This is a genomic window from Burkholderia anthinoferrum (assembly GCF_002925705.1).
Taxonomy (GTDB): Bacteria; Pseudomonadota; Gammaproteobacteria; order Burkholderiales; family Burkholderiaceae; genus Burkholderia; species Burkholderia semiarida.
In genome coordinates this window covers 1-56697 of the sequence record NZ_LFZP01000065.1, presented here as the reverse complement: position 1 = coordinate 56697, position 56697 = coordinate 1, and the positions used below count along the sequence as shown (strand labels likewise).

General features: G+C 66.2%; 50 protein-coding genes and 2 pseudogenes (1 of these 52 only partly in view). 28 read left to right on the top strand and 24 right to left on the bottom strand.

The annotated features are described in order from the left end of the window. From C5F75_RS31625 to C5F75_RS31605, 5 genes are all read left to right on the top strand, one after another. A protein-coding gene (locus C5F75_RS31625) for an ABC transporter ATP-binding protein (RefSeq protein ID WP_060011180.1) crosses the window boundary here: on the top strand, positions 1–648 show its 3' portion. 510 nt of this gene lie to the left of the window's left edge; only the last 648 of its 1158 coding nucleotides appear in the window; its start codon lies off the left edge, out of view; its stop codon occupies positions 646–648. Between the two features lie 8 nt (positions 649–656). Further along, on the top strand, positions 657–2648 hold the full coding sequence (locus C5F75_RS31620; protein WP_060011178.1) for a beta-galactosidase: 1992 nt from the start codon (positions 657–659) through the stop codon (positions 2646–2648). Between the two features lie 66 nt (positions 2649–2714). Continuing rightward, entirely contained in the window at positions 2715–3974 is a 1260-nt protein-coding gene (locus tag C5F75_RS31615; RefSeq protein ID WP_060011175.1) for an ABC transporter substrate-binding protein, read from the top strand. Between the two features lie 54 nt (positions 3975–4028). Next, positions 4029–4973, top strand: coding sequence for a carbohydrate ABC transporter permease (locus tag C5F75_RS31610; protein WP_060011173.1), 945 nt, complete (start codon positions 4029–4031; stop codon positions 4971–4973). Between the two features lie 21 nt (positions 4974–4994). After that, positions 4995–5846 carry a carbohydrate ABC transporter permease gene (locus tag C5F75_RS31605; RefSeq protein ID WP_060011171.1) on the top strand — a complete coding sequence of 284 codons (852 nt, stop codon included), beginning with the start codon at positions 4995–4997 and terminating at the stop codon, positions 5844–5846. 246 nt (positions 5847–6092) lie between these two features. On the opposite strand, the gene C5F75_RS31600 is transcribed toward C5F75_RS31605, so the two are convergent. Both C5F75_RS31600 and C5F75_RS31595 read right to left on the bottom strand, forming a co-directional pair. Then, entirely contained in the window at positions 6093–6476 is a 384-nt protein-coding gene (locus C5F75_RS31600; RefSeq protein WP_060011169.1) for a hypothetical protein, read from the bottom strand. Positions 6477–6648: 172 nt separating this feature from the next. Continuing rightward, positions 6649–8112, bottom strand: a complete 1464-nt coding sequence (locus C5F75_RS31595; RefSeq protein ID WP_060011167.1) for a DEAD/DEAH box helicase — start codon at positions 8110–8112, stop codon at positions 6649–6651. A gap of 51 nt (positions 8113–8163) precedes the next feature. Here C5F75_RS31595 and C5F75_RS37435 point away from each other — a divergent pair. The 7 genes and pseudogenes from C5F75_RS37435 to C5F75_RS31560 form a co-directional block, all read left to right on the top strand. Continuing rightward, positions 8164–8469 (top strand): annotated as a pseudogene (locus C5F75_RS37435) (hypothetical protein); the annotation flags it as partial. 22 nt (positions 8470–8491) lie between these two features. Further along, positions 8492–8896: a GlcG/HbpS family heme-binding protein gene (locus tag C5F75_RS31585; RefSeq protein ID WP_059581533.1), complete on the top strand. Its 405-nt coding sequence runs from the start codon at positions 8492–8494 to the stop codon at positions 8894–8896. Between the two features lie 39 nt (positions 8897–8935). Continuing rightward, positions 8936–11110 carry a malate synthase G gene (locus C5F75_RS31580; protein WP_104013296.1) on the top strand — a complete coding sequence of 725 codons (2175 nt, stop codon included), beginning with the start codon at positions 8936–8938 and terminating at the stop codon, positions 11108–11110. Between the two features lie 573 nt (positions 11111–11683). After that, positions 11684–13252, top strand: coding sequence for a sensor domain-containing diguanylate cyclase (locus C5F75_RS31575; RefSeq protein WP_059581528.1), 1569 nt, complete (start codon positions 11684–11686; stop codon positions 13250–13252). Between the two features lie 179 nt (positions 13253–13431). Then, complete coding sequence (locus C5F75_RS31570; protein ID WP_060011165.1) at positions 13432–14817, top strand: cache domain-containing protein; 1386 nt, start codon at positions 13432–13434, stop codon at positions 14815–14817. A gap of 31 nt (positions 14818–14848) precedes the next feature. Next, on the top strand, positions 14849–15493 hold the full coding sequence (locus C5F75_RS31565; RefSeq protein WP_060011164.1) for a response regulator: 645 nt from the start codon (positions 14849–14851) through the stop codon (positions 15491–15493). A 347-nt stretch (positions 15494–15840) separates the two neighbouring features. Then, a complete protein-coding gene (locus C5F75_RS31560) occupies positions 15841–16059 on the top strand; it encodes a hypothetical protein (protein WP_081075343.1) in 219 nt (72 codons plus the stop codon). A gap of 253 nt (positions 16060–16312) precedes the next feature. Here C5F75_RS31560 and C5F75_RS31555 read toward each other — a convergent pair whose 3' ends face one another. Continuing rightward, complete coding sequence (locus C5F75_RS31555; RefSeq protein ID WP_059581520.1) at positions 16313–16909, bottom strand: MlaC/ttg2D family ABC transporter substrate-binding protein; 597 nt, start codon at positions 16907–16909, stop codon at positions 16313–16315. Between the two features lie 327 nt (positions 16910–17236). On the opposite strand from C5F75_RS31555, the gene hpnN reads away from it, so the two are divergent. Together hpnN and C5F75_RS31545 are read left to right on the top strand one after the other, a co-directional pair. Next, a complete protein-coding gene (gene hpnN, locus C5F75_RS31550; protein ID WP_104013295.1) occupies positions 17237–19870 on the top strand; it encodes a hopanoid transporter HpnN in 2634 nt (877 codons plus the stop codon). After that, a complete protein-coding gene (locus C5F75_RS31545; protein ID WP_104013294.1) occupies positions 19863–20867 on the top strand; it encodes an MlaA family lipoprotein in 1005 nt (334 codons plus the stop codon). Before hpnN ends, C5F75_RS31545 begins: the two co-directional genes overlap by 8 nt. A 482-nt stretch (positions 20868–21349) precedes the next feature. Here the strand turns inward: C5F75_RS31545 and C5F75_RS31540 are convergent, their stop codons facing one another. The 7 genes from C5F75_RS31540 to C5F75_RS31510 form a co-directional block, all read right to left on the bottom strand. Further along, entirely contained in the window at positions 21350–21943 is a 594-nt protein-coding gene (locus C5F75_RS31540) for a peptidoglycan recognition protein family protein (protein WP_104013293.1), read from the bottom strand. Between the two features lie 14 nt (positions 21944–21957). Beyond that, positions 21958–22440 carry an Hcp family type VI secretion system effector gene (locus C5F75_RS31535; protein ID WP_104013292.1) on the bottom strand — a complete coding sequence of 161 codons (483 nt, stop codon included), beginning with the start codon at positions 22438–22440 and terminating at the stop codon, positions 21958–21960. Positions 22441–22936: 496 nt separating this feature from the next. Beyond that, positions 22937–23593 (bottom strand): phosphorylase, encoded by a 657-nt coding sequence (locus C5F75_RS31530; protein ID WP_059581508.1) that lies wholly within the window; start codon positions 23591–23593, stop codon positions 22937–22939. A 54-nt stretch (positions 23594–23647) separates the two neighbouring features. Then, positions 23648–25621, bottom strand: coding sequence for a squalene--hopene cyclase (shc, locus tag C5F75_RS31525; protein WP_060317681.1), 1974 nt, complete (start codon positions 25619–25621; stop codon positions 23648–23650). Between the two features lie 12 nt (positions 25622–25633). Then, on the bottom strand, positions 25634–26887 hold the full coding sequence (hpnE, locus tag C5F75_RS31520) for a hydroxysqualene dehydroxylase HpnE (RefSeq protein ID WP_104013291.1): 1254 nt from the start codon (positions 26885–26887) through the stop codon (positions 25634–25636). Between the two features lie 13 nt (positions 26888–26900). After that, complete coding sequence (gene hpnD, locus C5F75_RS31515) at positions 26901–27749, bottom strand: presqualene diphosphate synthase HpnD (RefSeq protein WP_059581498.1); 849 nt, start codon at positions 27747–27749, stop codon at positions 26901–26903. 258 nt (positions 27750–28007) lie between these two features. Beyond that, positions 28008–28340 (bottom strand): hypothetical protein, encoded by a 333-nt coding sequence (locus tag C5F75_RS31510; RefSeq protein WP_059581495.1) that lies wholly within the window; start codon positions 28338–28340, stop codon positions 28008–28010. A gap of 205 nt (positions 28341–28545) precedes the next feature. On the opposite strand from C5F75_RS31510, the gene C5F75_RS31505 reads away from it, so the two are divergent. Continuing rightward, positions 28546–29430 carry an alpha/beta fold hydrolase gene (locus C5F75_RS31505; RefSeq protein ID WP_104013290.1) on the top strand — a complete coding sequence of 295 codons (885 nt, stop codon included), beginning with the start codon at positions 28546–28548 and terminating at the stop codon, positions 29428–29430. Between the two features lie 15 nt (positions 29431–29445). Here C5F75_RS31505 and C5F75_RS31500 read toward each other — a convergent pair whose 3' ends face one another. Genes C5F75_RS31500 through C5F75_RS31490 form a run of 3 tightly spaced genes read right to left on the bottom strand, consistent with a single transcriptional unit; the run spans position 29446 to position 31371 of the window. Beyond that, on the bottom strand, positions 29446–30387 hold the full coding sequence (locus C5F75_RS31500) for a GGDEF domain-containing protein (protein ID WP_059581488.1): 942 nt from the start codon (positions 30385–30387) through the stop codon (positions 29446–29448). Beyond that, positions 30384–31010, bottom strand: a complete 627-nt coding sequence (locus tag C5F75_RS31495) for a chemotaxis protein CheC (RefSeq protein ID WP_059581485.1) — start codon at positions 31008–31010, stop codon at positions 30384–30386. Before C5F75_RS31495 ends, C5F75_RS31500 begins: the two co-directional genes overlap by 4 nt. Next, positions 31003–31371 carry a response regulator gene (locus tag C5F75_RS31490; protein ID WP_011548759.1) on the bottom strand — a complete coding sequence of 123 codons (369 nt, stop codon included), beginning with the start codon at positions 31369–31371 and terminating at the stop codon, positions 31003–31005. The genes C5F75_RS31495 and C5F75_RS31490 overlap by 8 nt, the downstream gene beginning before the upstream one ends. A gap of 473 nt (positions 31372–31844) precedes the next feature. Between C5F75_RS31490 and C5F75_RS31485 the strand changes: the two genes are divergently transcribed. Continuing rightward, positions 31845–34094 carry a hybrid sensor histidine kinase/response regulator gene (locus tag C5F75_RS31485; protein ID WP_059644560.1) on the top strand — a complete coding sequence of 750 codons (2250 nt, stop codon included), beginning with the start codon at positions 31845–31847 and terminating at the stop codon, positions 34092–34094. 68 nt (positions 34095–34162) lie between these two features. On the opposite strand, the gene C5F75_RS31480 is transcribed toward C5F75_RS31485, so the two are convergent. Further along, on the bottom strand, positions 34163–34717 hold the full coding sequence (locus tag C5F75_RS31480; protein ID WP_059581481.1) for an NADPH-dependent FMN reductase: 555 nt from the start codon (positions 34715–34717) through the stop codon (positions 34163–34165). Positions 34718–35086: 369 nt separating this feature from the next. Here C5F75_RS31480 and C5F75_RS31475 point away from each other — a divergent pair, with 369 nt between their 5' ends. Both C5F75_RS31475 and C5F75_RS31470 read left to right on the top strand, forming a co-directional pair. Further along, a complete protein-coding gene (locus C5F75_RS31475) occupies positions 35087–35686 on the top strand; it encodes an RNA polymerase factor sigma-70 (RefSeq protein ID WP_059581479.1) in 600 nt (199 codons plus the stop codon). Beyond that, positions 35664–35879 (top strand): zf-HC2 domain-containing protein, encoded by a 216-nt coding sequence (locus tag C5F75_RS31470; protein ID WP_081059312.1) that lies wholly within the window; start codon positions 35664–35666, stop codon positions 35877–35879. Before C5F75_RS31475 ends, C5F75_RS31470 begins: the two co-directional genes overlap by 23 nt. Positions 35880–36027: 148 nt before the next feature. Here the strand turns inward: C5F75_RS31470 and arsC are convergent, their stop codons facing one another. Continuing rightward, positions 36028–36384, bottom strand: coding sequence for an arsenate reductase (glutaredoxin) (gene arsC, locus C5F75_RS31465; RefSeq protein WP_104013325.1), 357 nt, complete (start codon positions 36382–36384; stop codon positions 36028–36030). Between the two features lie 136 nt (positions 36385–36520). Here arsC and C5F75_RS36550 point away from each other — a divergent pair, with 136 nt between their 5' ends. The 3 genes from C5F75_RS36550 (at position 36521) to C5F75_RS31455 (ending at position 39247) form a co-directional block, all read left to right on the top strand. Next, positions 36521–36844 (top strand): hypothetical protein, encoded by a 324-nt coding sequence (locus C5F75_RS36550; RefSeq protein ID WP_146075231.1) that lies wholly within the window; start codon positions 36521–36523, stop codon positions 36842–36844. Positions 36845–37499: 655 nt separating this feature from the next. Continuing rightward, a complete protein-coding gene (parA, locus tag C5F75_RS31460) occupies positions 37500–38162 on the top strand; it encodes a ParA family partition ATPase (RefSeq protein ID WP_059581476.1) in 663 nt (220 codons plus the stop codon). Between the two features lie 23 nt (positions 38163–38185). Next, positions 38186–39247 carry a ParB/RepB/Spo0J family partition protein gene (locus C5F75_RS31455; protein ID WP_059581474.1) on the top strand — a complete coding sequence of 354 codons (1062 nt, stop codon included), beginning with the start codon at positions 38186–38188 and terminating at the stop codon, positions 39245–39247. Positions 39248–39339: 92 nt separating this feature from the next. Here the strand turns inward: C5F75_RS31455 and C5F75_RS31450 are convergent, their stop codons facing one another. After that, positions 39340–40707, bottom strand: a complete 1368-nt coding sequence (locus C5F75_RS31450; protein WP_059581471.1) for a replication initiation protein — start codon at positions 40705–40707, stop codon at positions 39340–39342. A gap of 1822 nt (positions 40708–42529) precedes the next feature. Between C5F75_RS31450 and C5F75_RS31445 the strand changes: the two genes are divergently transcribed. After that, positions 42530–43711: a DNA-binding protein gene (locus C5F75_RS31445; RefSeq protein ID WP_104013289.1), complete on the top strand. Its 1182-nt coding sequence runs from the start codon at positions 42530–42532 to the stop codon at positions 43709–43711. Between the two features lie 136 nt (positions 43712–43847). Here the strand turns inward: C5F75_RS31445 and C5F75_RS31440 are convergent, their stop codons facing one another. The 3 genes from C5F75_RS31440 to C5F75_RS31430 all read right to left on the bottom strand — a co-directional run bounded on the left by C5F75_RS31440 (position 43848) and on the right by C5F75_RS31430 (position 46099). Next, entirely contained in the window at positions 43848–44867 is a 1020-nt protein-coding gene (locus C5F75_RS31440) for a tyrosine-type recombinase/integrase (RefSeq protein ID WP_104013288.1), read from the bottom strand. Between the two features lie 102 nt (positions 44868–44969). Continuing rightward, positions 44970–45347, bottom strand: a complete 378-nt coding sequence (locus C5F75_RS31435; protein WP_059581462.1) for a DUF2471 family protein — start codon at positions 45345–45347, stop codon at positions 44970–44972. A 140-nt stretch (positions 45348–45487) separates the two neighbouring features. Further along, entirely contained in the window at positions 45488–46099 is a 612-nt protein-coding gene (locus C5F75_RS31430) for a helix-turn-helix domain-containing protein (RefSeq protein ID WP_059644571.1), read from the bottom strand. A 158-nt stretch (positions 46100–46257) separates the two neighbouring features. Here C5F75_RS31430 and C5F75_RS31425 point away from each other — a divergent pair, with 158 nt between their 5' ends. From C5F75_RS31425 to C5F75_RS31405, 4 genes are all read left to right on the top strand, one after another. Further along, the gene (locus tag C5F75_RS31425; RefSeq protein WP_104013287.1) at positions 46258–47457 is read left to right on the top strand and encodes a glycine C-acetyltransferase; all 1200 of its coding nucleotides are present in this window, start codon (positions 46258–46260) and stop codon (positions 47455–47457) included. Positions 47458–47470: 13 nt separating this feature from the next. After that, a complete protein-coding gene (tdh, locus tag C5F75_RS31420) occupies positions 47471–48499 on the top strand; it encodes an L-threonine 3-dehydrogenase (protein WP_060317659.1) in 1029 nt (342 codons plus the stop codon). A gap of 547 nt (positions 48500–49046) precedes the next feature. Next, positions 49047–49652, top strand: a complete 606-nt coding sequence (locus tag C5F75_RS31410) for a TetR/AcrR family transcriptional regulator (protein ID WP_059581453.1) — start codon at positions 49047–49049, stop codon at positions 49650–49652. A gap of 64 nt (positions 49653–49716) precedes the next feature. After that, a complete protein-coding gene (locus tag C5F75_RS31405; RefSeq protein WP_059581450.1) occupies positions 49717–50196 on the top strand; it encodes a nuclear transport factor 2 family protein in 480 nt (159 codons plus the stop codon). A gap of 465 nt (positions 50197–50661) precedes the next feature. On the opposite strand, the gene C5F75_RS31395 is transcribed toward C5F75_RS31405, so the two are convergent. Further along, on the bottom strand, positions 50662–51747 hold the full coding sequence (locus tag C5F75_RS31395) for a tartrate dehydrogenase (RefSeq protein WP_059581446.1): 1086 nt from the start codon (positions 51745–51747) through the stop codon (positions 50662–50664). Positions 51748–51862: 115 nt separating this feature from the next. Here C5F75_RS31395 and C5F75_RS31390 point away from each other — a divergent pair, with 115 nt between their 5' ends. Next, positions 51863–52786 (top strand): LysR substrate-binding domain-containing protein, encoded by a 924-nt coding sequence (locus C5F75_RS31390; RefSeq protein WP_059581443.1) that lies wholly within the window; start codon positions 51863–51865, stop codon positions 52784–52786. A gap of 66 nt (positions 52787–52852) precedes the next feature. Here the strand turns inward: C5F75_RS31390 and argC are convergent, their stop codons facing one another. After that, positions 52853–53794 (bottom strand): N-acetyl-gamma-glutamyl-phosphate reductase, encoded by a 942-nt coding sequence (gene argC / locus C5F75_RS31385; protein ID WP_089465884.1) that lies wholly within the window; start codon positions 53792–53794, stop codon positions 52853–52855. Between the two features lie 121 nt (positions 53795–53915). On the opposite strand from argC, the gene C5F75_RS31380 reads away from it, so the two are divergent. After that, positions 53916–54800, top strand: coding sequence for a LysR family transcriptional regulator (locus tag C5F75_RS31380; RefSeq protein ID WP_059581438.1), 885 nt, complete (start codon positions 53916–53918; stop codon positions 54798–54800). A gap of 48 nt (positions 54801–54848) precedes the next feature. On the opposite strand, the gene C5F75_RS31375 is transcribed toward C5F75_RS31380, so the two are convergent. The 3 genes and pseudogenes from C5F75_RS31375 to C5F75_RS31365 form a co-directional block, all read right to left on the bottom strand. Next, positions 54849–55313, bottom strand: a complete 465-nt coding sequence (locus C5F75_RS31375; RefSeq protein WP_060317653.1) for a hypothetical protein — start codon at positions 55311–55313, stop codon at positions 54849–54851. Positions 55314–55373: 60 nt separating this feature from the next. Further along, complete coding sequence (locus tag C5F75_RS31370) at positions 55374–56591, bottom strand: patatin-like phospholipase family protein (RefSeq protein ID WP_059581433.1); 1218 nt, start codon at positions 56589–56591, stop codon at positions 55374–55376. Then, positions 56588–56697: pseudogene (locus tag C5F75_RS31365) on the bottom strand (3-hydroxybutyrate dehydrogenase); the annotation flags it as partial. The pseudogene C5F75_RS31365 and the gene C5F75_RS31370, both read right to left, overlap by 4 nt.

Genomic DNA, 56697 nt, shown 5'->3' with positions numbered 1-56697 from the left:
GGCCAGACCCGCATCGAGATCGCGCGGCTGCATCGGCAATTCGAGCGCGCGAGCGTCGTCTACGTGACGCACGACCAGACCGAGGCGATGACGCTCGCCGACAAGATCGTGCTGCTGCACGCCGGTGCGGATACCGCGCGGCACGGCAGCATCGCGCAAGTGGGCGCGCCGCTCGACCTCTACCACCATCCGGCCAGCCGCTTCGTCGCCGGCTTCATCGGCTCGCCGCGCATGAATTTCCTGCCGGCCGTCGTGGCCGCGTGCGACGCGCATCGCACGACCGTCACGCTCGTGCCGTCCGGCGAAACCTTCGTGCTGCCGCGAGACGGCTCGGCGCTGGGCGCCGGCGCCGCCGTCACGCTCGGCATCCGCCCCGAGCACCTGACGCTCGGCGCCGCGCCCGACGCGACGACGCTCGCGCGCGACGTCGCGCTCGTCGAACGCCTGGGCGAACAGACCTACGTGCACCTCGACCAGCCCGGCCAGCCCAACGCCACGCCGCTGATCGCGAAGGTGCCCGGGGACGCGCAGGTCCGCACCGGCGAACGCGTGCACGTGCACGCGCCGGCCGCGGCCTGCCACCTGTTCACCGAAGACGGCCGCGCGGTGCCCGCGCGCGCCGACGTTCACGTTCACCACTACGCATAAGGATCGGCATGCGCCTCGGAGTCTGCTACTACCCGGAACACTGGCCGGAATCGATGTGGGCCGACGATGCCCGCCGGATGAAAGCGCTCGGCATCGAGCAGGTGCGGATCGCCGAATTCGCGTGGAGCCGCATCGAGCCGTCTCCCGGCGAATACGACTGGGGCTGGCTCGACCGTGCGGTCGACGTGCTCGGCGCGGCCGGCCTCGAGATCGTGATGTGCACGCCGACCGCCACGCCGCCGAAATGGCTGGTCGACCGCCATCCCGACATTCTCGCGATCGGCGCCGACGGCCGGCCGCGCGCGTTCGGCTCACGCCGCCACTACGATTTCTCGTCGCCGACCTATCTCGAAGCGTCGCGCCAGATCTGCACGGCGGTTGCCGAACGCTACGGCCGCCACCCGGCCGTGCGCTACTGGCAGACCGACAACGAGCTGGGCTGCCACCAGACGGTCGTCAGCTATTCGCCGGCCGCGCTCGTGCGCTTCCGTGCATGGCTGAAGGCGCGCTACGGCACGATCGATGCGCTGAACCGCGCGTGGGGCACCGTGTTCTGGAGCATGGAGTATCGCCATTTCGACGAAGTGGACGCGCCCGTGGGCACCGTGACCGAAGCCCATCCGTCGCATCGCCTCGACTACCGGCGCTTCGCGTCCGACGAGCTCGCGCGCTATCACCGGATGCAGGTCGACGTGATCCGCGCGCATTCGCCGGGCCGGCCGGTCGCGCACAACTTCATGCAGCTGTTCACCGAGTTCGATCACTACGAGGTCGCGCGCGACCTCGACATCGCGACGTGGGACAGCTACCCGCTCGGCGCGCTCGAGGAACAATGGTTCGCGCCCGACGTGAAGGCGCGCTGGCTGCGCACCGGCCATCCGGATTTCGCATCGTTCAATCACGACCTGTACCGCGGCATGTCGAAGCGGCCGTTCTGGGTGATGGAACAGCAACCGGGCCCCGTGAACTGGGCGCACTGGAACCCCGCGCCGCTGCCGGGCATGGTGCGGCTGTGGAGCTGGGAAGCGTTCGCGCACGGCGCGGGCTGCGTGTCGTACTTCCGCTGGCGGCAGGCGCCGTTCGCGCAGGAGCAGATGCATGCGGGCCTGCACACGCCCGACGACAGGCTCGACGAAGGCGGGCGCGAAGCGCAGCGCGTCGCGCGGGAAATCGCCGCCGTGCTCGACGCCGGCCCGGATGCCGACGCGAACGGTGCGGTGCGTGCGCCCGTCGCGCTCGTGTTCGACTATGAAGCGAAGTGGCTGTTCGAAGTGCAGCCGCAGGGCGCCGATTTCCACTACCCGCGTTTCGCGTTCGAGTACTACTCGGCGCTGCGCTCGCTCGGCCTCGACGTCGACATCGTGTCCGCGCATGCACCGCTCGACGGCTATCGGCTCGTCGTCGTGCCGCCGCTGCCGATCGTCCCGGACGATTTCGCGTCGCGGCTCGCCGCATCGGGTGCGCACGCGGTGTTCGGCCCGCGCACCGGCTCGAAAACCGCCGACCTGCAGATTCCGCCGGCGCTGCCGCCCGGCCCGCTCGCGTCGATCCTGCCGGTGCGTGTGTGGCGCGTCGAATCGCTGCGGCCGAACCTGACCGAACGGATCGACGGCACGCTACGCGACGGGTCGCCGCTCACGGGCGCGGCGCGCCACTGGCGCGACTTCGTCGAGCTGCACGACGACACGCGCAGCGTCGTGCACGCGCGCTTCGCCGACGGCCATCCGGCCTGCCTATCGCACGGTACGCTGCATTACTGGGCCGCGCTGTTCGACGATGCGACCACCGTGCGCCTGTTCGCCGATATCGCGGCCGAAGCCGGCCTGGCCCCGACGCCGCTCGGCGACGCCGTGCGCGTGAGCCGCCGCGGCGGCCTGACCTACGTCTTCAACTACGGCGACACACCGCACGCGATCGACGCGGTACCGCCGTCGGCGTTCGTGCTCGGCGCCGCGCAGGTCGAGCCGCAAGGCATCGCCGTGTATCGAAGCCGTTCGTAGCAACCGCCCCGGCGCGAAGACGCGCCGGTCACGCACAAACAACGACACACAGGACTGGAGACACTCATGACCCATCGCCCCCTTCGCGTCGCTGCCCGCCTGGCGACCGTCGCCGCCATCGCATCCGCATCGTTCGGCGCCGCGGCGCCCGCCGATGCCGGCACGCTGACGATCAACATCGCGTTCAAGGGCGCGAGCCAGCGCGCCGTGTGGCAGTCGACGATCGAAGCGTTCCACAAGGCCCATCCCGACATCGACGTGAAGCCGACCTTCGTCGACGAGGAAGCGTACAAGGTGCAGCTCCCCGCGTGGCTCACGACCGTCGCGCCGGACGTCGTGAACTGGCACGCGGGCGAGCGGATGGCGTACTACGCGAAGCGCGGGCTGTTCGAGGACCTGAGCGGCGACTGGACGAAAAACGGCTGGGACGCGATGTACGCGTCGACGCGCAGCGCCTCGTCGTACAACGGCAAGCAATACGCGGCGCCGACCGTCTACTACTCGTGGGGGCTGTTCTACCGCAAGGACCTGTTCCGCAAGGTCGGCATCGCCGACGAGCCGAAGACGTGGGACCAGTTTCTCGATGCGTGCAGGAAGCTGAAGGCGGCCGGCATCACGCCGATCGCGATCGGCGGTCGCGACGCGTGGACGCTCGCCGGCTGGTTCGACTATCTCGACCTGCGCCTGAACGGCAACGCGTTCCACCAGCAGCTGATGGCCGGCGACGTGCCGTACACCGACCCGCGCGTGAAGAAGGTCTACACGACGTGGAAATCGCTGATCGATGCCGGCTACTTCATCGACAACGCGCTGTCCTACGATCTCGACGGCGCGCAGCCGTTCCTGTTCCAGGGCAAGGCCGCGATGATGCTGATGGGCACCTTCATCGCGGCGGGTTTCCCGCCCAACGTGAAACCGGAAATGGGCTACTACCGCTTCCCGATCATCGACCCGAAGGTGCCGACCGCCGAGGACGGCCCGGTCGAATCGCTGCACATCCCGACCAAGGCGAAGAACAAGGCCGACGCGCACACGTTCCTCGCATTCGTCGAAACGCCCGAGATCGGCGCGAAGCTCGCCGAAGGGCTCGGCTCGCTGTCGGCCAACAGCAAGTCGCCCGAGCCGGCCGATCCGATCTCGCGCATCGGCTTCCGGATCCTCGCCGACACGAAGGGCGGCGTCGCGCAGTTCTACGACCGCGACATGACCAAGGAAATGGCCGACGAGGGGATGAAGGGCATGCAGCAGTTCGTCGCGAATCCCGCGCAGCTCGATACGGTGCTCGCGCAACTCGAACAGACCCGCAAGCGGATCTACAAGAAGTGACCGCGTGACCCAACCGGCGGCCGCGGGCCGCCGTGTCCGTTCAGGAGGCTTGCCGTGTCCAGTCCGACCACGTCCACCCCGCGCGACGGCACCGCGCCGCCGTCGCGCGGCTCGTCCGCCAGCGCATTGCGCGCGCGCCGCCCGTCGCCCGCCGTGCGGCGGCAACGGCGCGCCGCGTGGCTCTTTCTCGCGCCGGCCTGCGCGATGGTTGCCGTCTATGTGATCTGGCCGATCCTGTCGACGCTGTCGCTGAGCCTGTACAACTGGGACGGGATGACCGAGCGCACCTTCGTCGGCCTCGCGAACTACGCGGAGCTGCTGCATGCGCCGACGTTCTACACGGCGCTGCGCAACAACGTGATCTGGCTCCTGCTGTTCATGCTCGCGCCGCCGCTCGGCCTCGCGCTCGCGCTGTACCTGAACCAGGCGGTCGGCGGCATCCGGCTCGTGAAGTCGCTGTTCTTCGCGCCGTTCGTGCTGTCGGGCGTGGTGGTCGGCCTGATCTTCTCGTGGTTCTACGATCCGACCTTCGGCCTGCTCGCGCTGCTCGCCGGGCATGGGATCCCGGTGCTCGGCGACGCGCGCTACGCGACGTTCGGCATCGTATTCGCCGCGCTGTGGCCGCAAACGGCGTACTGCATGATCCTGTACCTGACCGGCCTCACGTCGGTCAACCCGGAACAGATCGAGGCCGCGCGGATGGAAGGCGCGCGCGGCTTCGCGCTGCTGTGGCACGTCGTGCTGCCGCAACTGCGGCCGACCACGTTCATGGCGATCGTCGTCACCGTGATCGGCGCGCTGCGCAGCTTCGACCTGATCTCGGTGATGACGGGCGGCGGCCCGTTCGAAAGCTCGACCGTGCTCGCGTATTACATGTACGACCAGGCGATCAAGTACTACCGGCTCGGCTATTCCGCGTCGATCGCCGTCGTGCTGTTCGCGATCATGCTCGTCTACATCGTGTTCCAGTTGCGCCGCATGCTGCGCAACGAACAGTGACCTTTCGGGAGTTCACTCATCATGTTTCCGACACCCGTTGCCCACTGGAAGCCGATATCGCGCCGGCTGTACAAGCTGTCGCTGCCCGTCGCGCTCGTGATCTGGCTGCTGCCGATGATCGCGGTATTCATCACGTCGGTGCGCTCGACCGAGGAACTCGTCGAAGGCCACTACTGGGGCTGGCCGCGGCACTTCTCGATGATCGAGAACTATCGCGACGCGCTGACCACGTCGCCGATGCTGCATTACTTCTGGAACAGCGTGCAGATCACCGTGCCGTCCGTCATCGGCTCGATCGCGCTCGCGGCGATGGCCGGCTTCGCGCTCGCGACCTACCGGTTTCGCGGCAATACCGCGCTGTTCGGCACGTTCGTCGCCGGCAACTTCGTGCCGGTGCAGGTGCTGATGATTCCGGTGCGCGACCTGTCGCTGCGGCTCGGCGTATTCAATACCGTCGAAGCGCTGATCCTGTTCCACGTCGCGTTTCAGACGGGGTTCTGCACGCTGTTCCTGCGCAACTTCATCAAGCAGCTGCCGTTCGAGCTGATCGAGGCGGCGCGCATCGAGGGCGCGGGCGAATGGACGGTGTTCTGGCGCATCGTGCTGCCGCTGATCCGGCCGGCGCTGGCCGCGCTCGCGATTCTGGTGTTCACGTTCGTGTGGAACGATTATTTCTGGGCGCTGTGTCTCACCCAGGGCGACGAGGCGGCGCCGATCACGGCGGGCGTCGCGGCGCTGAAGGGGCAATGGACGACGTCGTGGAATCTCGTATCGGCCGGGTCGATTCTCGCCGCGCTGCCGTCGGTCGCGATGTTCTTCGCGATGCAGAAGCATTTCGTCGCGGGGCTCACGTTCGGCGCGACGAAAGGCTGAGCGCGCGCCGATCGCGTTTTCGGATCTCCCCCTCCGCATCGTGAGGTTGCCCGCTTCGGCGGGCTTTTTTCATGCGTCGCGGGTTCGGTGGATCTCGTTTGGCAACCCTGGCCCGCCGTTCAGCTTCAACACCGTCCACGAATCGGATGAGCGAGAAGACCGATATGAACGGCGAGCGTCCGATACGTGGTGCGGAGCCGACCTTCACAACGGCGCGCCCAACGTACCGGCGAATGACAGGCCCGGTCAGAGATCTCCGCGCACTTCACCCGTTCCCAGCGCGTTCCGCTGCCGGTTGACTTCCGCCCACAGTTCATCGCTGTCGTCGTCGCGCAGCACGACCATCCAGTCCAGTTGATCGTCGGTCACGCCGAAGTACTCCAGAATTTCCCGCCGAACCCCATCGATGAACTGCGCGTATTCCGGCGTGGCCTGCGCTCGCGCGTGCAGGGCGTCGTATTCCGCATCGTCCACGCCGCCGCCGTGCTCGTCGATATAGCGCGAGATCCACTGGTCTCGTTCGTGGTCGTAATCGGCTTCGGCGCGCATCGCTTGCACGGCCGTGTAGAAATCCAGTTGGGCAAACGCGGCGATCGCCGCCGTTGTCGCCTCGTCGAATGTCGTCGTCATTCCATCTCTCACTTCAGTCATCGCACATCATCGGTCACGCCGCGAAGCTTCTATCGCGGGCGGTTTCAGGTCGCTCACGAGAAACCCGGCAGCGCTGTTCCGAACCACCCGTATGCGTTCACGGCATCGGACAGCTCGATCGTATCGGGCACGTCGAAAGCGAAGGATCGGGCTATCTGGACGGTTTGCCAGGTTTGCCGCGACCACCCGCAGTTTTGCCCGCAGTTTTGCCCGCAGCCTTTCCCGCCGCCGGCTTGCCCGCCGGCTTGCCGCGCGGCTTGTGCACGCTGAACGGGCTGCCGACGGTGTAGTCCGTTCCCGTGCCGACGGCTGGCTTCGCATGCTGCGCCGCGGGCTTGCGCTTGCCTTCGCTCCCTTGCGTAGGCGGCTTCTTGCCCGGCGCCTGCCTGGCGACCGGCACGGCTTGCGGCACTTTGGGCTTCTTCGGCTTTTTGGGTTTCTTGATGATCTGACCCGTCGCGCTGGTTTCCGGCACGCGGTGTTCGGCTTCGAAACCCGGCTCTTCTTCCCGACGCAGCGTCTGCCGGATCAGCGCTTCGATCGCGGCCAGTTGCGGCGCTTCATCGGCGCACACGAGGGACACGGCCACGCCGCTCGCGCCCGCTCGGCCGGTACGGCCGATACGGTGCACGTAGTCTTGCGCGACGATCGGCAGATCGACGTTGATCACCAGCGGCAGATCGTCGATATCCAGCCCGCGCGCCGCCACATCGGTGGCGACCAGCATCTGCACTTCACCCGTCTTGAAGCGCTCCAGCGCACGCAAACGCGCGGGTTGCGGCTTGTCGCCGTGGATCGTATCGACCGCATAGCCGGCTTTCTCCAGCATGAGCGCCAGATAATCGACGCCATTGCGGGTCTTGACGAACACCAGCGCGTGTTCCCACTTGTTTTGGGCCACCAGGTGCATGAAGAGCTCTGGCTTGTTCCGCTTGTCGACCGTCACCACCCACTGCTTGATCTTGCTGGCCGCGGCGTTGGGCGGGCTGACGCTGATATCGACCGGGCTGCGCAGAATGCCGGCCGCCATCTTGCGGATTTCGTCCGAAAACGTGGCCGAGAACAGCAGCGTCTGGCGCCTGGCGGGCAACGCGGCAAAGACCGCGTCGAGTTCGCGCGCGAAGCCGAGATCGAGCATGCGGTCGGCTTCATCGAGCACGAGCGTCTGCACCTGATCGAACTGCACGGCGTTCTGGCGATTGAGGTCCAGCAAACGGCCGGGCGTCGCCACGAGCACGTCGACGCCCTTGCGCAGCTTCATCATCTGCGGATTGATGCTCACGCCGCCGTAGGCGGCCAGAAATCGCAGATCGAGGCCTTTGCCGTACTCGACGAAGCTTTGCAGCACCTGCTCGGCCAGTTCACGTGTCGGCACCAGCACCAGCACGCGCGCACGGTTGCTGGATACCGCCGGGCCGTGTTGCGCCAGCCGTTGCAAGAGCGGCAGCGCGAAACCGGCCGTCTTGCCGGTGCCGGTCTGTGCGGCGGCCATGACGTCCTTGCCGCCGAGCACGGCGGGAATCGCCTTGGCCTGCACCGGCGTGGGTGTCTGGTAATTGAGGCCCTGCAGATTACGCAGCAACGGCTCGATCAGGCCAAGCGAGGCAAAAGACATGGACGTGTTCCGGGCTAAAACCGCAATTCTAGCGGTTACCGCGCCGGCCAAGCCCCGCCCGCTCAGGTCCGGCCGTCGAGCCGCAACGTCGACGCGTGGTGGCCCGCGATCGAAGCCGGTGCGGCAGCGATCGCCGCCGACCGCAAGCGGCTGCGGCAAGTTCATGAAGGAATACGGCGGCCTGTCGCGCTCCGACCCCGTCCGTGCGGAGAAGGCGCGCGGGCGTCGGCGCGCTCGCGCGCACGGCCGGACCTGATTGTCACCGCCAACGTCGGCTGCCAGACTCATCGGAATGGCGCGAGCCGCACACCCGTGCGCCACTGGATCGAGCGCGTCGACAACCGGCTGGTCGACTGACCGCCTATTCCCGAGGAACGCCATGCAAACGAAACCCGAACTCGAACTGGCCGATGCCGAGCGCATGCTCGCCGCGGCCCGCGCGGAAGCGGAACGCCACGGCTGGGCCGTGTCGATCGCCGTCGTCGACGACGGCGGCCACCTGCTCGCGTTCGCGCGGCTGAACGGCGCATCGCCGGCCAGCAGCTGCATCGCGCAGGACAAGGCGCGCGCGGCGGCGCTCGGCCGTCGCGAGACGAAGGCGTATGAGGATATGATCAACGGTGGCCGCACCGCGTTTCTGAGCGCGCCGCTGACGGGCTTGCTCGAAGGCGGCGTGCCGGTCACGGTCGGCGGCCGGATCGCGGGCGCGATCGGCGTGTCTGGCGTAAAGTCCGAACAGGACGCGCAGATCGCCCGCGCCGGCACACAGAGCGTCGCGGAATAACCAGCCAAACCGCGCGCATTTTCCCCGGGAGGATTCACGATGATCGACCAAGCAGGACTGCAAGTCGCGCCAGCGCTGAGCCAGTTCATTGAAAACGAAGCGCTGCCGGGCACCGGCATCGACAAGGCCGCGTTCTGGAGCGGTTTCTCGGCCCTGGTGCACGACCTCGCGCCGCGCAACCGCGAGCTGCTCGCCGAACGCGACCGCCTGCAGCAGGAACTCGACGCGTGGCATCGCGCGCACCCCGGCCCGGTACGCGACCATGCCGCGTATCGCGCATTCCTCGAACAAATCGGCTACCTCGTGCCGGTCCCGTCGAACGTCACGGCAGCCACCGCGAACGTCGACAGCGAGATCGCCACGCAGGCCGGCCCGCAGCTCGTCGTGCCGCTGTCGAACGCGCGCTATGCACTGAACGCCGCGAACGCGCGCTGGGGCAGCCTGTACGACGCGCTGTACGGCACCGACGCGCTGCCGGAAGACGGCGGCGCCGAACGCACCGCGGCCTACAACCCGACGCGCGGCCAGCGCGTGATCGACTACGCGCGCGACGTGCTCGACAACGCCGCGCCGCTCGCGAGCGGCTCGCACCGCGACGCGCTGCGCTACCGCGTGCAGGACGGCCAGCTCGCGGTGGAAACCGCGAAGGGCGACGTCGGGCTCGCGCAGCCGGCGCAGTTCGTCGGCTACCAGGGCGCGGCCGGTGCGCCGTCCGCGATCCTGCTCAAGCACAACGGCCTGCACCTCGAGATCCAGATCGATGCATCCACGCCGGTCGGCCGCGCCGATCTCGCGAACGTGAAGGACGTCGTGCTCGAGGCCGCGGTCAGCACGATCATCGACTGCGAGGATTCGGTCGCGGCGGTCGACGCGGACGACAAGGTCCAGCTCTACCGCAACTGGCTCGGCCTGATGCAGGGCACGCTGGTCGAGGAAGTCGCGAAGGGCGGCAAGACCTTCACGCGCCGGCTGAACGCCGATCGCGAGTACACGACGCCCGCCGGCGGCACGCTGTCGCTGCACGGCCGCTCGCTGCTGTTCGTGCGCAACGTCGGCCACCTGATGACCAACGGCGCGGTGCTCGACCGCGACGGCAACGAGATTCCGGAAGGCATCCTCGACGGCGTCGTCACGACGCTGTGCGCGCTGCACGACCTGAAGGCGAAGCGCAACTCGCGCACGGGCTCGATCTACATCGTGAAGCCGAAGATGCACGGCCCGGCCGAAGTCGCGTTCGCCGATACGCTGTTCGCGCGCATCGAGGATCTGTACGGCCTGCCGCGCAACACGCTGAAGATGGGCATCATGGACGAGGAGCGCCGCACCAGCGTGAACCTCGCCGCGTGTATCGCCGCCGCCGCCGCGCGCGTCGCGTTCATCAACACCGGCTTCCTCGATCGCACCGGCGACGAGATGCACACCGCGATGGAAGCGGGCCCGATGATCCGCAAGGGCGACATGAAATCGTCGGCGTGGATCCAGTCGTACGAGCGCAACAACGTGCTCGCGGGCTTGTCGGCCGGCCTGCGCGGCCGCGCGCAGATCGGCAAGGGCATGTGGGCGATGCCGGACCTGATGCACGCGATGCTCGAGCAGAAGATCGCGCATCCGCGCGCCGGCGCGAACACCGCATGGGTGCCGTCGCCGACCGCGGCGACGCTGCACGCGCTGCACTACCACCTCGTCGACGTGCAGGCCGTCCAGCAGGCACTCGAGAAAACGCCGTACGCGAGCGAGCGCGACGCGCTGCTCGAAGGGCTGCTGACCGTGCCGGTCGTCGAGCGCGCCGCGTGGAGCGAGGCCGAGATCCTGAGCGAGGTCGAGAACAACGCGCAGGGCATCCTCGGCTACGTCGTGCGCTGGGTCGAACAGGGCGTGGGTTGCTCGAAGGTGCCGGACATCCACGACGTCGGCCTGATGGAAGATCGCGCGACGCTGCGCATCTCGAGCCAGCACATCGCGAACTGGCTGCGCCACGGCGTGATCACCGAGGCGTTCGTACTCGACGTGTTCAAGCGGATGGCCCGCGTCGTCGACCAGCAGAATGCCGGCGATCCGAACTATCGCCCGATGGCGCCCGAATACGACCAGTCGACCGCGTTCAAGGCCGCGTGCGCGCTCGCGCTGCAAGGCACGTCGCAGCCGAGCGGCTATACCGAGCCGCTGCTGCACCGGTTCCGGCTCGCGTTCAAGGCGCAGCAGCACGGCGCATGAACCTGCGCATGCGGGCTCGTCCCGCATGCCGGGCGCCGCATGCCAGTGGTACTCCGGCCTTGCGAAACGGGCGGCCCTCGCGGCTGCCCGTTTTCACATGGGTATTCACCCGACCGTTGAAACCGATAATCGGCGCATATCGCGCGCTTTCGCGTGCGACGCCCGCCCGCCGTTAATCCGCCGATCCGCCGGTATCCGCGGCCGGAAGCCGCGCGGACTTTCCCGCCGCACCGCAATGCCTTGCTCAGCAACGATCCGCCCGATATTTGCAAGCGCGGGATTACCCCATAATTTGACCCCGATCAACCGGTCGCAACATTTTCCGCGCACGCAAACACGCGCGTTATACTCCGTGGCATTCGCATCGCGCGATTTGTCAGATCGTCGAATTGCAGCCGATGTTACCTGTGAATATCGGGTTTATCTGGCCGCGATTGTCGATAATCGGTGCCCGTTTTCTCCGCTGGACGGAAGGCATGCACGGGCAGGGCTGCGCACCGGGTCGCCACCGGTAGCCATACGAACAATCGCATCGGCACGCCGCCCGGCGACGATGCCCCCGATCCACGGACCATGGCCGAAACCAACTACGCAATGCCCAGCGAATCCGGCGTGACGAGCCGTATCGCCGCTCATCTGCGCCGGTTGTTGCTGCCGCACCTGATCTTCTACACGGGGCTGCTGATCGCGCTGATCCTGCTGCTCCTGTGCGCGATCGTGCTGTACGAAGGCCGTATCGACGCGCGCGACCGCTCGCGCAGCATGCAGCAGAACCTCGCGCTGATGGCGGCGTGGGACATCGAACGCAACATCGAGATCTATTCGCTGTCGCTGCAGGCGGTCGTCGACGGCGCGAACGACCCCGAGGTCGCCAGGCTGCCGATGCCGCTGCGCCGCCAGGTGCTGTTCGACCGCTCGACGACGGCCAAGTACCTCGGCGGCATCTACGTGCTCGACGCGAAAGGCGACATCGCGGTCGACGGCATGAGCGACGTGCCGCGCAAGGCCAACTTCGGCAACGAGCCGTACTTCGCCGTGCACCGCGACCGCCCCGACGTCGGCCTGTACGTCAGCCCCCCGTATCATTCGCGGCTGCGCGGCGGCTCGCCGAGCATCGCGCTCAGCCGGCGGATCACGCGGCCCGACGGGTCGTTCGGCGGCGTCGCGGTGATGTCGATCCGGCTCGAATATTTCCAGAACCTGTTCTCGCGCCTGTCGCTCGGCGATCGCGGCTCGGTCGCGCTGATCAACACGGACGGCAGGATGGTCGCGCGCGAGCCGTACGACCCCAGGATCGTCGGCCGCGACATCAGCCGCGCGAGTACGTTCCGGCAATTCATGACCGCCAGCGAAGGCAGCTTCGCCGACACCGCGTCGATCGACGGCGTGCGGCGCCTGTACGTGTTCCGGCACCTCGATCACCTGCCGCTCATCGTCATGGTCGCGCGCTCGGAAGCGGACACCTACGCCGCGTGGTACGACCGTGCGATCCCGATCGGCTCCGCGATGGTGGCGCTTGCGATCGGCTTCGTCGGCCTGTCGCTGCTGCTCGACGTGCAACTGCGCAAACGCCATCGCGCCGAAACCGAGCTGCAGGCGCTCGCGCGCACCGATGGCCTGACGGGCCTCGACAACCGCCGGATGCTCGACGTCACGCTCGCGCGCGAATGGCGGCGCGCCGCGCGCTCGCAACATCCGCTGTCGCTGCTGTTCATCGACGTCGATTACTTCAAGCACTACAACGACACGCAGGGTCACCAGGCCGGCGACGACGCGCTCGCCGCGGTCGGCCACTGCATCGCCGGCTGCCTGCGCCGCCCGGCCGACTATGCGGCGCGCTACGGCGGCGAGGAATTCGTCGTGGTGCTGCCGGATATCGATAGCGACGGCGCGGCGACGATCGCCGAAACGATCCGCACCGGCATCCTCGATCTCGGCATCCGGCACGACGCCGGCACGGTCGGCCGGCTGACCGTGAGCATCGGCGTGACGACCAGTTATCCCGAACGCGACGACAACATCCAGGCCGCGCTGAAGCTCGCCGACGATGCGCTGTATCGGGCGAAGGAAGGCGGGCGCAACCGCGTCGTCGTGCAGACGGCGGCCACGCCGCCCGTCGATCTCGAATCGCGGCGGGCCTGAGCGTACGGGCAGCGGCGAGGCAGCCGCCGCCCGCCTGCAAAATCGCCGACAATATCGGCTCGATACGCCGCCGCGCGGCCGATGCGCCCGGCCGGCCCGCGCCTGTCGGCAGCGCCCCGGCCGCGCCTAGCCGGCCGCGCCTGGCCGGCCGCGCCGCTTCACGGCCGCTTCGCACCACCATGAGACTCAAGGCAAAGATCTTCCTTCTGGCCATCGTGCCGTTTCTGCTCACGATCGCCGGCATCGGCTTCGGTGTGCGCCACCAGGCGACGTCGCTCGCGCGCACGCAGCACGCGACGATCCAGGCCGCGTACCTGTCGAGCAAGGAAGTCGAGCTGAAACACTACGTCGAGCTCGCGACGAGCGCGATCATGCCGCTCTACGACGCGAGCGGCCGCAATGCGCGCGACGACGCGCTGCTGCGCACGCAGGCGCTCGCGATGCTGCAGAAGATGGATTTCGGCCCCGACGGCTATTTCTTCGTCTACGACCTGCACGGCAATTCGCTGATGCATCCGCGCGAGCCGGAGCGCGTCGGCCACAACTTCTGGTCGATGCGCGACCCGCAAGGCGCGCTCACCATCCAGAAGCTGATCGGCGCGGCGTCGCAGGGCGGCGGCTACGTGCGCTACGCATGGCAGCGGCCGTCGACGGGCCGCGTCGCGCCGAAGCTCGGCTACGTCGTCGCGCTCGAGCGCTGGGGCTGGATGGTCGGCACCGGCATCTATCTCGACGACGTCGACACCGCGCTGCAGCGCATCGACGCGCGCGCGTCCGCGAACATCGAGCGCACGATGAGCTGGCTGACCGCGATCGCGCTCACCGGCGCGGCGGCGATCGCCGTGTGCGCGCTGGTGCTGAACGTCAGCGAGTCGCGCAGCGCCGACGCGAAGCTGAAGCTGCTCGCGCAGCGCGTCGTCGAATCGCAGGAGCAGGAACGCGCGCGGCTGTCGCGCGAGCTGCACGACGGGATCAGCCAGATGATGGTGTCCGCGAAGCTGATGCTCGAATCCGCGCTCGCGCGCTTCGAGCGCGGCGCGTCGCGCGTGCCGGAAGCCGAGCAGGCGCTCGCGTCGGGCGTCGGGCGGCTCGGCGACACGCTGCGCGAAGTCCGGCGCATCTCGCATGCGCTGCGGCCGTCGATGCTCGACGATCTCGGCCTCGCGGCCGCGCTCGAACAACTCGTGCGCGAGCTCGGCGCCGAAAGCGGCATCGACATCGGCTATACGCAGGTCGCGCACAGCGGCACGCGGCCGCTGCCCGAAGCCGTCAATACCGCGCTGTTCCGGATCGCGCAGGAAGCGCTGAGCAACATCGTGCATCATGCGCGGGCGTCGCGCGCGGCCGTCACGCTGGACGTCGGCGCGCAATCCGTCACGCTGACCATCGCCGACAACGGCTGCGGCTTCGACGCCGAACGCTCGCAGGCCGACGCGAGCCGCGGCATCGGCCTGCGCAACATGCGCGAACGCCTCGACGCGCTCGGCGGCACGCTGACGATCACGTCGCAGGTCGGCCACACCGTCGTGGCCGCGCGCGTGCCGCTGCGGCGTGCCGCCGCCTGAGCACGCGCACCCTAACCGGAGACTTTTGCCCATGAGCGCCCCCGATACCGCCCGGCCCGCCGCGCGACTGCTGCTCGTCGACGATCACCCGCTCGTGCGCGACGGCTTGCGGATGCGGCTCGAAGCCGCCGACCTGTCGGTGGTCGGCGAGGCCGGCAACGCGGACGAGGCGCTCGCGCTCGCCGCGTCGCTCGAACCCGATCTCGCGCTGATGGACGTCGGCATGAACGGAATGAACGGCATCACGCTCGCGGGCGTATTCCACGAGCGTTTTCCGGGCATTCGCGTGCTGATGCTGTCGATGCACGACAACGTCGAGTACGTGACGCAGGCGGTGCGCGCCGGCGCGAGCGGCTATCTGCTGAAGGATTCGCCCGCGAGCGAGATCGTCCGCGCGATCGGTGCGGTGCTGGCCGGGCAGACCTTCTTCAGCGAAGGGCTGGCCGCGCGGATGATCCAGGCCAGCGCGACGGCGTCGCCGCTGGACCGGTTGACGCCGCGCGAACGCGACATCCTCGACATGTTGGCCGAAGGGCTATCGAGCAAGCAGATCGCGCAGCAGACGGGGCTGTCGGTACGCACGGTCGAGACGCATCGGCTCAACCTGAAGCGCAAGCTGGAGATCGAAGGGCAGGCCGAGCTGATCAAGTTCGCGGTCGAGCATCGGCGGCGGTAGGGTGACACCGGGGCGGCTTGCACCCCCGCGCCAAGACCGTCGCGCGAACGGCCACAAACCCGCAGCGCGCAATACGCCAGCGCGTCTGCCTTGCGCCACGCGCAATTCGCTCGTCCGATTTCATACTTGTCCAATCGCCCCCTCGCTGGATAGATGACACTATTCCGGTGGCCACGACATTCGAATCGAATGCCGGTGGCACGCGAACGGCCATCTACGTGCCCTACCGCCTTCAATTGCATTTGAAAATGCATCCCGAAATATTCGACGCGGAAAATCCGGCGCGTGCAACGTATGCGCGCAAAGGGCTCGCGTGTACTCGCCGCCGATATAGCTGAGGTCGCAACGTGAAACTGGGTTCGTACGCGTGGTGGAAGGACCGGTTACTGCTTTTGCTGGTTGCGTTTTTGTGCGCCGGGCTGGCGAGCGCGTTTGCCCGAATGTCGGGAAAGAATGCACCGACGATCATCCTGGCAATTACGGTCTTCGCACTGCTTATCGATAACCGCAGGCTTCGCAAGGCGCTGCGGCAAATCACCGACGAAAATCGACGACGCGAGCCGTGAGCGGGGCATGCCGCACGGCGGCCATTCATGCCATGGCGAGGCAGCCTGCTGGATGACGGAACCTGCCGTCCGGCGCTTTGCCGAACGGATTGTCACCGCAAACTCGCAGCGTCCGGCCCGGCATCGATCGGCTTGCGCCGAGGCGGGCGGATATTGCCCGGCCACGGCGCAATGTGAAACGCCCCGGCAGCATCCGCGGCCGGGGCGTCATGGTTTGCGAGCCACATTTCAGTCGCGCATCGCGCGGCAGCCGTCAATTCGTCCGCGAGTTGTGCTTCTGCAGATACGCGATCAGGCCGTCGATCCCGCCCGCCGCGAGCTGGCTCTTGAACTGGCCCTGGTAGACCTGGATCAGCCACGCACCCGACATGTCGATGTCGTAGATCTTCCAGTCGTTGCCGACCTTGCCGAGACGATAGCCGACCGACTGGCTGTCGCCGGGCGTCGTCACCGTCGACTGCACGAGCGCGTCGGCGCCCGATGCGCCGCCCGGCTTGAACGAGAACTTCGCGTCCTGGTTGCCGAGCTGCGCGAGCGACGCGGCGTAGGTGCGCGTCATCAGCAGCCTGAACTGCTTGTACAGCTCCTGCTGCTGTTGCGGCGTGGCCTGCTTCCATGCGTCGCCGACCGCGATGCGGGTCGTGCGCTCGAAGTTCGTCACGGGCAGGAAGCGCTGCTCGACGACTTGCGTGATTTTCGCCATGTCACCGCCGCGCGCGGCCGGATCGGCCTTCATCGCATTGACGGTGCCCTCGACCGCCGTGCGGACGACATCGACCGGCGCGCTCTGCGCGAAAGCGGAAACCGACACGGCGGCCGCCGCGACGAAAGCAAACAGATGACGTTTCATACGAATTTCGCACTCGATGGAAAAAAACGGCCGGCTCTTTGCATCGGCCGGTGGAGCAAAGTATACCGGGCCCGACGCCCCGGTGCCGCCCGGTGACCGACTGTTACCTTTCAGCGCCGTTTGTCACAGGCGCTCGGCCGCATGTCGGCGCGTCGCCGCGCCCCATTATGTAAATATCCCCATACAAATGAACCGACCGCGCACTCCGATTGCGACGCCGGAAGCAAATATCCTTCCCGCCCCGAATCTCCCCACCGTCACGACCGTCGCCGCGCCGCGCCGGTATACTTGGCTACTTTGCCCTAGCCAGCCGCTCCCCACCGCCACATGGTGACATCTCTCATCGTCCGACTCGTTGCGTGGTCGGTGCGCCGCCCCGTCTGGGTCGTCGTCCTGTCGCTCGTCATCGCCGCCTTCAGCGGCGTCTACGTCGCGCAGCATTTCAAGATCAACACCGACATCAGCAAGCTCGTCGATGCGGAACCGCAATGGGCCGCGCTCAGCCAGGCCGTCGACAAGGCGTTCCCGCAACGCAACGGCACGATCCTCGCGGTCGTCGAGGCGCCCGCGCCGGAATTCGCGACTGCCGCCGCGCATGCGCTGGCCGAAGCGCTGCAGAAGGATGCCGCCGCCGGCCGCATCGGCCCGGTCGCGGAACCGGGCGGCGGGCCGTTCTTCGAGCACAACGGGCTGCTGTTCCTGTCGCCGCAGGAAGTCTCCGATACGACCGCCCAGCTCGCGAGCGCGCGCCCGCTCGTCAACGAACTCGCGAAGAACCCGAGCCTCACGGGGCTCGCCACCACGCTGTCCACCACGCTCGGCCAGCCGCTCCTGACCGGCCAGGTGAAGCTGCCCGCGATGGCGAAGCTGCTCGCGCGCAGCGCCGCGACGGTCGACGACGTGCTGGCCGGCAAGCCGGCCGCGTTCTCGTGGCGCGCGCTGGTCGACAACGATGCCGCGCGGCAGCCCGCGCGCGCGTTCGTCACCGTGCAGCCGGTGGTCAACTACGGCGCGCTGAAGGCCGGCGCGGCAACGAGCCAGGCGATCCGCGACGCGGCCCGGTCGCTCGATCTCGACAAGCGCTACGGCGCGGCCGTGCGCCTGACCGGCGAACAGCCGCTCGCCGACGACGAATTCGCGTCGGTCGAAGACGGCGCCGCGCTCAACGGCGTGCTCACGCTGCTCGCCGTACTCGTGATCCTGTGGCTCGCGCTGCGCTCGAAGCGGATGATCGGCTCGGTGCTCGTCACGCTGTTCGTCGGCCTCGTCGTGACGGCCGCGCTCGGCCTCGCGATGGTCGGCTCGCTGAACATGATCTCGGTCGCGTTCATGGTGCTGTTCGTCGGCCTCGGCGTCGATTTCTCGATCCAGTACGGCGTGAAGTACCGCGAGGAACGCTTCCGCGATCAACGCATCGATCACGCGCTGATCGGCGCCGCGCACTCGATGGGCATGCCGCTCGCGCTGGCCACCACAGCGGTCGCGGCGAGCTTCTTCTCGTTCATTCCCACGGCCTATCGCGGCGTGTCCGAGCTCGGCCTGATCGCGGGCGTCGGGATGTTCGTCGCGCTGCTGACCACGCTCACGCTGCTGCCCGCGCTGCTGCGCCTGTTCGCGCCGCCGGGCGAATCGAAGACACCGGGCTTCCCGTGGCTCGCGCCGGTCGACGATTATCTCGATCGCCATCGCAAGCCGATCCTGATCGGCACGCTGGCGGTCGTGATCGGCGCGCTGCCGCTGCTCGCGTTCCTGCATTTCGACTTCAACCCGCTGCACCTGAAGGATCCGAACAGCGAATCGATGGCGACGCTGCTCGCGCTGAAGGATTCGCCGGAAGCCGCCGTCAACGACGTCACGCTGCTCGCGCCGTCGCTTGCCGAAGCCGACGCGGCCGCGAAGCGCCTCGACGCGCTGCCCGAAGTGGGCCGCACGACCACGCTGTCGACCTTCATCCCCGCCGACCAGCCGGCCAAGCGCGCGGCGATCGCGGCGGCCGCGAGCGAGCTGCTGCCCGCACTGACGCAGCCGGCCGCGCCGCCCGCGACCGACGCGCAGCGCGTAGCCGCGCTCAAGCGCGTGTCGGACCTGTTGAGCTATGCGGCCGAAGATCACCCGGGCCCGGGCGCGGCCGCCGCGCAGCACCTGTCCGCGTCGCTCGCGAAGCTCGCCGCCGCCGACAGCGCGACGCGCGACCGTGCCGAACGGGCGTTCTCCGATACGCTGCGCATCGCGCTGAACCAGCTCGCCGCGCTGCTGCAGCCGCAGGACATCACGCGCGAATCGCTGCCGCCGCAGGTCGTGCGCGACTGGGTCGCGCCGGACGGCCATGCGCTCGTGCAGATCTCGCCGAAGGTGCCGAAGGGCGTCGACCCGAACGACGACACGATGCTGCGCCGTTTCGCGAAGGCCGTGAAGGCCGCGGAGCCGGGCGCGACCGGCGGGCCGATCTCGATCCTGCATTCGGCCGACACGATTATCAACGCGTTCCTGCATGCGGCGCTGTGGTCGATCATCTCGATCACGATCCTGCTGTGGGTCACGCTGCGCCGCTTCGGCGACGTGCTGCGCACGCTGGTGCCGCTGCTCGTGTCGGGCATCGTGACGCTCGAGATGTGCGTCGTGCTCGGCATGTCGCTGAACTTCGCGAACATCATCGCGCTGCCGCTGATGCTCGGCGTCGGCGTCGCGTTCAAGGTGTATTTCGTGATGGCGTGGCGCGCGGGGCAGACGGGGCTGCTGCATTCGAGCCTCACGCACGCCGTGCTGTTCAGCGCCGCGACGACGGCGACCGCCTTCGGCAGCCTGTGGCTGTCGCACCATCCGGGCACGTCGAGCATGGGCAAGCTGCTCGCGCTGGCCCTGACCTGCACGCTGATCGGTGCCGTGGTGTTCCAGCCCGTCCTGATGGGCAAACCGCGCGTCAAGCGCGCCAAGAACCAATCGCAAGGAATCAATGAATAAGGTGCGAATCATTGCGGCGACCGTCGCCGCCAGCGCGATGCTGACCGGCTGCGCGACGGGACCGAACCGCAATCCCAACGACCCGCTCGAGCCGATGAACCGGGCGATGTACAAGTTCAACGACACGGTCGACACGAACATCGCCCAGCCGATCGCGAAGGGTTACCAGAAAGTCACGCCGACGCCGGTGCGCACCGCGATCAGCAACTTCTTCTCGAACCTCGGCGATCTCGGCAACATGGCGAACAACCTGCTGCAGTTGCGCATCACCGATGCGACGCAGGATCTGATGCGCGTGGCGATGAACTCGCTGTTCGGCGTCGCCGGCCTGATCGACATCGCGACGCCGGCCGGGCTGCCGAAGCATCACCAGGATTTCGGGCTGACGATGGCGCGCTGGGGCATGCCGTCCGGCCCGTACCTCGTGCTGCCGGTGTTCGGGCCGAGCACGATCCGCGACGGCGTCGGCCGTGCGGTGGACGTGCGCTTCAACCTGCTGAACTACATCGAGCCGGCCGCGCGCAATCCGATGTACATCGCGCAGTTCATCAGCGCGCGCTCGGACCTGCTCGGCGCGACCGACCTGCTGAAGCAGGCCGCGCTCGATCCGTATTCGTTCGTGCGCGACGCGTACCTGCAGCAGCGCAAGTCGCTCACGTATCGCGGCCAGTCGACATCGGCCGCGGCGCCGAACTACAACGAGCCGGGCGAAGCGGGCGCCGTGCCGGCCGCGACGCCGGGCGTGCCGGGGCTGCCGAACTACGAGGATCCGGGCGATGCGGGCGGCACATCGGGCGCCACGCCGAACAACGCGCCGGCGGCACCTGGATTGCCGCAGTACGACGATCCCGGCGCGGACAGTGCGATGCCGGCGAGTACGCCTGCTGCGGCACCGGCGGCAGCATCGTCGGGCGCCACCACGGCGCCGGCCGCCAACGGCGCGCCGATCGCGCCGGCGATGCCGACGCTGCCCGCGAGCGGTCCGGCCGCGCAGTAACGCCGCAACGGCGGCCGCGCACAAACGAAGAGCGCTGCGTGATGCAGCGCTCTTTTTTTTCACACCGGGCCTGGCAACCTAGCATTCCCCAACGTCGCCCAGCCCATAAGTACAAGCAAACGGGTCGTACCATTTATTGTTTTTATAAAAAAGCGTTACTGCATCGCCTCTCGTGAAGATAAATGTAGCAACGCCACTTGAAGATAGATCCCACTTCCCCGAACTGCCGTCATCGAATTTCAAAGTCCCCGCCGCATAACACGAAGAATACCGTTCGTGAGAAAACATATATCCCTCGACCGGATATGCTCTCGTGAAGAAATTCCTGATCTGCTTAACCGTGGGCCGAAATCTCTTACAGACCTCCAACGCATCAGCCTCTCTGCTCTTCCCGGATTCGAGAATCTCGATATCCCTCACCCCTCTCGCCTGCGAAGAGGAACAGAACAAGAAAATACACACAAGAAAAAAATACCTACACATCAATCCCATTTTGCAGTTCCCGCTTCAGTTTCCCTCTTGTACGACACCTCAGGATGTCTGTATATCTCGGAAAAAGATATTCCTAATGTTTCGCAAAGCTCCTTTACGAGCCACCTCAATGAATCATTTTGCCTGTCATTTACCACTTCGTATATTTTCGTTTCTCTATCCATTCGACCGACGATTTCTATCCCAATAGAGTCCGCATTTCCCGGATACCTATCCGGAAAACCCTTCCTATACTCCATCCCCGATAATTTTGCATATTTCCCCGCCATATCAGATACCCTTTTAAATTCGGATGGACTACACTTCCTTTCCATAAGGCACCGAGATTTGAGCAACCCGACATGGTTGGTTCTCTTGTACACTGAAGCGGTTTGATATATAGCCCCACTCTTGTCTATCAGGAAGTGCGCTCCGTTTGCCCCACTTGCTGCATAGCTATTAAATGTACTATCAGCCGTGGTCCCGTCAGTTTGGTGAACAACGATTCCATTCACCTTTGCCATCGCGCTTCGCTCAATTGTCGAAAAAATCCTGACCTCGATGCGCTCCGCATCGACATGGCCTTGTTTTGAAATAAACAGCATTGCGCCCCCTGTCGTTAAATAGTCATGTTGGCCTTGATGTCGTAGCCCATGCTCACCGTTCCGCCATTTCCTCCCCGCGAGTTCTGAACCAGATATTCCTGTCTCACTTGGGAGAAGGATAGTCGAACCGCCTCGCGCGGAATTCTCATATTGGTGGTACTAACCTGACTAACCTTGGTAACAAGTACGTCCTCCATCGTGACCCTGAGGTATTCGAGCGGCGTACCGCCAGCTTTGCGCATAACCAGCACCGCACGCTCAATATGCCTTCCTGTCAGGCAGCACTGGATAAGATTCGGTGTGGCACGGTCGATGTAGTGCTCGAAAGTCAGGTCGTCGACGATACTTCTGCCTGCTCCGCCACCACTTCCCATATGCATATTGGATTGCTGACTCACCGACCAATCCCACGTCAGCACTTCAATTTCATTCGAGTGATCTGCATCGAGCGATTCGCCCGCTATGCCCGCCAGCTTCAAGAAAATGTCTTGCGCCATTCGCCTCTCTCGCTCGGTAAATAAGAAAACCAAATCAATTCGAACGATGAAAGATGGGGCCCGACGCGTCAATCAGACAAAATCGAAAAGCAGGATCCAATTGCGTCGACGCACAGCCCACCGGAATGAGTCCGTGGGCACGCGCTTATACCGGGATGAACCTGGAGCAAAAGAAGCTCACCGGGGTATTGACTGCCGATGAGCGACGGGATATCGGATGGTTGAGCGCCGACGGGTTACACAATGGCAAATAGTGCCCACCATACCGACGCACAAGCGCGAACACACTCTGCGTACGATGCCCGCGCGATTCCCGTTCGAGATTCGGGAATCTCATACGGACGGCTGTTCCGGAGACACCCACTCCGCTGCGGCTGCCATGCCGGTGCAGGCGCGCGCCGACTTCATGCGCTCGCGGCTGCGGCGCGGCAACGACAGCGCGTCGGTTCCGCGCGATCGAATGGGGAAGAAAGAAGTAAAGCGCGGCGAACGCCGCTCAGACGATCCGCATCGCGCCTGCCCGCTCGAACGCGTGGCGCGCCTGGATCAGCGTCGTGCGCGCCGCGCGCGCGTCGCTGGCGACCTGCAGCAAGGGGCCGAGCTGCGACGGCTGCTTCAGCAGTTCGCGCAGGATCGGCAGGATCGCCGTGCTGCCGTCGTCGCGCAGGCCGGCCGTCGCCGCACGCGGCAGCGTGCGCCACGCCGGATCGACGATCGCGCGGCACACCGCGAACGGCACGCCGCGCGCGGCCGCGAACGCGGCGGCGATGTGCGACTCCATGTCGACGGCCAGTGCACCCTTCGCATGATGCAGCGACGCCTTGTCCTGTTCGCTGACGACCGGCGCACCGACGGCCGCGATCGTGCCGCGCGTGACGCGCGCCCACACCGGCGTGTCGTGCAGCGCGGCGACGAGCCGCGTGCTCCAGCCCGCATCGGTCTCCACGCGGCCGAACGGCCCGTCGATCGCGTTCGCGATCACGAGCGCGCCGGGCGTCAGGTCGGGCGCGAGCCCGCCCGCCGTGCCGAAGCTCACGATGCCCGCGCAACCGCGCGCGGTCGCTTCGGTCAGCGCGCGCTCGAGCCGGTCGGCCCGCGCGGCGAACACCGCCTCGACGCCTTCACCGCGCGCGATGCGCGCCTCGAACGCCATCCCGGTAACCGCGATGACGGGCAACGTGCCATTGTGCTGCGTCGTCGGCACGCGTTACATCCCGACCGTCACGCGCGTCGCATTGGCGCGCTTCAGGTTGCGGTAGCGCGCGAGCGCCCACAGCGGGAAGAACTTGCGATAGCCGTGGTAGCGCAGGTAGAACACGCGCGGGAAGCCCGTCGCCGTGAAGCGCGTCTCGTCCCACAGGCCCTCTTCGTTCTGCTGAGCGACCAGGTAGTCGACGCCGCGCGCAACGGCCGGGTTGTTCACTTCGCCGGCCGCCATCAGGCCGAGCAGCGCCCAGGCCGTCTGCGACGCCGTGCTCGGCGCCTGCTCGTAGCCGCGGTAGTTCAGCTTGTAGCTGTCGCCGTCCTCGCCCCAGCCGCCGTCCTTGTTCTGGATCGACAGCAGCCACTGCGCCCCGCGCTTCATGCGCGGATCGTCCGGCGTCAGGCCGGCCGCGTTCAGCGAGCACAGTGCGGTCCACGTGCCGTACACGTAGTTCATCCCCCAGCGGCCGTACCAGCTACCGTCCGGCTCCTGCTCCTTGAGCATGTAGTCGAGCGCACGGCGCGCCGGCTCGCTGTTCAGCGGCGTCTCGCCGAGCTGCGACAGCATCGACAGGCAGCGGCCCGACACGTCGGCCGTCGGCGGATCGAGCAGCGCGCCGTGATCGGAGAACGGGATGTTGTTCAGGTAGTACTGCGTGTTTTCCGGTTCGAACGCGCCCCAGCCGCCGTCGCTGCTTTGCATGCCGACGACCCATTCGCGCGCACGCGCCATCGATTCGCGATACGTGTCCGACTGCGTGAGCTTCTGCGCGCGATCCATCGCCATCACGACCACGGCCGTATCGTCGACGTCCGGGTAGTGCGCGTTCGCGTACTGGAACGCCCAGCCGCCGGGCCGCACGTTCGGGCGGCGCGAGATCCAGTCGCCGCGCACGTCGAGGATCTGCAGCGGACGCAGCCATTCGAGGCCGCGCAGCACGGCTGCCTGCGCACGCGCGTCGCCGGTCTCGAGCAACGCATGCGCGACGAGCGACGTATCCCATACCGGCGACAGGCACGGCTGGCAATACGCTTCGTCGTCGTGCACGACGAGCAGCTTCTCGACCGACTTGCGCGCGAGCGCGCGGTTCGGATGATCTTCCGCGTAACCGAGCACGTCGTACATCATCACCGCGTTGGCCATCGCCGGATAGATCGCGCCGAGGCCGTCCTCGCCGTTCAGGCGCTCGTCGACGAACGACACGGCCTGACGGATCGCGCGTTCGCGCGTATAGCTCGGGAACAGGCCGTCGACCGCGCGCAACGCATGGTCGACCACGCGGAAGAACGCGAACCAGCCCGGGCTCTGGTGGCCCTGGCGCGGCAGCAGCCCGGCGTTGACGGGCGGGTCGATGAACAGCTCGTCGATGCGCACGCCGCGCGGGTTCTTCGCGAGCGGACGCTTCGCGTTCAGCACGAGCAGCGGCACGATCACGGTGCGCGCCCAGTACGACACCTTCGACAGGTGGAACGGGAACCACTGCGGCAGCAGCATGATCTCGACCGGCATCATCGGCACCGCGCGCCACGGGATCGCACCGTACAGCGCGAGCTGGATGCGCGTGAACACGTTCGACATCTCGGCGCCGCCCATCGCATGGATCGCGCGGCGCGCGCGCTGCATGTGCTCGGCATTCTCGTCGTCGCCGATCACCTTCAGCGCGAAATACGCCTTCACGCTCGCGCTGATGTTCGGCGCGCCGTCGGTGAACAGCGGCCAGCCGCCGTCGGCCTGCTGGATGCGGCGCAGATACTTGCCGATCTTCTGTTCGAGCTCGAGGTTCGGCGTCTCGCCCAGATAGTGGACGAGCAGCACGTATTCGGCGGGAATCGTCGAATCCGCTTCGAGTTCGTAGACCCAGTGTCCGTCCGGTTGCTGCGCGGCGAGCAGCGCGTCGGTCGCACGCGCGACAGCCGCGTCGACGCCGGCCGGCACGGCGCCGGCGGACAGGGTAGCCATTTCGGTGAGATCGTTCATCGGTCCCTCTGTTTATTGCGTCTGGAGCACGTCCGCGGCCAGCTGGCCGGAACGGATCGCGCCCTCGATCGTGGCGGGCAAGCCGGTGGCAATCCAGTCGCCCGCGAGTACAAGATTGGTCCAGCGCGTACGCACGGCCGGACGTTTCATTTCCTGCGACGGCACCGCCGCAAAGCCCGCGCGCGGCTCGACGACGAGCTGCCACGCGGGAATGGCTTGCGGGTTCGCGCCGGTCACGCGCGCGACGTCTTCCCAGATGCGCCGCGCGAGCGTGTCGCGCGGCATGTCGAGCCAGCGCCCCGCATCGCGGATCGTCGCCACGAGCTGGCCGTCGCCGGTACGCACCGCGTCGACGACGCCGTTGACGACGGTCGTCTGCAACGGATTGCCGGCCGACGATTCGACCGCGAAATACGCGGTCACGACCGCGCTGAACGTGTCGGGCGCGGTGAGTTCGGGCACGAGCGGCTGCGCGACCTCGGGCGACACGGCCAGCACGACCGCGTCGCCCGGCGCGAGATCGATGCGCTCGCCGCCGACCGACACCGCGTCGACCGCATTGCCGTGCGCGCCGAATTCGAACGCATCGAGCCGCGAATTCAGGCGGATCTGCGCGCCGCCGTACTGCAGCATCCGCAGCGCCGGTTCGACGAACGCGCTGCCGAGCCCGCGGCGCGCGACGAGCGGACGGCAGCCGGGGCCGCCCGCGGCGAACGTGCCGCACAGCGCGGCGCGCGCGAGCTCGGCGCTCGCGTGGCGCGGCTCGATATTCAGCACCCCGAGGAAAAACGGTCGCAGCCAGCGATCCCACAGCACGCCGTCGCATCGCATCGTCTGCGCAAGCGAGCGGCCCGTGCGGGCGAACGCGAGCGGAGCCAGCGCGAGGTAGTCGAGCGGCGTCGTGCCCGGCGCGCGCGACGCGGCATCGAACAGCCACGACGGCCAACGGCCGTTGCCGAAGCGTAGCGTCCAGCGCTGCTGCGACGCGATGTCCATGACCGGGAATTCCGCCAGTGCGGGCCCCGCGAGCTGATCGGCCGCGCCGATCGCGCGCAGGTAGCGCTGCGTCGCGGGCTGCCCCGCGAAAACCGTGTGCAGCCCGCTGTCGAGCGTCGTGTTCAGCGTCCCGTCGAACCACGAGCGGCAGCGGCCGCCCGCGTGCGCATGCGCGTCGTGCAGCACGATGCGCCGCCCGCGACGTTGCAGCTCGACCGCGGCCGACAGGCCCGCGAGTCCTGCGCCGATCACGTGGACGGTTCTGGGCATCGCGTCGGTCGACTCAGAACAGCGCGTAGCGCGCGGCGATCATCAGCATGCGCGCCTTCGGCTTGCGCAGCGGTGCGCGCGGCGCGGCAAAGCCGCGTGCGATCGCGGCGTCGAGAATGCAGCGATACGCGCCCGACATGATGCGCGGCGCCTTCACCTGCGCACGCGGACAGGTGTCCATCACCGCGTCGGCCTGGCGGAAGTGCTCGAGCGCGCGCTCGACGAGCGTTGCACACACGCGCGGCAACGCCGGATCGCGCACGATCGTCGCCGGATCGGTGATCGCGATGCCTTCGCGCGCGAGCAGTTCGCGCGGCAGGTAGCAGCGGTTGATCGCCGCGTCGTCGTCGATGTCGCGCAGGATGTTCGTCAGTTGCAGCGCACGGCCGAGGTGGTGCGACAGCGTGATCCCTTCGGCTTCCGGCATCCCGAAAATCCTCACCGACAGCCGACCGGCCGCGCTCGCCACTCGATCGCAGAAGAGGTCGAGCGTCGGTTCGTCGGGCGCGCAGATGTCTTCCACCGCGTCCATCGCCATCCCGTCGATCATCGCGTGGAAATCGGCGCGCTGCAGGTTGAACGCGCGGATCTCGCGATCGAGCGCGGCCAGGTGGCGCGGCGGGCGGCCGGCGAAGCATGCGTCGATGTCCGCGCGCCAGCGATCGAGGCCCGCGTTGCGCTCGGCGCGCGGCAGGTCGCTGTCGGCGATATCGTCGACCGCGCGGCAAAACGCGTAGACCTGGAACATCGCATCGCGCTGCGCGGCCGGCAGGATGCGCATCGCCAGATAGAAAGAACTGCCCGATGTGACGGCAGCGGCGTCGGTTTCTTGTTCGTCCACGACGGAATGGGAAACGGCCAAGACGAGCTCCACGGAGACACCCACGCGGGGCGATTGAAGAAGCCATGCCCGGCTGGGATGGTCAGGGCGTCGAATGCGAGCGAGATATGCGAACGATCGACGCAGACAGGCACAAATTACCGGCCGGAAGCCGGAATTGGCCGAAAGTATAGCAATCTTTGAAGGTCGATGGCGGACACGCGCCAGGTCTGGCGGGGTGTCGAGCGCCGCCGCGAGGGCGGTGCGGCCGGCCTTCGCGAAGGGATGCCGCGCGGCGCGTCAGCCGTAGACGATGTCGCGCTGCAGGTCGAGCGCGATGAGCCCCATTTCACGCGTGAGCTGCAGCATCGAGCGGCGCTCGAGGCGCGAGCCCATGAAGCTCGTCACGCGCCCGTCGGGCTCGGCGGTGAACTGGAACACCGCGCCGCCCGTGCCGAACCACGCGCCGGGCACGTCGGGCGATTCCTGCCAGTCGATCTGCTCGAACACGCGTGCGATGCCCGCGCGCACGAGTTCACCTGGGCCGATCGGCGGCGCGATGTCGCCCAGGTCGTCGAGCGAATAGGGGCCGGGTTTGTCCGGCTTCCGATAGAAGAGATAGTCGACGTTCATGGGGTGCAATCGCAGGCAAACCGACAAATTAGCGCGCTTCGGCGCAAATTCAAATCAGATCAGGACGAAATGTGGCCTGTACGAGACAAATGGCCTGTATCGCGACGGCCGGTGCGAACCGGCGCTGGCTCGGGCCCGGCGTTCATGCCGGGCGGCGCGCGGCTTCGTCTAAGATGAACACCTTTCTCGAAAAAACACGGACACCATGGAGACGAACGACACCGCCACCCCGCAGTCCGATCATCCCGTTTTCGTGCTCGTGCACGGCGCATGGCATGGCGCGTGGTGCTATGCCCATGTGGCGGCCGCGCTCGCCGCGCGCGGCTACCTGTCGATCGCGCGCGACCTGCCCGCGCACGGCATCCATGCACGCTTTCCCGCGTCGTATCTCGCGCGGCCGCTCGACAAGGACGCGTTCGGCGCCGAGCCGTCGCCGGTCGCGAACACGACGCTCGACGACTACGCGACGCAGGTGATGCAGGCCGTCGACGACGCGTACGCGCTCGGCCGCGGCAAGGTCGTGCTGGTCGGGCACAGCATGGGCGGCCTCGCGATCACGGCGGCCGCCGAACGCGCGCCGGAGAAGATCGCGAAGATCGTCTATCTCGCGGCCTTCATGCCCGCGTCGGGCGTACCGGGCCTCGACTACGTGCGCGCCCCGGAAAACAACGGGGAGCTGCTCGGCCCGCTGATGCTCGCGAGCCCGCGCGTGGCCGGCGCGCTGCGCATCGATCCGCACAGCGGCGATGCCGCGTATCGCGAATTGATGAAGCGCGCGCTGTACGAAGACGTGCCGCAGGCGGACTTCGATGCGGTCGCGAACCTGATGAGTTGCGACGTGCCGGCCGCGCCGTTCGCGACCGCGATCCCGACGACTGCCACACGCTGGGGCGCGATCGACCGTCACTACGTCAAGTGCCTGGCCGATCGCGTGATCCTGCCCGCGCTGCAGCAGCGCTTCATCGACGAAGCCGACGCGTTCGCGCCCGGCAACCCGACCCACGTGCACCAGCTCGACAGCAGCCACTCGCCGTTCGTGTCGCAGCCGGCCGTGCTGGCCGGCGTGCTCGCCGACATCGCGAAAAGCTGAGCGGGGCGGGCGCGGTCAGTCGGCGTACGCGACCGACCGATCGCGCCCGAGCCGCTTCGCGCGATAGAGCGCGGCGTCGGCCTCGTTCACGAGCACGTCGCAGGTCGACGCGCCGGCTTTCGCGCACGCGCCGCCGACGCTCGCCGTGACCGGCACGCTGACGCCCTCGGCGTCGACCGGCACGCTGCCGATCGCCTCGCGCACCTTGTCGGCCACCCGCATCGCCTCGTCGAGATTCGTGCACGGCAGCAGCAGCGCGAATTCCTCGCCGCCGAAGCGGCCGAACGTATCCTGCGCGCGCACGATCGACGCGACGCGGCGCGCCGTCTCGCGCAGCACGGCGTCGCCCACCGCATGCCCGAAGCGGTCGTTGATCGTCTTGAAGTGATCGAGGTCGAACAGCAGCACCGACAGGTCGCCGCCGTAGCGCTGCCAGCGCGCGAATTCGTCACCGAGCCGCACCTCGAAAAAGCGCCGGTTCGCGATGCCGGTCAGCCCGTCGAGATTCGCGTGTTCGCGCAGCTTCGCGACCGCTTCCTCGCGCTCCCGTTGCATCACGCTCACATGCGTGACGTCCGAGATCGTCACGCATACGGCCTCGACGTCGCGGCCGCGCGTGAGCGGCATGAACGTGCAGTCCTGCTGCATGTAGTCGACGCCGCCCGTGATCGGCCGGTCGTGCTCGAAGCGGAACAGGTAGGGCCGCTGCTCCCACGAGCTGAACGCGAAGCTGCCGAGCTGGAACACGCTCTCGAGCTTGCGCGACAGCCATGCGCGCGGCAGATCCGGAAAGCGGTCGAACAGGTTGCGGCCGATCACGTCGGCGGCGGGAATGCCGCTGTGGTCCTGCATGAAGCGATTCCACATCAGGACGGTCATCGAACGGTCGAGCACGAACAGGCCGAAGCCGACCCGCTCGATCACGAGGTCGCTCAGCGAAGGGGCGGCGGCCGTCATAGCGCGGACAGCAACGCGTCGAGCGCGTCGCCCATCAGCCGGATCGAATCCTCGGCCATCAGCATCACGAAATGCGCGCGGAACGTGTGGTCCTCGAGCCCGAAGTTCACCTCCAGCAGCAGCGCGACGCTCCACCCCAGTTCGTTCGGCTGGAAGACGTCGTCGAACGACACGTTCGCGCCGAGCAGCCCCGGCGGAAAGAACACGGGCTTGCGGCCGAGTTCGTCCAGGATCGACGCGACGCAGGCGCCCATCAGCACGTTCGCGACGTCGAACACGAGCTCGTCCGGCGTCGCCATCCCGCCGTACACGCCGTCGCCGAACGTGCGGTCGACGACCGACATGAGCCGCGCGACACCCGCCGTGCGGCACAGCACGATCGCCTCGCCCTTGATGTCGGAACGGAAGCCCTGGCGCACGGCGGTCACGTTGTCGTGAATGCCTGTCATCTCGCGCAGCGCGTCGCTCGCGTCGGCCGCTTTCACGACGCGCACGCGCGGCACCGACAGCTCGATGAAATGTCCGAGCAGCAACGCCAGCCGCGCGGCGGCGCGACCCATTGCAAGGTTGGCGATCTCCTGCAACGCGTCGCGTTGCTCCGCCGTGAACACCGATTCAGGCATACAACCCATACTCCTTGAGAATGGGCAGCAATGCCTCCGACGTCACGGGCTTGGCAACGAATGCGATCGCGCCCAATTCACGCACGCGTGCTTGCGCCTGCGGCTGGATATCGGCGGATACCACGATCACGAACGTGTTCAGATCTTCGTGGCGCAGTGTTTCCAGGACCTGATATCCGCTCATGTCGGGCATCGTCAGGTCCAGAAACATCACGGAAGCTTTGCCGTCACGATAGAGCGCCAAGGCCTCGCGACCATTCGCTGCATACGCGACGTCAACGTCCCAATCCCCCGGCAGCGCCTTTGTCAGCAGTTTGCGAGCGAGCAGCGAATCGTCGGCAATTACAATCGGCAAAGGCATGGGGCGATGCGGTATACGGAATGGTCTCTCTCGCGTTAACGACCGCGCGGCGCACTTCTTTAGGTGCCATGCGTTTCGGGCGCGGGCAACCGCCTTGCGGCCGCGCACGGGGCGCCGCGACGCAGGTGCGCGCGACGCACCGCGCGGCAATCGCCGGCGGGCGCATGTATCTGTCATAGGGAAAGCAAGGCGCGATTCTCGGAGTAAACCGGAGGCGATGCAACTCGCCATATTCACCATTTCGAACAGAATCGATCCGATCGTGCGCCATTCCGAAAACAGGCGCGACCATTTTCGAGATAAGCACGCAAAATTTTTCCTTGTGTACGTTTGCGCTGCCGGATTCGTCGCGTTTTCAATCTGACGGTTTACCTCTGTCACAGACGACAGGATTGCGCCCGTACGGCGCCGCGCGGCGGGCCGCCGCAACTCGTTTATGATGGCAGACACCTCCGCTTCACCCGCTTTCCTCGATGACGTCCGAACGGCCTGCCGACTCCCGCGCTCCCGCCCCCGCTCCCGCCGATGACTGGCAGGACGACGGCAGCTACGCGTCCGGCGCGCCCGAGCACGATTTCGCGGTACGCCGCGTGACGCTGATCGTGCTGCTCGTCGCGGCGATCGTGCTGCCGTGCATCTACGTGGCGGTGATGGCGTACAACGACCTGAAGGCGCGCGAGGCCGCGGCGAGCGACGTGACGATGCGCACCGTGCGCGTCGCCGAGGAGCATGCGCTCAAGGTGTTCGACCTGAGCGAAACGCTCGATGCGCGCATCGTCGACCTCGTGCAGGACATGGACGACGCAGCCGTGCGCAGCAGGGAATCCGACATCCACGAAGCGCTGAACACGATCGGCGGCGGCTATCCGCAGGTGGCCGCCGTGTCGATCTTCGGCGCGAGCGGAATGCTGCTCGCCAACAGCCTCTACTATCCGGCGCCGTACGCGTCGATCGCGAACCGCGACGACTTCGCCGGCATCCGCGACGGCAAGGTCATCGAACACATCTCGCGGCTGATGATGGGGCCGCTCAAGCTCGAGAACATTCCCGTATTCAACACGGGCGTCGCGCGACGCCATAGCGACGGTTCGTTCGCCGGCATGGTGTCGATCGCACTGAAGTCGTCGTATTTCAACGCGTTCTACCGCGACCTGCTCGGCGGCGCGAGCACGCCGATGACGATGGCGCTCGCGCGCTCGGACGGCGCGGTGATCGCGTCGTATCCGCCGCCGCCGTCGCTCGCGCACACCGATCGCTCGGTCACGTTCGGCAATGCGCACAACGATCCGCGCGCGGGCGTCGTGCGCGTGCGCCACGACGGTGCGAGCAGCGAGATCGTCGCGTATCGCCAGGTCGGCAGCTACCCGGTCTTCGTGACCTGCGCATACCGCACGTCGGCGATCTGGCATGAATGGTACGAACACCTGAGCGTGCTGTTCATCTCGATGTTCGCGCCGTCGGTCGCGCTGTGGTCCGTGATCTGGCTGTCGCTCAAGCGGCTGAAGGCGGAAGAGGAGGCGTGGGACCGCTGGCAGGCCGAAGCGTCGATGCGGCGCTCGATCGAATCGGCGTACCGGCAGTCGCGCAAGATGCAGGCGCTCGGCAATCTCGTCGGCAGCGTCGCGCACGACTTCAACAACCTGCTGATGATCATCTCCAGCAACGTGCAGATCGCGCGGCGGCGCGGCGTCCAGCATCTCGACAAGGAGCTCGGCGCGATCGAACGCGCGCTGAAGAACGGGCAGTCGCTCACGCGCCAACTGCTCGGCGTCGCGCGCAAGCAGCCGCTGCACAACGAGACGATCGACATCGGGCAATGGCTCGGCACGTGCCGCGAACTGCTGAAGACGTCGCTCGGGTCGAAGTCGTCGCTGGTCGTCGCGATCGAGCCGGGCGTCTGGCCGATTCGCGTCGATGTCGCGGAGCTCGAGCTCGCGGTGATCAACCTCGCGGTCAACGCGCGCGATGCGATGACGACCGGCGGACGCTTCACGGTCGGTGCGCGCAACGTCACGCTGCGCCGCGAGGACGGCTTCCCGCTGACGGGCGAGTTCGTGCAGATCTCGCTGGACGACACGGGTTCGGGCATGGCGCCCGACGTGCTCGCCCGCGCATTCGAACCGCTGTTCACGACGAAGGCGCAGGGGATGGGGACGGGGCTCGGCCTGCCGCAGGTATTCGCGTTCTGCGAACGCTCGGGCGGCCTCGCGACGATCGACAGCGCGGTCGGCGCGGGTACGTCGGTGCGTCTGTACCTGCCGCGCGCGCGCGCCGAGGACGTCGTCGCACGGCCGGCGGCCGGCGCGCACGATGCGGGGAACGGCACGCTCGCCGGCCTGCACGTGCTGCTCGTCGAGGACAACGGCGAAGTCGCGGCCGGCACCGAAGCGCTGCTGTCGCTGCTCGGTCATCGCGTGACCTATGCGCCCACCGCCGACGACGCGTTGCGCCTGATCGAGGGCGCCGCGGCGAACGACGCGTTCGACCTCGTGATTTCGGACATCCACATGCCGGGCCGCATGAACGGCATCGATCTGGCCGAAGCGGTCGAGAAGCGACCGGGGAAGCTGCCGGTGATTCTCGTCACGGGCTATGCGGAGGAGCTCGACCGCACGCGCACCGTCAACGTCCGCGTGCTGTCGAAGCCGTTCGATATCGCGCTGCTCGACGAGATCCTGCTGGGCATCCGCGAAGCGCGCGACGCACGACACGCCGGCGCGTGACCGGCCACGTGCGGGCCGGCGCCGGCGCGACTGCGTGAACCGGCGCGGCGGCGATCAGGCCAACGACGTCACGCCGATTTCAGCAGGCGCACCCAGCCCGCGTAGCGATCGACGAAGCCCTGCAGGAACTTGCGCGTGTCCTCGCTGACGATCTGCCCCTGGTCGTCGATGCGCGCCGGGTCGTGCTTGATGAACATCTCGGGCTGACCGAGCGTCTTCACGTCGAGGTACGCGAGCACGTTGCGCAGGTGCTGCTGCGCGAGTGCGGTGCCCGTCGCGCCCGGCGACGTGCCGAGCACCGCGCCCGGCTTGCCCGACCACGAATTGGAACCCCACGGGCGCGAGCCCCAGTCGAGCGCATTCTTCAGCACGCCCGGAATCGACCGGTTGTACTCGGGCGTGACGAACAGCAACGCGTCGGCGGCTTCGATCGACTGCTTGAAGCGCTTCGCGACTTCCGGGAAATTCGCGTCGTAGTCCTGGCTGTACAGCGGCAGCTCGCCGATCTCGACGAACTCGAACGAAAAATCGGCGGGGGCGAGCGAGATCACGGCGTGCGCGAGCGCACGGTTCGTCGAAGCGCTGCGCAGGCTGCCGACGACGACCGCAATTCGATAGGACATGGCATTCTCCTTCCGGTAAGTGAGGAATCGGAGCGATTGCTTCCGAATGGGCGACAAAGGTCTGTTTATAGGCAAGCCAGCCCGCGAGCCGTCCGACGGGGCCATCCGGCCGACTTTCCACAAGGTTTTCCACAGAAATTGTGGATAACTCGACCGTTATGTTCCGACGTTACAGTTTGCCCGCCGCGCGGCGCCTTCGACGTGCGAGACGAGGGTTCGGCAAGCATAGCGCAGCGCGGCGGCCGGCTTCATGAAATCGCGACGGAACATGGCGTTGCAGGGCGGCACCGCAACCAGTAAGCTGCTCGCACCGCGATGCGCCCGTTCCGTGACGCATGCGCGATCGCTTCGAAACACGACAACCCACACATGCCGTCCGCATACGACGACCCCGCCTATCTCGCACAACTGCGGCACGATCTGCTGCGCTTCGCACGACTCCAGCTTCGCGATGCCGACGCGGCCGAAGACGCCGTGCAGGAAGCGCTGGCCGCCGCGTGGTCGCATGCCGGCGAGTTCGCGGGGCTATCGGCCCACAAGACGTGGGTGTTCGCCATCCTGCGCAACAAGCTGATCGACGTGCTGCGCGCGCGGCAGCGGATGGTGAGCCTGACCGCGCTCGATGCGGAGCTCGACGGCGAATCCGTGCTCGATCGCGAACTGTTCAAGGACAACGGGCACTGGGCCGCGCATGCGAAACCGCGACCGTGGCCGAAACCCGAGACGCTGTTGCAGCAACAGCAGTTCTGGATGCTGTTCCAGGTGTGCCTCGACCATCTGCCGGAGCAGATCGGACGCGTGTTCATGATGCGCGAATTTCTCGACGTCGAGATTCCGGACATCTGCAGCGAATTGACGCTGACGACGAATCATTGCAGCGTGCTGCTGTACCGTGCACGCACGCGCCTGCGAACCTGCCTGAGCGAAAAAGGACTGACGACCGAAGATGCTGCCGGGGAAATGTACTGACGTGACACGACTGCTGTCGGATGCGCTCGACCGGCCTCTGACACTGCACGAGCGCCTGCAGGTGCGTGTGCATCTGCCGACCTGCAGCGGATGCCGCGCCTATCGCGGGCAGATCGCGCTGTTGCGGACGGCCGCGAAAGCGGCCGCGGGGCGGGAGCCGGATGATGATGACGGGCCGTCCGGTGGCGGCTAGGGCGTGTTCACGCCCGAGGCGCCGCGATGTCGGCGTATCGTTCCGGTGACGGCTAGCAGGCGGCCTGGAGGTTGCGTCGGCCTGGATGCCGTTGCGCGTGCCGGGCTGGGCCGCATTGATGCAATAAGAAAAATACGCCGGACAAGAATTATTCGAACAACGCCTTCACGGACTCGGGCGGTCGACCGATAGCCGCCTTGCCGCGATACACGACGATGGGGCGCTGCAGCAGGATCGGATGAGCGACGATCGCCGCGTAGGCTTCGGCGTCGGTCAGATCCGCGCGGGCAAGATTCAGCGTCTTGTACGGCTCCTCGCCGTCGCGCAGCATGTCGCGGACCGGCCGGCCGAGCTGCTGATGCATCGTTTCCAGTTCCTCGACGGTCGGCGGCGTCTTCAGATACTCGACGACGGTCAACGGCGTGCCGGCGGTATTCAGCGACTCGACCAACGCAAGCGTCTCGCGGGACTTCGAGCATCGGGGGTTGTGGTAGATCGTGATCATCATTCAAGCCTGGGTGGGGGAGCCCTGTATTGTAGCCACTCTGCATTGAGGGGCTTGGTGGCGTGGTTCAGCCGAGACCGGGGTGGCGTTCCTTTCGACAAGTGGCTGAGACGGTTTGGTTTAGCAACGCGCTGTGATGGAAGAGCGTGTCTCCGGTGTTCGAAAACGCTTCAAAGAGCCGTTGTTTATGCGCATAAAGCTAGAACATCTGGTGCGCAGGATTCGCGGACTGCAATTTGCCCAGCAATGTGTCGCACAGGTTATCTCCGATGGTGGGGGCGTGATGGCCCGGCGCGTCGAGTGGTTTATGCGCATAAAGCCAGCGATTTTTGGCCGAGGCGACGCGCGGCTCCGGGCGTGGACGTATGCGACACAAGGCGGCAGAGGGCGATCGCTGTATCAATCAGCCACTCAGCGCGACATCATCGGCGGCCTGCCTGGGGCAGGTTTATGCGCATAATGCCGGCGATTGTCGGGCGACGCACGGCTTGACTCGGGCCTTGGGCGATGCCGACACGAGACGGCACCGGGCGATCGCTGCAAACGACAGACCGTCCCGACACGACATCATGGGTCGCCTGATTCGGTGAGGTGTCGGCTGCGGCCCTTCATCGCGGATCATCGTTGCGTCTGGTTTATGCGCATAAACGCTGCGGGCCGACAGAATGTCACCCTGAGGCATGCCCGTTCACGGAGGCGACTCAGGGTCGCGCATTCGCCTCGGAGCGCGCAGATCGCTCGCTCGCAGATGCCCGACACGCACGCTCCCCACAGAGTTCATCGCTTCGCCCACTGCGGAGTTTATGCGCACAAACTCCCCGGCTCGCCGACAGTCCTATCCGCCCCGGAAAGGGCAGAGCAACGCGATATCCCCGTGACGAACAGGTGCCCGGCGATGTAGCGCGTGAAGACCATCCCACCACGCAGCCCATCACCCCTCTATCTCAGCTTCGCCACCTCCAACACACCGCCCCAACGAACTCCCCATCGTCGCCACTTCGTTTATGCGCATAAACCGATCGTCCGAATGGCCAATGCGTCGTTGTCGACCGACAATTTCATTGAAATTCAAATATCGTCCTGTAGAATTCCAACGACCAAAACAGGAGTGAAAATTGGCCGCGGAAATTATTGCAGTCACTCAACAAAAAGGTGGCGTCGGCAAAAGCACGATTGCCATGCATCTCGGCGCCGCGTTCCATGAAAAAGGGAAGCGCGTCCTCGTCATCGATGCTGACCGTCAAAACACGCTGGTTCACTGGTCGAGCGCATCCGGCGACAGCGAAAACGGCATCCCGTTTCCGGTCGTCAATCTTGCCGAAGCCGACGGCCAGATCCATCGCGAGATCAAGAAGTTCATCAACGATTACGACATCATCGTCGTGGACTGCCCGCCGTCGATCACCGAGAAAGTCTCGGGTGTCGTCCTGCTGGCCGCATCGATTGCCGTGATCCCGACATCGTCGTCGCCGGCCGATTACTGGTCGAGCGTCGGGCTGGTCAAACTGATTCAGCAAGCGCAGGTGATGAACGAAGACCTCCGCGCGGTCTTCCTGCTGAACAAGACCGAAGAGAAACGCATGCTGACCCGCGAGCTCAAGCGTGCACTCGAGGAACTGGGCTTTCCGTTGCTGAAGACGCAGATCCCGACTCGGGAAGCGTACAAGCAGGCGATGGCGCTCGGTCAGACCGTGCTGCAAATGAACGATCGTGGCGGCAAGCTGGCCGCCTCCGAAATTCGCGCATGTGCCGACGAAATCGTCGCCATGCTGCCCTGACTTTATGCGCACAAAGGAGTCACATGAAACCCTCCCAATTTGCCAAAGGATTCCAAGCGCGCCCGGATATCACGACGAGCGAGAAGCGCACGGCGCTCGATCGGCTCAATGCGATCGACGGCATCGTCAAGTCCGAGACGCCGACCCCGGCGTCGACCAAATCCGCGAAGAAGGACATCGCACCGCCGCCTGCTCCGGAATTCACGATCGACCCGTCGATCGACGAATCGCAGCAATATCGCGCGTGGCGTCTCGAGAATCGCTATGCCCCGGGGCAGGTGATCGAGTTGCCGTTGAAGGCGATCAAACATAGCCCGTTCAATCCGCGGCACTTCTATCTGAAATCGTCGATTGCCGAACTCGCGGTGAACCTTGCGAAGCAAGGGCAGCAGCAAGCGATCCACGTGATTCCGGATTACGACAACCCGGGCACGTATTTCGTCAGCGATGGTGGCCGCCGCGTGCGGGCGCTGAAGGAAGCGAACAAGGAGTCGGTCAAGGCGATCGTGATCGACGTGCCGATCGGCATCCAGAGCTACAAGCTCGGCTATGACCTCAACGTTCAGCGCGATTCGCAGACGGTGTTCGACAATGCCGTCGTGTGGCGCCGCTTCCTCGACGACAAGCATTTCCAGAGCCAGAAAGAACTCGCCGAGCATCTCGGCCTCGACGAGTCGACGGTGGCCGTCGCGCTGTCGATCGGCAAATTGCCGGAAGCGATCATGCAGGAAATGGTCGCGCGCCCCGATCGCTTCGGATCGAACATGGCGTATCAGGTCGGCCGCTATCACAACGCGCGCGGCACCGAGGCGACGCTGCGGCTGATCAACAAGATCGTGTCGGACGACCTCAGCACGCGCCAGGTGTCGGACATCGTCAAGGGCCGCGTCGCGGCGCAGGAGACGCCGAAGGCCGCGGGCCGTCAGCGCTACGCGCAGCGTCTCGAGATCAAGCTCGACGGCAAGTCGGTCGGCGATCTGAAATCGTATGGCGAAGACCGCATCGAACTGCGCCTGCGCGGCCTGCCGAAGGACAAGCGCGACGCGATCCTCGAGCAACTCGAGCGGATGCTGTTGTCGGAGTAATGGAAGCGGCCGGCAGAGCCTGACAAGGGCGCCGGTCCCGCCCGACCAATGGATGGGACCGGCGGCGGCCGGTCAGCGGGCCTGAGCAGGCCTCAAGCGGCCCGCGACTGGTTCAGCGTGAACGACAGCAGATCGCCGTCCGTCGGCTCGCCCCAGGTCTTCTGGGCCAGCCAGTCGAAAAAGGCCGTCTCGGCCAGCTTGGAATCGAGGCCGCGCTTGCGCCAGTCGTCGCGCAGATGCGAGCCCATCGTCGGCAATGCCTCGGATTCGAACGACTCACGCGCCACTTCGCGCTCCGCGTCGCCCTGCTCCTCGTACAGCACCTTCGCTTCCTTGCGGCGGAACGCCGCGAACTCGCTCAGCAGGCGAGCCTTCAGATCGTCCGGCTGCGCAGCCGCAGCCTTCGCGGACGGCGTGCCGGCAGGCAGCGCGTCGACCGACTCGACCGGCGGCGCATAACCCTTCTTCAGCGCGTCCTTGAACAGCGCCGGCGCGCTGCGCACCGGCGGCAGCGTCGTGCTGCGCATCCGCTGCTCGGTCATCTGCAATGCGGCGCGAATCCGATTTTCCTCGCTGTCCGCATAGAGTGTTTGTGCTTCCTTCAGCGGGATCCCGAGTTTCACCATCCGGTCGACCAGCGTGCTGTCGAACACGTTCGGGTGTTCGTCGAGCGCGAGCATCGGCTGCTTGCGTTCGGTCACGCGAAACTGGATCTCGGCCACCCGACGCCCTTCGCGGTGCTCGATCAGTTCGACGAAGATGTTGGTGACCGCATTGACTTCCGCGATCGCGGGACGCAGGTAGTCGCGCTTGAAGTACTTGTACTCGCGCTTCGCTTCGTCGCCGGCTTCCGTGTCGGGCGTGCCCGACAGAATCGGCCGCCACCATTCCCACGGCTCGCGCATCGTCAAATGGCTCGGGTTCGTCAGGTAGCGCACGCAGATCTCGTACAGCGCGAGCCCCGCGCTGCTGCGCAGCTGGCTCTGGAACTGCAGGCTCAGGCGCGCATACTGGACCGGGTCGAGCAGCTTCTTCTTGATCTTCGGCGCGAACGAGAATTCGACCCATACGCGGCGGGTGGTCGGATCCTCGAGAATTTCCGCGTCGGCAATCAGCGTGGAGATCCCCCACTTGCGGCCCGGCTTCTGGCTCGACGTCCCCGTGCTCCATTCGACCTGCACCGACACCATGCGGCGTAGGTGTTCCTTCACCAACGCGGTGTCGTTCGAATCGAAAGCGGAGTTGGCAACGATGTCCGACAGCAGCGCGCGATACGTATCGCCCGAATCGTCGGCCTGCTGCGCGACGGCCAGCAGGACATTGAACAGCTTGCGAGTGAGGAGCGTGATCTTGCCGCTCTTCGGCTGAATGGCGATCGCCTCGACGGCCTTTCGCAATTCGGCTGAACTGGCACTCACCACATCCACATCGGTTTTCTTGGCGCGCTTCGTCGTGGCCATACGTCGGGTCGGAGGAGAAGTTTCCCGGAAGGATAGCGCCTGCGGTGATGTGCGTCCAGAACGACATGCTCACCATAGCCGGTGAAGCGCGCCGGCAAAACGGCACTCACCCGACCCCCTCCCGAAAACGCTCACCGGTCGGCCAGGGCGGCGTTCCGGACTCTTCCAGACGTGCCGCGGCATGCGCCGATTCACAGAATTTCCCCTGTGCGCGACACGTGCGGAATTGGCTCCCGTATCGGCTCACCTTTCGATTTGTCGTAATTTTGCGACTGCGCAGCCGTGAATTCGACACAGGCTTGCGGCTGCACCTCACCGCCCGTCCGCGACTGAAGCACACCGGCCTGTATGCATGTACAGGCACGGCTCGCGAGGAAGCCGATTCGGTTCCGACATAGGGGAAAGCACCGCGGAAACCGGCACGCGCAGCCCGAACAACGCGTGATTGGCTGGCCCGGGCGCGCATTGTACAGCGCGCAAATCGTATCCGGTCCCGAAAATACTCACCTCGAGCACAGCAGGTCGATTCGTCCGGATACCGATAAATGCCCGACGGACGCGGGACCGAGCGCCAACGACTCCCGAAAACGCTCACCTTACCAATCAAATGCGGCACGGCGGTGGGCACGGAACTGGCTCCCGAAAAACCTCACCGTAACCGGCGCGGTATCAAAAACTCCAATCTCTTCCGATACTTACGCACAGAAGGCATTTGGCTGTGCATCGTCGCGATCTCCCGGAAAGCCTCACCTTTAGGCCGAAATCTTTCATCAGACGACCGTAGGACCGCCCCCGAAAAATCTCACCTGTGCCAAAAAGTGGCACAGCAAAAACGGGATTTCTTCCAGTCCTGGCGGGCTTTTCGGCGAATCCGACCGGTCCCGGCTCCTGAAAAACCTCACCTTTGCCCATTTTTCGAGCAGATCTCTCTCCCGGAAAATCTCACCTGTCAGCCAAGCCGCAGCCTGTGATTCATGCCCCGAAAAAGCTCACCTTGCGCCCAAAGGGGCAGGAAGACCCGGATTTCCCTCCCGAAAAACCTCACCTTTGGGGCATCACAGGCACCGGCGAGCACTTTTGCTGTGCAAAATGGCGTCCGCTTCCCGGAAATCCTCACAGCAAATTCCCGTGAGGTCCCGTGAAATCTCACCTTTCCCCCGATCTGCCCAAAAGATGAGCAGAATCGGGGCGCGAAACAGGTCCCGCAAATTCTCACCTATGTCTGCACAGGCAGAAAACTGTGCGGTCAGGCGCGGCGCGGGTTCCATGGCTGCACGGCCCCGAAAACCCTCACCTTTGGGAAAACTCGTGTTTTACTGTGATCCCGAATCCGCTCACGACCCTTCCTGCAACGGCTCACGCAGCTCCCCGAACCCCATCACGTCAGCTCCCGCAGAAGATCACCTTGGCTCCCGTAAAACTTCACCTTGTCGGCCGGAAAGCCTTGTGCCACAAGGCTGTGCCGTGGCGTTAACGTTTTTAACTAAGGGTTCAAGGGTGTTTACTTCTAATACTCTCAAGACGTCGGTTGACGAGTTTTCCACAGATACCCCGACCCCTGAACACCCACGGCCCATCGGATCCGATGTCATGTGAAACAAATGCCAAAATTCGGGGTCCGCTGAAAAACGCTTGCCGAACAAAGACTTGGATGATTTTCTTCGCTTTGTTTCACGGAATCCGAGGCCACCTTCGGCCGAACGCGTTCGCAGCGCTGATTTCGGTGCAAAACGACGTAAATTCACAACGGACCGTCGAAACAAGTATCAATGGATACGTGTTTCGTTATGATTGCAACACTTCATTGCCTGCGAGTGTTGTCATGACCCTGGACGAAATGCGTCAAGTCATTCGGGAAGAACTGGAATCGCTGCGCGCAAGTGGTGCACGGCGTCAGGAATTGTCGCTGCATGCATGCAAGCGCCTGTTTTTCGATCTCGGCATCCGGCCGTCGGCCGCCAACGTGCGCGATCTCACCCAGACCGGCAGCGCCAGCGACATCCCGAAAGACATCGATCACTTTTGGGAGCGCATCCGCTCCGCCTCCAAGATCAGGCTCGACGGCGCGGCGATCCCGAAGGCCGTCGAGGAAAAGGCCGGCGCATTGCTGGGCGCACTTTATGAAGAGGCGTTGAAAGCGGCGCGCGACAGCCTCGACGGCGACCGCGAGCAGGTTCGCGCCGACGTGGCCGCGGCCGAACAGCGGTTGCGTGACGCAACCGTCCGACAGGAAACGCTTGAAGAAGCGCTCGCGCGCGGCGAAGCGAGAAACGAGCAATTGCAGGCGCGGGTGACCGAACTCGAGGTCCAGCTTGCGTCGCAGACCACGCACGGTTCGGCAAGCGAAGCAACGTTGCTCACCACAGTCGCCCGACTAGAAAAGGAACTGGCCGCGGCTGCCGGCCGCCTCGATGCCGAACAGGCCCAGAATGCCGCGTTGCGCGACCGCATCGATGCGTTGCAAGCCGAATTGCAGCAGCGCACCGAGCACTATGCGCAGCAAATCAAGGATGCGGTGGCCGAAGCCGAACGCCGCGTCAAGCCGATGCTGGTCGAACTGGACGCGTTGCGCAGCATGGCGTCGACCTACCAGAGCGGGCTGCGCGACGTTCAGCGCAAGGAGTTCGATTTCCTGCAGCAATTGAGCTCGGCCAAGGCGCGCGCCGACCGGCTCGAAGAACAGTTGCGTACCCAGAGCGACGAACTGGACCGCGCGATGCGCGACGCGAACGCGTTGCGCGCGAACCGCGGGATGAATCCGGAAATCGCGGCGCTGCTCCGGCGCCTGGCCGATGCCGGACAACTCGATGCGAACGCGTATGCCACGATCGGCACCTCGCTGGATCACGAGATTCCGGCGCCGGCCCGGTGCCCGCATTGCGACGGCGAGCCGGAACTGTCACATGGCGATGACGGCTTTGAAGTCGCGTGCCCCGAATGCGAGCACGCTTCGGGCCCATGGCCGTCCCGTTTCGAAGCCGCCGCGCGTTTCGCGCAGACTTGACCCGGAAGCTGGCGACACCGCACAGGTGAGAATATCCGGGAGACTTGAGGTGAGGTTTTTCGGGAGCTGTGAAATGGTGAGGCTGCGCCGCGCAAGGCTGCTCACGGATCGTTTTGCGTGAGCAGCCGTTTCCCGATCAGTGAGTTTCGTCACGCTCGGACGCGTCACCGTTGTCGTCGGCCAGCCCGTCGCGCCAGTTTTTCCATGCGCGATGCAGGCGATTCGACGAGATCGGCCGCATGAAGCCCAGCCATTTGCCGACCCGCTCGGGCGGGACGTCGTGCTCGAACAGTTCGGCCGCGTACGTATTGCGCAATGTTTGCGGGCTTGCGCGCGCGGTGCGTGACGACGTGAGCCCGGCCGATTCGACGATCGCGTCGATCGCGCGCAGCATCGTTGCCTTGTGCATCGGCCGCCCGGCATGCGACGCGGGGAACACGAGTTCTCCCGGAATCTCCTGGCGTTTGCGTTCGGTGAGCCAGGCTTCGAGCAATGCGATCGCGAACGAGGCGAGATGGGCTTCGCGCGCGTAATCCGGATGCGTCGACTCGATCCGCAGCGACGTGCCGCTCGTATTGATGCAACTAATCGTAAGCGCGCGCGCTTCCCCGGTTTTGATGCCGGCGCCGAGAAACGCGGCAACGAGCGCGCGGTCGCGACGCTCCTTCCAGTACGCGGCGCCCGATACGCCGATCGGCGAAAACAGATACGCGAGCAACGTCGCGCGTTCCGCCGGCGTGAGGAAGCCGGTCGGTTCGTTGTCGCGGGCCTTGCGCCAGTTCGCTTCGCCATCCTGAGCAATGAAACGGGCGGGATTGGTCGATGCGTATTCGGTGCGGCGGATATGGTCGAGCACACGCTCGATCAGCCTTAAATAGCGCATCCGCTGTGTCTTCTTGATCGGCAACTCGCCGACGAAGTTCGCGATGGTCGGCGTATCGACCGTCGCCAGATTCTTTTGATGCGCACGCATCCACGCGAGAAACGCGCCCCATTGCGCGCGATAGACATCGGCCGACGAGCGGCGATAGTCCTGCATCGCGAGCCACGCGTCGAACGCGGCTTCGGGCGAGACGACCCAGTCGGATGCGTCGCGGTCGAACAGATCCTTTTCTTCCACACGCGCGGCGGTGTCGGGAGAGGTGGGAAGGGACATGGTGTTAATTCCGTTAGTTGCGTATATCGTAGCCCTTTTCGCAACGTATCGGGCAGCACGCGGGTGAACCGGCCGCCATGCATCGCGGCCGGGGCTCGGCCATCAGTCGCCCCACGCCTTGGACGGGCGGTGAGCGCGCACGGGCCGCGCGGTGTCGTGCGTGGTTGCTGCGGCTTCGTACGCGAGAACGGCGAATGAAAAGACCGCGGGCAGCGCGTTCGAGCGCCCGAAGTCGATCGGATCGTCGGTTTCGGGAAACGTCATGTCGGACGGTCGTTCGAACAGTTGGCGCATGCCGGCGTCGTGCCGGCTGGCAAAGCCGAGATCGGCGAGCGCTTCGGCTTCGATCGCGTGCAGCAGGCGCCATGTCAGCGGCACGCGCTGACGGATGTAGCGCGCGGCGATATGGCGAACGATCAGTTCGAGGTCGTGCGCGGCAGCCTTGAAGCTGAGCGCGGCCAAATCTTGTTCTTCTGTCATTGCAGGCTCCTGTCGACCGGGCGGGCGCCTCGGTGCGCCGGCTCCGGCCCATGCATGGCGGAATGTCCGTATACTGTACAAACATACAGTATTTTCCGCAACTGGCCTGCGCTCTGCCTTTTGGCCGACTATCCGCGCCGTCAGCGATGGATCACGATCAACAAGGCCCGCGCTTCGGTCTTGCCGGGGTTGCGGATCGCATGCGGCTCGTCGGCCGGATAGCGCGCGGTGTCGCCCGCCTTCAGGCGTCGGCTGGCCGCGGCGGCTTCGATTTCCATCGCGCCGTGCAGCACGGTGAGGTGCTCGCGCGTGCCGGGTTCGTGCGCGTTCGATACCAGTGCGCCGCCGCCCGGCAGCGTCAGCTCGTACCACTCGAACTTGCCGGCGAGATCGATCGGGCCCCATACGCGCAACTGGTACCGGCCGTCGTGGCCGGCGAGCGTCGGAATGTCGTGCGGGCCGTCCACGCGAATCGTGTCGGGCGCCTTCGGCTGCGAGAACAGTTCATCGAGCGTGATGCCGAGCGCGTTCGTCAGCCGCCACGCGACCGCGATCGTCGGGTTGGCCTTGTCGCGTTCGATCTCGGAGAGCATCGATTTCGATACGCCGGCTGCGCGCGAGAGGTCGTCGAGCGTCAGCTTGCGCTCGTTGCGCAGCCGCTGGATTTGCTCGCCCACGCGCGGCGGGGTCGCGGCCGGCGGTTGCGGGGCGGCGCCGGCAGGCGTGCGCCGCGATCCGGGGGAACTTGCCATTTGAATTCCGTTCGCTTAGAGTTGTTCGATATTTCGAATTCTAGTTCGGAATATCGGATAAATGCGGTCAACCGAACGACCGACTATAACAGTAGCAGGCCGTTGCGCCGCCACGAGCGGTGCGCTGCGGAATGCGAAACCCTGTCAGGAGCTTTGCGATGCGTGATGCCTTTCTCGCCCAGGTGCGCGGGACGCTCGACCAGATCCGCGCGGACGGTTTTTACAAGACCGAGCGCGAGATCGCGAGTCCCCAGGCGGCAGCCGTGCGGCTCGCCGGCGGTGCCGGCGTGCTCAATTTCTGCGCGAACAACTATCTGGGCCTGGCGAACGATCCGCGCCTGGTCGACGCGGCGAAGGCCGGCCTCGACCAGGACGGTTTCGGCATGGCATCGGTGCGCTTCATCTGCGGCACGCAAACCGTGCACAAGCAACTGGAAAGCGCGCTGGCCGCGTTTCTCGGCACCGAGGACAGCATCCTCTATTCGAGCTGCTTCGACGCGAATGGCGGGCTGTTCGAGACGCTGCTCGATGAGAACGACGCGGTGATCAGCGACGAGCTGAACCACGCGAGCATCATCGACGGCATCCGCCTCTGCAAGGCGAAGCGTTTTCGCTACAAGAACAACGATCTTTCCGACCTCGAGGCGAAGCTGAAGGAAGCCGACGCCGCGGGCGCCCGCCACAAGCTGATCGCGACCGACGGCGTGTTCTCGATGGACGGCATCATCGCCGACCTGAAGGGCATCTGCGATCTCGCCGATCGATACGGCGCGCTCGTGATGGTCGACGATTCGCATGCGGTGGGCTTCATCGGCACGCATGGCCGCGGCACGCCCGAGCACTGCGGCGTCGAAGGCCGCGTCGACATCATCACGGGCACGCTCGGCAAGGCGCTCGGCGGGGCGTCGGGCGGCTATGTCGCCGCGCGTCGCGAGGTGATCGAGCTGCTGCGCCAGCGCTCGCGTCCGTATCTGTTCTCGAACACGCTCACGCCGAGCATCGCCGCGGCGTCGCTGAAGGTGCTGGAACTGCTCGGCAGCGACGAAGGCGCGAAGCTGCGCGAGCGCGTGCGCGAGAACGGCGCGCGGTTCCGCAAGCAGATGACCGAAGCCGGCTTCACGCTCGTGCCCGGCACGCATCCGATCATCCCGGTGATGCTCGGCGACGCGCAGCTCGCGACGAACATGGCCGACAGGCTGCTCGGCGAAGGCGTCTACGTGATCGGCTTCTCGTTCCCCGTCGTGCCGCGCGGCCGTGCGCGCATCCGCACGCAGATGAGCGCCGCGCATACGCCCGAGCAGATCGACCGGACGGTCGCCGCGTTCGTGCGCGTCGGCAAGTCGCTCGGCATCATCTGACGGAGGCGCGACCATGAAAGCACTGGCAAAGCTCGAACGCGGCCCCGGCCTCACGCTCACGCGCGTGAAGCGTCCCGACGTCGGCCACAACGACGTGCTGATCAAGATCCGCCGCACGGCGATCTGCGGCACCGACATCCATATCTGGAAGTGGGACGACTGGGCGCAGAAGACGATTCCGGTGCCGATGCACGTCGGCCACGAATACGTCGGCGAGATCGTCGAGATGGGGCAGGAAGTGCGCGGCTTCGCGATCGGCGATCGCGTGTCCGGCGAAGGCCACATCACGTGCGGTTTCTGCCGCAACTGTCGCGCCGGGCGCCGGCATCTGTGCCGCAACACGGTGGGCGTCGGCGTGAACCGCGAAGGCGCATTCGCCGAATACCTGGCGATTCCGGCGTTCAACGCGTTCAAGATTCCGCCGGAAATCTCCGACGATCTCGCGTCGATCTTCGATCCGTTCGGCAACGCGACGCACACGGCGCTGTCGTTCAACCTGGTCGGCGAAGACGTGCTGATCACCGGCGCGGGGCCGATCGGCATCATGGCCGTCGCGATCGCGAAGCACGTCGGCGCACGCAACGTCGTCATCACCGACATCAACGACTATCGGCTGGAACTCGCGCGCAAGATGGGCGCGACGCGCGCGGTCAACGTCGCGCGCGAGTCGCTGCGCGACGTGATGGCCGACCTGCACATGACCGAAGGCTTCGACGTCGGTCTCGAGATGTCCGGTGTGCCGAGCGCGTTCACGAGCCTGCTCGAGGCGATGAACCACGGCGGCAAGGTCGCGCTGCTCGGCATCCCGCCCGCGCAGACGGCGATCGACTGGAACCAGGTGATCTTCAAGGGGCTCGAGATCAAGGGCATCTACGGCCGCGAGATGTTCGAGACCTGGTACAAGATGGTCGCGATGCTGCAGAGCGGCCTCGACCTGTCGCCGATCATCACGCATCGCTTCGCGGCCGACGATTACGAGCAAGGCTTCGCCGCGATGCTGTCCGGCGAAAGCGGCAAGGTGATTCTCGACTGGACGGTCTGAGTCGGGTGTCGAGAGACGGGGCGGCGCGGCACGTTTGCCGGCTGCCCCGTTTTCGTTTGCACACACGCACCGTCGCGCCGCGGACGCACGATTGAACGCTTGAGGTGAGATTTTTCGGGAGCCGTGTTCGTGCGCCGAATCATCACACGATCGCGCATAGGTGATGCGCAATAGCAGGCTCGCGTCACCTGTCGGCAACTGCTTCGCTTCTCCCCGCCATAGCATTCGGCGCCCGTTTCTCCTCTTCCACGCGCTTCCCCGCTTCGCCTGGCGTGCGAGGGTTCGCTCGCGACCGTATGCGAGATCGTACCGACCCGGCACGTCCGCCGTGAGCCGCACGCTGCGTTGCGACTCACTGATACGCGGCGTTATCGACATCGATCGGTGCGCCGACCCCTACCTGATCCGTTCACCTTCCCATCCGCACGGCTCGAACGGAAGGCTCACCCCGACGAGCCAGCGCTTCGGGCACGTTTCAGCCCTCCCGCCGACAGGGCTTTTTCATCCGGATATTGACAAGGTAGAACGATCGTTCTACCGTAAACCCATGAACCCACTTCTCGACTCCTCCGGCGAACCGGGCGTTCGCGAGCGGCTGCTGGACGCGGCCGAAGCGCTGATCTATTCGGGCGGCATCCACGCAACTGGTGTCGATGCGATCGTCAAGCGATCCGGCGCGGCGCGAAAGAGCTTTTATTCGCATTTCGAATCGAAAGAGGCGCTGGTGGTCGCCGCGCTCGAACGTCGCGACGAGCGCTGGATGCGCTGGTTCGTCGACGCCACGCTGGCGCGGGGCAAGACGCCGCGCGCGCAACTGCTCGGCATGTTCGACGTGCTGCGCGACTGGTTCGGGCAGCCCGACTTTCACGGCTGCGCGTTCCTGAATGCGTCGGGCGAGATACCCGACGCCGAGGATCCCGTGCGCGTCGTCGCCTGTATGCACAAGGCACGCCTGCTGGCGTTCGTGCGCGAGCGCTTCGACGCCTATGCCGACGAAACCGGCATCGAGCGCCGCGGGCTCGCGCGCATCGCGCGTCAGTGGCTCGTGTTGATCGACGGCGCGATTGGCGTGGCGCTCGTCAGTGGCGATGCAAACGCCGCGCGCGATGCGCGCGCGACGGCTGAACTGCTGCTCGATACCGTATCGCGGTAGCCGGCGCAGCGAATCCGAACCGGCCGCGTGCGTTCGCGGCCGTCACCCTGAACAGGAGCAACCCATGTCCGCTTCCCCCGAAGTTCGTCCGCCCGTTCCGCCCTTCACGCTCGAAACGGCGCGCCAGAAAGTGCGCGCCGCCGAGGACGCATGGAACACGCGCGACCCGCAACGCGTGTCGCTCGCCTATACGCCGCAAAGCCGCTGGCGCAATCGCGCGGAATTCGTGACGGGCCGCGACGAGATCGTCGGGCTGCTGCAGCGCAAGTGGGCGCGCGAACTCGACTATCGGCTGATCAAGGAGCTGTGGGCGTTCGACGGCAATCGCATCGCGGTGCGCTTCGCGTACGAGTGGCATGACGATGCAGGCAACTGGTTCCGTTCGTACGGCAACGAGAACTGGGAGTTCGATGAAAACGGCCTGATGGCGCATCGTCACGCGAGCATCAACGATCTGCCGATTCGCGAGGCGGACCGTCTTTATCACTGGCCGCTCGGCCGTCGCCCCGACGATCATCCGGGGTTGTCCGACCTCGGGCTGTGATGCGAGCACGCGTTAAACGGACCGGCGAACGCATCACCGGGGTTCAATGGTGAGGAAATTCGGGAGCCGTCCGCTGAAGGTGAGATTTTTCGGGACGAGGTGAAATGTCGCGTCGAGCTGTGTGCCTCGAACAGGTCGACGCGGCGTTGCGCCCGGTGAGGCGGCGTATGTGGCGACGTGCGGCGGTGTGCTTCACCGCGTGAGGCATCTCACCAATCGCGTCGATGCGATCGTGTGTTGATGATCGGTGTGTGCGAGAGCGGCGTGCAACTCACCGGTCGGATCGACTTCGGTTTTCAACGACAAACTGTGCAAGCAGTGCGCGTTGCGATGCGTCGTTGCTCACCGCTCGATTTGACTGCCGACGCATCGACGGAGTCCGCACAAGTGCGCAACCGTATCGCGTGTCGCTCACCGCAGCCGGATTCACGCGACGCCGCCCGGCGCGAGCGCCGGGCATGACCGTCAACCCGCAACCCGCGCGGCGATTGCCTCGCCCACTTCCTGCGTGCCCGCCTTGCCGCCGAGATCGCGCGTATGCGGCCCCGTGCGCAGCACGTCCTCGATCGCGGCGACGATCGCATCGTGCGCGTCGCGTTCGCGGCCCGTGCCGTTGCCGAGGAAGTCGAGCATCATCGCCGCCGACCAGATCATCGCGACCGGATTCGCGATGTATTGCCCCGCGATGTCGGGCGCCGAGCCGTGCACCGGCTCGAACAGCGACGGGAACGTGCGGTCCGGGTTCAGGTTCGCCGACGGCGCGATGCCGATCGTGCCCGTACACGCCGGGCCGAGATCCGACAGGATGTCGCCGAACAGGTTCGACGCGACGACGACGTCGAAGCGGTCCGGCTGCAGCACGAAGCGCGCGCACAGGATGTCGATGTGCTGCTTGTCGACCGCGATCTCCGGATAGCGTTCGGCCATCTCGGCCGCGCGCGCATCCCACCACGGCATGCTGATCGCGATGCCGTTGCTTTTCGTCGCGACGGTGACGCGCTTCGCGCGCCGCTGCGCGAGCTCGAACGCGAATTTCAGCACGCGCTCGGTGCCGTGCCGCGTGAAGATCGACTGCTGCATCACGACTTCGCGCTCGGTGCCTTCGAACATCGTGCCGCCAACCGACGAATATTCGCCCTCGGTGTTCTCGCGCACGATCATGAAATCGATGTCGCCCGCGCGGCGGCCGGCGAGCGGCGACGGCACGCCGTCGAACAGGCGCGCGGGCCGCAGGTTGATGTACTGGTCGAATTCGCGGCGGAACTTCAGCAGCGAGCCCCACAGCGAAATGTGATCGGGCACGGTCGCGGGCCAGCCGACCGCGCCGAACAGGATCGCGTCGACGCCCGACAGTTGGGCCTTCCAGTCGTCCGGCATCATCGTGCCGTGCTGCGCGTAGTAGTCGCAGCTCGCCCAGTCGATCTCGACGAAGTCGAAGCGGATGCCGAAGCGCGCGGTCACGGCGTCGAGCACGCGCCGGCCCTCGGGCATCACTTCGCGGCCGATGCCGTCGCCGGGGATCACGGCGATCCTGTAAGTCCTGTCGGTCATGCAAATCTCCTTGGCTGTTCGGCCGGCTGCCGGGAAGGCAGCGGCCCGTCACGTCATTCTATTTGTTTCAATCTGGATTAAAATCACGCAAAAGTTAATCGACTTTCCACGAATCGTGAATAAATCGCCGAACCTCGACGACCTGCGCGTGTTCAGCCTGGTTGTCCGACTGATGAGCTTCAGCGCGGCCGCCGAGCAGCTCGCGGTGTCGCCCGCGTATGTCAGCAAGCGCATCGCGATGCTCGAGGCGCAGCTCGGCACGCGCCTGCTGCATCGCTCGACGCGCCGCATGACGGTGACCGAGGCCGGCGAGCGCGTGTTCGCGCGTGCGGAAAAAATTCTCGACGACGTCGATCATCTCGTCGAGGACGTGTCGACCACGCGCACGGTGCCGCGCGGCACGCTGCGCATGTCGAGCAGCTTCGGCTTCGGCCGGCACGTCGTCGCGCCGGCGCTGCTCGACTTCAGCGCGCGCTATCCGCAACTGAACGTGCGGCTCGATCTGTTCGACCGGCTCGTCGATGTGGCCGGCGAAGGCTACGACCTCGACGTGCGCATCGGCGACGACATCGCCGATCATCTGATCGCGCGCCGACTCGCCGCGAATTACCGCGTGCTGTGCGCGTCGCCCGACTATCTCGCGCGCCGCGGGACGCCGCGCTCGCTCGCGGATCTCGCGTCGCACGATTGTCTCGCGATCAAGGAGCGCGACCATCCGTTCGGCGTATGGCGGCTGAACGTGCGCGGCGAGACGGCCACGGTGAAGGTCGGCGGTGCGCTGTCGACGAACCATGGCGAGGTGGCCGTGCAGTGGGCGCTGGCCGGGCGCGGCATCGTGCTGCGCTCGATCTGGGAAGCCGGGCCGCTGATCGAACGCGGCGCGTTGTGCCGCGTGCTGCCGGACGCGATCCAGCCCGCGAACATCTGGGCCGTGTATCCGGAACGCGTCGCGGCATCGGCGAAGGTGCGTGTGTGCGTGGATTTTCTGGTGGAGACGCTGGCCGGCCTGAATGCGGCCGCGGGTGACGATGCGGCCTGAAACCCGCTAAAGGTGAGCTTTTGCGGGAGACGTGCGCAGGCACCGTCGACGATGCCCGCGGGAGCGTCACGCCGCGTGTCGCGCACCGAGCATCAAGTCGAGATTCTGCACGGCGGCACCGGATGCCCCTTTGCCGAGATTGTCGAACACGGCGGACAGCAGCACCTGGCCACGATCTTCGTTGACGAACACGCCGAGCCGCAGGTCGTTGGTGCCGTTCAGCGCTTGCGGGTCGAGATGCGTTGCCGCGCGTGCGTCCGCGAGCGGCATCACGTCGACGTAATGCGCATCCGCGTAGTGATGCGCGAGACACGCATGCAGGCGCTCGCCCGTCACGCCGGCCGGAAGCAGGCGCAGCTCGATCGGGATGGTGAGCACGATGCCTTGCCGATAGGCACCGTAGGCCGGCACGAAGAACGGGCGGTGCGCGAGCCCCGCATGCTGACGGATCTCGGGCACGTGCTTGTGCTCGAGCGCGAGGCCGTAGACCTGCAGCGGCAACGCGTTGGCGGCGGCGTCGCCCGATTCGAATGCGTCGACGGCGGCCCTCCCGCCGCCCGAGTAACCGGACACCGCGTGGATGCTCACCGGGTAGTCGCGCGGCAGCAGGCCTGCCTGCAACAGCGGACGAAGCAGGCCGATCGCGCCTGTCGGGTAACAGCCGGGATTGGTCACGCGCTTCGCATGAGCGATGTGCCGTGCATGTCCGTCGGCCATCTCGGGAAAGCCGTAGACCCAGTCGGGCTGCGTGCGATGGGCCGAACTCGCATCGATCACGCGTACCGCCGGGTTGCGGATGAAGCCGACCGCTTCGCGCGCGGCCGCGTCGGGCAGGCACAGGATCGCGATATCGCACGCGTTGAGCGCGTCGGCACGCCGCGCCGCGTCCTTGCGTTCGGCGGCGGGAAGCGTGAGCAGCTGCACGTCGGTGCGGTCGCGCAGCCGCGCGTGGATCTGCAACCCGGTCGTGCCCTGGTCGCCGTCGATGAAGACAATGGGGAGGCTCATGATGGTCGTGTGCGTCGCGTTCGATCGTCGGGGGAAGCCGTATCGTCCACCGAACGTCTAGAATAGGAAAAGTTGAATTTACTGACCGTCCGATTCAGCTTTCCTGAACAAGAGGTGTGTGATGCGCGAGATCAGTCTGGACCGTCTGCGTACGCTGGTCGCGATCGCGGATCACGGATCGTTCGTGGCGGCGGCGCAATGGCTTCATCTCGCGCCGCCGACCGTCAGCCTGCATGTCGCCGAGCTGGAAAGCCGCGTCGGCGCGCCGCTGCTGTCGCGCACGCGCGGCAACGTGCGCCCGTCGGCGATCGGCGAAGTGCTGGTGGAGCGGGCGCGGCGTCTGCTGGCGGAAGTCGAAGCCACGCTGGACGACGTGCAGCGACAGGTGCAGGGGTTGACGGGGCGTGTCCGCCTCGGCGCATCGACGGGTGCGATCGCGCATCTGTTGCCGCAGGCGGTGGCCGGATTGCGCGCGCGGCATCCGGATATCGACGTGCAGATCGCGGTGCTCACGTCGCAGGACACGCTGGCGCGCATTGCACAAGGCACGCTCGATGTCGGGCTGGTCGCGCTGCCGCAGGCGCCGGTCGCGGGGCTGTCGATCCGCCCATGGCGTCGAGACCCGGTGATGGCTTTCCTGCCTGCGGACTGGCCGCTTCCGGCCCGGGTGACGCCGGCGTATCTGGCCGCGCGGCCGCTGATTCTCAACGATGCGACGACGCGCCTGTCGCGGCTCACGGCCGAATGGTTCGCGCTCGCCGGCCACCGGCCCGAGCCGCGGATCGAACTCAACTACAACGATGCGATCAAGAGCCTGGTCGCCGCAGGTTACGGCGCGACGCTGCTGCCGCACGAGGCCGGGGCCCCGCTGCCGGATGCGCGCATCGTCATGCGGCCGCTACGGCCGGCGTTGTGGCGCGAGTTGGGCATCGCGCATCGGGCGGGCTCGGTCGAACGGGCGACGCAGCACGTGCTCGATGCGCTGTGGGCGCTCGGTGCGCGATAGCGGGCCGTCGAGCGGCTGGCCCGTGCCGGCCGCGCGGCCCGCACGCGTTCAGAGCCGGTTGTCTTTCGCCAGCGTGAGCACGCGCGCCCAGCGCCGCGCATCGCGCTTGTCCATCATCGGCAGCCTCCATTCGCCGTGCACGGCGTCGCGCACGCGCACGACGAGATGCCAGCGGCCGTCGATCGGCGCGGCCTCGCAACCGTCGAGTTGCGACAGCGTATAGCGGCCGTCCGCGCCGTCACGCGAGAGCCACAGCAGCCCTTGCGTCGCGGACACGCGCAACTCGCCCCACGCGCGATGCACGACGTGCGTCCAGCCTTCTTCCTTCGTGTTCGGCGCGATGTCGCGGCGGCGCTTGAGCCACCACGCGATCAGCGCGATCAGGAGCGCGGCGGCCAGCACGGCGGCCGCGATCGCGACCGGCTGGCCGAACTGCGCGGCGATGACGTGAAACAGATGAACGGCGCCCCAGCCCAGGGCGATGAGCGCGAATAGCGCAATGAAAATCGGCATGTCGAATCGGAAAGGAGGACGGGCCGGCGCACGCGGCGCACCGGCCCGTCGTACACGGCATTACCGGCGGCGGTGAATGTCGTGCGTGACGAAGCCCGCGTCGTTGACGGGCAGCGCGAGGCCGTCCTTCACCGCGAGCGTCTTGCGGATGTCGTCGAGACCCGCGGACCAGTGGTCGCGCATCGTCGACAGACCGAACTGATAGTCCTTGTAGTGATGCTCGTACGCCTTCTGCTGATAGATCAGGTGCTGGATGTTGTACTTCTTCCCGCTCGACATCGCTTCGGCCTCGACGCACCACGGGTCGTTCTTGCGCTGCGCTTCCGGCACCTGTTCGAGCACGTGGCGCAGCACGTTGCGGTAGCGCTGTTCGCGCTGCAGCGTGTCGGTGACGAAACGCGTGCGGCTCGAATACTGCACGTCCTTCGTGCGCTCGGCGACGTCGGCCATCGTGCGCGGCAGCGGCCCGCGTGCGCTCCACAGATCGACCTGGAACGCGAGCGTGTCGCGGCGCGGATGCGCGCGGAGCACTTCCATCAGCGGCGTGTTCGACACGACACCGCCGTCCCAGTAATACTCGCCGTCGATCTCGACGGGCGGGAACGCGGGCGGCAACGCACCGGACGCCATGAAATGCTCGGGCGCGAGACGGATGCGCGAGTTGTCGAAGTACACGAAGTTGCCGGTGCCGACGTTGACCGCGCCGACCGACACGCGCGTCTCGCTCGAGTTGATCCGGTCGAAATCGCACAGTTTCAGCAGCGTCGTGCGCAGCGCCGACGTGTCGTACCAGCTGATTTTCTCAGGATGGTCGGACACGCCCGGCAGCGGCGGCGGAAAGCGCGGCACGAAGAAGCCCTGCTGGCCCTGCATCATCGCGCTGGCGGCCTGCGACGCGGTGAAGAACGTCCGGATCTGATCGATGCTGTTGAACAGCGCGAATTCGAACGCGGCCGGAATCGTCGGAAAGAACGCCGGCTGGCAGATCGTTTCCCAGAATTCACGCAGGCGCTCGACGCGGTGCTCGGGCGCATTGCCGGCGATCAGCGCGGTGTTGAGCGCGCCGATCGAGATGCCCGCGATCCAGTCGAGCGGGATGCCCGCCTCGTGCAGTCCTTCGAATACGCCGGCCTGATACGCGCCCAGCGCGCCGCCGCCCTGCAGGACGAGCGCGATCGTTTCGTACGGCAGCGACCGCGCGGCGGCCGGCGCGCCGGCTTCGTGGTGCAGGTCCGCCGCATCCACGGCCTGCTTTTCGGTGCGGGCGTGCGGCTTCATTGCATGAACCAGCCGTGGCTGACGATGAACGACTGGCCCGTGAGCGCGGCGCTCGGGAACGCCGACAGGAACAGCACCGTCTGCGCGACGTCCTGCACCGTCGTGA

What these genes read in the sequence shown, in the direction of transcription:
- C5F75_RS31530 (WP_059581508.1), bottom strand. Translation starts at nt 23,593, where the DNA reads ATGGCGTTCGAGGCGCGCATCGCGCGCGGTGAAGGCGTCGAGGCGGTG.
- tdh (WP_060317659.1), top strand. Translation starts at nt 47,471, where the DNA reads ATGAAAGCACTGGCAAAGCTCGAACGCGGCCCCGGCCTCACGCTCACG.
- arsC (WP_104013325.1), bottom strand. Translation starts at nt 36,384, where the DNA reads ATGATCACGATCTACCACAACCCCCGATGCTCGAAGTCCCGCGAGACG.
- C5F75_RS31500 (WP_059581488.1), bottom strand. Translation starts at nt 30,387, where the DNA reads ATGACGGCCGCCGCCCCTTCGCTGAGCGACCTCGTGATCGAGCGGGTC.
- C5F75_RS31450 (WP_059581471.1), bottom strand. Translation starts at nt 40,707, where the DNA reads ATGGCCACGACGAAGCGCGCCAAGAAAACCGATGTGGATGTGGTGAGT.
- C5F75_RS31375 (WP_060317653.1), bottom strand. Translation starts at nt 55,313, where the DNA reads ATGCCGATTTTCATTGCGCTATTCGCGCTCATCGCCCTGGGCTGGGGC.
- C5F75_RS31595 (WP_060011167.1), bottom strand. Translation starts at nt 8,112, where the DNA reads ATGTCTTTTGCCTCGCTTGGCCTGATCGAGCCGTTGCTGCGTAATCTG.
- C5F75_RS31545 (WP_104013294.1), top strand. Translation starts at nt 19,863, where the DNA reads ATGAATAAGGTGCGAATCATTGCGGCGACCGTCGCCGCCAGCGCGATG.
- C5F75_RS31605 (WP_060011171.1), top strand. Translation starts at nt 4,995, where the DNA reads ATGTTTCCGACACCCGTTGCCCACTGGAAGCCGATATCGCGCCGGCTG.
- hpnN (WP_104013295.1), top strand. Translation starts at nt 17,237, where the DNA reads ATGGTGACATCTCTCATCGTCCGACTCGTTGCGTGGTCGGTGCGCCGC.
- C5F75_RS31425 (WP_104013287.1), top strand. Translation starts at nt 46,258, where the DNA reads ATGCGTGATGCCTTTCTCGCCCAGGTGCGCGGGACGCTCGACCAGATC.
- C5F75_RS36550 (WP_146075231.1), top strand. Translation starts at nt 36,521, where the DNA reads ATGGAAGAGCGTGTCTCCGGTGTTCGAAAACGCTTCAAAGAGCCGTTG.
- argC (WP_089465884.1), bottom strand. Translation starts at nt 53,794, where the DNA reads ATGAGCCTCCCCATTGTCTTCATCGACGGCGACCAGGGCACGACCGGG.
- C5F75_RS31490 (WP_011548759.1), bottom strand. Translation starts at nt 31,371, where the DNA reads ATGCCTTTGCCGATTGTAATTGCCGACGATTCGCTGCTCGCTCGCAAA.
- C5F75_RS31535 (WP_104013292.1), bottom strand. Translation starts at nt 22,440, where the DNA reads ATGGCGCAAGACATTTTCTTGAAGCTGGCGGGCATAGCGGGCGAATCG.
- C5F75_RS31405 (WP_059581450.1), top strand. Translation starts at nt 49,717, where the DNA reads ATGTCCGCTTCCCCCGAAGTTCGTCCGCCCGTTCCGCCCTTCACGCTC.
- C5F75_RS31380 (WP_059581438.1), top strand. Translation starts at nt 53,916, where the DNA reads ATGCGCGAGATCAGTCTGGACCGTCTGCGTACGCTGGTCGCGATCGCG.
- C5F75_RS31475 (WP_059581479.1), top strand. Translation starts at nt 35,087, where the DNA reads ATGCCGTCCGCATACGACGACCCCGCCTATCTCGCACAACTGCGGCAC.
- C5F75_RS31565 (WP_060011164.1), top strand. Translation starts at nt 14,849, where the DNA reads ATGAGCGCCCCCGATACCGCCCGGCCCGCCGCGCGACTGCTGCTCGTC.
- C5F75_RS31370 (WP_059581433.1), bottom strand. Translation starts at nt 56,591, where the DNA reads ATGAAGCCGCACGCCCGCACCGAAAAGCAGGCCGTGGATGCGGCGGAC.
- C5F75_RS31505 (WP_104013290.1), top strand. Translation starts at nt 28,546, where the DNA reads ATGGAGACGAACGACACCGCCACCCCGCAGTCCGATCATCCCGTTTTC.
- C5F75_RS31585 (WP_059581533.1), top strand. Translation starts at nt 8,492, where the DNA reads ATGCAAACGAAACCCGAACTCGAACTGGCCGATGCCGAGCGCATGCTC.
- C5F75_RS31555 (WP_059581520.1), bottom strand. Translation starts at nt 16,909, where the DNA reads ATGAAACGTCATCTGTTTGCTTTCGTCGCGGCGGCCGCCGTGTCGGTT.
- shc (WP_060317681.1), bottom strand. Translation starts at nt 25,621, where the DNA reads ATGAACGATCTCACCGAAATGGCTACCCTGTCCGCCGGCGCCGTGCCG.
- C5F75_RS31615 (WP_060011175.1), top strand. Translation starts at nt 2,715, where the DNA reads ATGACCCATCGCCCCCTTCGCGTCGCTGCCCGCCTGGCGACCGTCGCC.
- C5F75_RS31575 (WP_059581528.1), top strand. Translation starts at nt 11,684, where the DNA reads ATGGCCGAAACCAACTACGCAATGCCCAGCGAATCCGGCGTGACGAGC.
- C5F75_RS31485 (WP_059644560.1), top strand. Translation starts at nt 31,845, where the DNA reads ATGACGTCCGAACGGCCTGCCGACTCCCGCGCTCCCGCCCCCGCTCCC.
- C5F75_RS31410 (WP_059581453.1), top strand. Translation starts at nt 49,047, where the DNA reads ATGAACCCACTTCTCGACTCCTCCGGCGAACCGGGCGTTCGCGAGCGG.
- C5F75_RS31480 (WP_059581481.1), bottom strand. Translation starts at nt 34,717, where the DNA reads ATGTCCTATCGAATTGCGGTCGTCGTCGGCAGCCTGCGCAGCGCTTCG.
- hpnE (WP_104013291.1), bottom strand. Translation starts at nt 26,887, where the DNA reads ATGCCCAGAACCGTCCACGTGATCGGCGCAGGACTCGCGGGCCTGTCG.
- C5F75_RS31540 (WP_104013293.1), bottom strand. Translation starts at nt 21,943, where the DNA reads ATGCTGTTTATTTCAAAACAAGGCCATGTCGATGCGGAGCGCATCGAG.
- C5F75_RS31570 (WP_060011165.1), top strand. Translation starts at nt 13,432, where the DNA reads ATGAGACTCAAGGCAAAGATCTTCCTTCTGGCCATCGTGCCGTTTCTG.
- C5F75_RS31620 (WP_060011178.1), top strand. Translation starts at nt 657, where the DNA reads ATGCGCCTCGGAGTCTGCTACTACCCGGAACACTGGCCGGAATCGATG.
- C5F75_RS31495 (WP_059581485.1), bottom strand. Translation starts at nt 31,010, where the DNA reads ATGCCTGAATCGGTGTTCACGGCGGAGCAACGCGACGCGTTGCAGGAG.
- C5F75_RS31600 (WP_060011169.1), bottom strand. Translation starts at nt 6,476, where the DNA reads ATGACGACGACATTCGACGAGGCGACAACGGCGGCGATCGCCGCGTTT.
- C5F75_RS31395 (WP_059581446.1), bottom strand. Translation starts at nt 51,747, where the DNA reads ATGACCGACAGGACTTACAGGATCGCCGTGATCCCCGGCGACGGCATC.
- C5F75_RS31435 (WP_059581462.1), bottom strand. Translation starts at nt 45,347, where the DNA reads ATGACAGAAGAACAAGATTTGGCCGCGCTCAGCTTCAAGGCTGCCGCG.
- C5F75_RS31445 (WP_104013289.1), top strand. Translation starts at nt 42,530, where the DNA reads ATGACCCTGGACGAAATGCGTCAAGTCATTCGGGAAGAACTGGAATCG.
- C5F75_RS31470 (WP_081059312.1), top strand. Translation starts at nt 35,664, where the DNA reads ATGCTGCCGGGGAAATGTACTGACGTGACACGACTGCTGTCGGATGCG.
- C5F75_RS31430 (WP_059644571.1), bottom strand. Translation starts at nt 46,099, where the DNA reads ATGGCAAGTTCCCCCGGATCGCGGCGCACGCCTGCCGGCGCCGCCCCG.
- C5F75_RS31455 (WP_059581474.1), top strand. Translation starts at nt 38,186, where the DNA reads ATGAAACCCTCCCAATTTGCCAAAGGATTCCAAGCGCGCCCGGATATC.
- C5F75_RS31580 (WP_104013296.1), top strand. Translation starts at nt 8,936, where the DNA reads ATGATCGACCAAGCAGGACTGCAAGTCGCGCCAGCGCTGAGCCAGTTC.
- C5F75_RS31510 (WP_059581495.1), bottom strand. Translation starts at nt 28,340, where the DNA reads ATGAACGTCGACTATCTCTTCTATCGGAAGCCGGACAAACCCGGCCCC.
- C5F75_RS31440 (WP_104013288.1), bottom strand. Translation starts at nt 44,867, where the DNA reads ATGTCCCTTCCCACCTCTCCCGACACCGCCGCGCGTGTGGAAGAAAAG.